Annotated in this window: 35 protein-coding genes, 1 tRNA gene and 1 pseudogene (2 of these 37 cut by a window edge); 17 read left to right on the top strand and 20 right to left on the bottom strand. The window is 57.3% G+C overall.

The annotated features are described in order from the left end of the window. The 3 genes from HDF08_RS04090 to HDF08_RS04080 all read left to right on the top strand — a co-directional run. A protein-coding gene (locus tag HDF08_RS04090) for an MBG domain-containing protein (RefSeq protein ID WP_179637317.1) crosses the window boundary here: on the top strand, nt 1–46 show its final stretch. 5,192 nt of this gene lie to the left of the window's left edge; the window shows 46 of its 5,238 coding nt (coding positions 5,193–5,238); its start codon lies beyond the left edge, outside the window; its stop codon occupies nt 44–46. 86 nt (nt 47–132) lie between these two features. Continuing rightward, nucleotides 133–1,773 (top strand): OmpA family protein, encoded by a 1,641-nt coding sequence (locus tag HDF08_RS04085; RefSeq protein ID WP_179637316.1) that lies wholly within the window; start codon nt 133–135, stop codon nt 1,771–1,773. A gap of 352 nt (nt 1,774–2,125) precedes the next feature. Continuing rightward, nucleotides 2,126–2,202: transfer RNA gene (locus HDF08_RS04080), tRNA-Pro, on the top strand. Nucleotides 2,203–2,438: 236 nt separating this feature from the next. Here the strand turns inward: HDF08_RS04080 and HDF08_RS04075 are convergent. Together HDF08_RS04075 and HDF08_RS04070 are read right to left on the bottom strand one after the other, a co-directional pair. Further along, nucleotides 2,439–3,131: pseudogene (locus HDF08_RS04075) on the bottom strand (IS6 family transposase). Nucleotides 3,132–3,291: 160 nt separating this feature from the next. Next, nucleotides 3,292–4,422 carry a hypothetical protein gene (locus HDF08_RS04070; RefSeq protein ID WP_179637315.1) on the bottom strand — a complete coding sequence of 377 codons (1,131 nt, stop codon included), beginning with the start codon at nt 4,420–4,422 and terminating at the stop codon, nt 3,292–3,294. 374 nt (nt 4,423–4,796) lie between these two features. On the opposite strand from HDF08_RS04070, the gene HDF08_RS04065 reads away from it, so the two are divergent. Beyond that, complete coding sequence (locus tag HDF08_RS04065) at nt 4,797–7,094, top strand: RICIN domain-containing protein (protein WP_179637314.1); 2,298 nt, start codon at nt 4,797–4,799, stop codon at nt 7,092–7,094. Between the two features lie 1,099 nt (nt 7,095–8,193). On the opposite strand, the gene HDF08_RS04060 is transcribed toward HDF08_RS04065, so the two are convergent. After that, a complete protein-coding gene (locus tag HDF08_RS04060; RefSeq protein WP_257030864.1) occupies nt 8,194–9,363 on the bottom strand; it encodes an alpha/beta hydrolase in 1,170 nt (389 codons plus the stop codon). 154 nt (nt 9,364–9,517) lie between these two features. Between HDF08_RS04060 and HDF08_RS04055 the strand changes: the two genes are divergently transcribed. Beyond that, nucleotides 9,518–9,688 (top strand): hypothetical protein, encoded by a 171-nt coding sequence (locus tag HDF08_RS04055; RefSeq protein ID WP_179637313.1) that lies wholly within the window; start codon nt 9,518–9,520, stop codon nt 9,686–9,688. A gap of 258 nt (nt 9,689–9,946) precedes the next feature. Here the strand turns inward: HDF08_RS04055 and HDF08_RS04050 are convergent, their stop codons facing one another. From HDF08_RS04050 to HDF08_RS04035, 4 genes are read right to left on the bottom strand one after another with little or no spacing between them, the layout of a single operon-like run. Next, a complete protein-coding gene (locus HDF08_RS04050; protein WP_179637312.1) occupies nt 9,947–10,876 on the bottom strand; it encodes an acyl-CoA dehydrogenase family protein in 930 nt (309 codons plus the stop codon). Beyond that, on the bottom strand, nt 10,873–11,583 hold the full coding sequence (locus HDF08_RS04045) for a glycosyltransferase family 2 protein (RefSeq protein WP_179637311.1): 711 nt from the start codon (nt 11,581–11,583) through the stop codon (nt 10,873–10,875). The genes HDF08_RS04050 and HDF08_RS04045 overlap by 4 nt, the downstream gene beginning before the upstream one ends. Beyond that, nucleotides 11,580–12,164 carry an SAM-dependent methyltransferase gene (locus tag HDF08_RS04040; RefSeq protein WP_179637310.1) on the bottom strand — a complete coding sequence of 195 codons (585 nt, stop codon included), beginning with the start codon at nt 12,162–12,164 and terminating at the stop codon, nt 11,580–11,582. Before HDF08_RS04040 ends, HDF08_RS04045 begins: the two co-directional genes overlap by 4 nt. Then, nucleotides 12,161–12,853 carry a PIG-L deacetylase family protein gene (locus HDF08_RS04035; RefSeq protein ID WP_179637309.1) on the bottom strand — a complete coding sequence of 231 codons (693 nt, stop codon included), beginning with the start codon at nt 12,851–12,853 and terminating at the stop codon, nt 12,161–12,163. The genes HDF08_RS04040 and HDF08_RS04035 overlap by 4 nt, the downstream gene beginning before the upstream one ends. A 284-nt stretch (nt 12,854–13,137) precedes the next feature. Here HDF08_RS04035 and HDF08_RS04030 point away from each other — a divergent pair, with 284 nt between their 5' ends. The 6 genes from HDF08_RS04030 (at nt 13,138) to HDF08_RS04010 (ending at nt 20,488) form a co-directional block, all read left to right on the top strand. Next, nucleotides 13,138–15,228: a catalase gene (locus tag HDF08_RS04030; protein ID WP_179637308.1), complete on the top strand. Its 2,091-nt coding sequence runs from the start codon at nt 13,138–13,140 to the stop codon at nt 15,226–15,228. Between the two features lie 279 nt (nt 15,229–15,507). Then, the gene (locus HDF08_RS04025) at nt 15,508–16,224 is read left to right on the top strand and encodes a 2Fe-2S iron-sulfur cluster-binding protein (RefSeq protein ID WP_257030863.1); all 717 of its coding nucleotides are present in this window, start codon (nt 15,508–15,510) and stop codon (nt 16,222–16,224) included. After that, nucleotides 16,221–17,246: an FAD binding domain-containing protein gene (locus HDF08_RS04020; protein ID WP_179637307.1), complete on the top strand. Its 1,026-nt coding sequence runs from the start codon at nt 16,221–16,223 to the stop codon at nt 17,244–17,246. Before HDF08_RS04025 ends, HDF08_RS04020 begins: the two co-directional genes overlap by 4 nt. Beyond that, nucleotides 17,243–19,483 (top strand): xanthine dehydrogenase family protein molybdopterin-binding subunit, encoded by a 2,241-nt coding sequence (locus HDF08_RS04015; RefSeq protein WP_179637306.1) that lies wholly within the window; start codon nt 17,243–17,245, stop codon nt 19,481–19,483. The genes HDF08_RS04020 and HDF08_RS04015 overlap by 4 nt, the downstream gene beginning before the upstream one ends. A 74-nt stretch (nt 19,484–19,557) precedes the next feature. After that, the gene (locus HDF08_RS22090; protein WP_353068395.1) at nt 19,558–19,722 is read left to right on the top strand and encodes a GAF domain-containing protein; all 165 of its coding nucleotides are present in this window, start codon (nt 19,558–19,560) and stop codon (nt 19,720–19,722) included. 256 nt (nt 19,723–19,978) lie between these two features. Next, nucleotides 19,979–20,488: a DUF2062 domain-containing protein gene (locus tag HDF08_RS04010; RefSeq protein WP_179637305.1), complete on the top strand. Its 510-nt coding sequence runs from the start codon at nt 19,979–19,981 to the stop codon at nt 20,486–20,488. A gap of 191 nt (nt 20,489–20,679) precedes the next feature. On the opposite strand, the gene HDF08_RS04005 is transcribed toward HDF08_RS04010, so the two are convergent. The 5 genes from HDF08_RS04005 to HDF08_RS03985 form a co-directional block, all read right to left on the bottom strand. After that, nucleotides 20,680–24,069, bottom strand: coding sequence for a TonB-dependent receptor (locus tag HDF08_RS04005; RefSeq protein WP_179637304.1), 3,390 nt, complete (start codon nt 24,067–24,069; stop codon nt 20,680–20,682). Between the two features lie 879 nt (nt 24,070–24,948). Continuing rightward, the gene (locus tag HDF08_RS04000; protein WP_179637303.1) at nt 24,949–25,896 is read right to left on the bottom strand and encodes a hypothetical protein; all 948 of its coding nucleotides are present in this window, start codon (nt 25,894–25,896) and stop codon (nt 24,949–24,951) included. 165 nt (nt 25,897–26,061) lie between these two features. Continuing rightward, nucleotides 26,062–27,351: an HlyD family secretion protein gene (locus tag HDF08_RS03995; RefSeq protein WP_179637302.1), complete on the bottom strand. Its 1,290-nt coding sequence runs from the start codon at nt 27,349–27,351 to the stop codon at nt 26,062–26,064. A gap of 3 nt (nt 27,352–27,354) precedes the next feature. Then, on the bottom strand, nt 27,355–28,926 hold the full coding sequence (locus tag HDF08_RS03990) for a TolC family protein (RefSeq protein ID WP_179637301.1): 1,572 nt from the start codon (nt 28,924–28,926) through the stop codon (nt 27,355–27,357). A 10-nt stretch (nt 28,927–28,936) separates the two neighbouring features. Further along, nucleotides 28,937–30,526: a DHA2 family efflux MFS transporter permease subunit gene (locus HDF08_RS03985; RefSeq protein WP_179637300.1), complete on the bottom strand. Its 1,590-nt coding sequence runs from the start codon at nt 30,524–30,526 to the stop codon at nt 28,937–28,939. Nucleotides 30,527–31,018: 492 nt separating this feature from the next. Between HDF08_RS03985 and HDF08_RS03975 the strand changes: the two genes are divergently transcribed. Beyond that, nucleotides 31,019–31,705 carry a TetR/AcrR family transcriptional regulator gene (locus tag HDF08_RS03975; protein ID WP_257030862.1) on the top strand — a complete coding sequence of 229 codons (687 nt, stop codon included), beginning with the start codon at nt 31,019–31,021 and terminating at the stop codon, nt 31,703–31,705. Between the two features lie 443 nt (nt 31,706–32,148). Here the strand turns inward: HDF08_RS03975 and HDF08_RS03970 are convergent, their stop codons facing one another. Next, nucleotides 32,149–33,576 carry a LamG domain-containing protein gene (locus HDF08_RS03970; RefSeq protein WP_179637299.1) on the bottom strand — a complete coding sequence of 476 codons (1,428 nt, stop codon included), beginning with the start codon at nt 33,574–33,576 and terminating at the stop codon, nt 32,149–32,151. Between the two features lie 640 nt (nt 33,577–34,216). Between HDF08_RS03970 and HDF08_RS03965 the strand changes: the two genes are divergently transcribed. Beyond that, nucleotides 34,217–36,973, top strand: coding sequence for a GH116 family glycosyl-hydrolase (locus HDF08_RS03965; RefSeq protein ID WP_179637298.1), 2,757 nt, complete (start codon nt 34,217–34,219; stop codon nt 36,971–36,973). Nucleotides 36,974–37,003: 30 nt separating this feature from the next. Here HDF08_RS03965 and HDF08_RS03960 read toward each other — a convergent pair whose 3' ends face one another. The 5 genes from HDF08_RS03960 to HDF08_RS03940 all read right to left on the bottom strand — a co-directional run bounded on the left by HDF08_RS03960 (nt 37,004) and on the right by HDF08_RS03940 (nt 47,802). After that, entirely contained in the window at nt 37,004–38,152 is a 1,149-nt protein-coding gene (locus HDF08_RS03960; protein WP_179637297.1) for a multiheme c-type cytochrome, read from the bottom strand. A 124-nt stretch (nt 38,153–38,276) separates the two neighbouring features. Then, nucleotides 38,277–39,800, bottom strand: a complete 1,524-nt coding sequence (locus tag HDF08_RS03955) for a CRTAC1 family protein (RefSeq protein ID WP_179637296.1) — start codon at nt 39,798–39,800, stop codon at nt 38,277–38,279. Nucleotides 39,801–39,958: 158 nt separating this feature from the next. Beyond that, entirely contained in the window at nt 39,959–40,930 is a 972-nt protein-coding gene (locus tag HDF08_RS03950) for a tetratricopeptide repeat protein (protein WP_179637295.1), read from the bottom strand. 361 nt (nt 40,931–41,291) lie between these two features. Beyond that, a complete protein-coding gene (locus HDF08_RS03945) occupies nt 41,292–45,170 on the bottom strand; it encodes a TonB-dependent receptor (protein ID WP_179637294.1) in 3,879 nt (1,292 codons plus the stop codon). A gap of 373 nt (nt 45,171–45,543) precedes the next feature. Next, entirely contained in the window at nt 45,544–47,802 is a 2,259-nt protein-coding gene (locus HDF08_RS03940; RefSeq protein WP_218884488.1) for a hypothetical protein, read from the bottom strand. A gap of 274 nt (nt 47,803–48,076) precedes the next feature. On the opposite strand from HDF08_RS03940, the gene HDF08_RS03935 reads away from it, so the two are divergent. Further along, nucleotides 48,077–49,660, top strand: a complete 1,584-nt coding sequence (locus tag HDF08_RS03935) for a malectin domain-containing carbohydrate-binding protein (protein ID WP_179637292.1) — start codon at nt 48,077–48,079, stop codon at nt 49,658–49,660. Nucleotides 49,661–49,803: 143 nt separating this feature from the next. Here HDF08_RS03935 and HDF08_RS03930 read toward each other — a convergent pair whose 3' ends face one another. Continuing rightward, nucleotides 49,804–50,979, bottom strand: coding sequence for a glycoside hydrolase family 172 protein (locus tag HDF08_RS03930; RefSeq protein WP_179637291.1), 1,176 nt, complete (start codon nt 50,977–50,979; stop codon nt 49,804–49,806). Between the two features lie 70 nt (nt 50,980–51,049). Beyond that, nucleotides 51,050–52,252: an SGNH/GDSL hydrolase family protein gene (locus HDF08_RS21945; protein ID WP_179637290.1), complete on the bottom strand. Its 1,203-nt coding sequence runs from the start codon at nt 52,250–52,252 to the stop codon at nt 51,050–51,052. A gap of 359 nt (nt 52,253–52,611) precedes the next feature. On the opposite strand from HDF08_RS21945, the gene bglX reads away from it, so the two are divergent. The 3 genes in view from bglX to HDF08_RS03910 are tightly spaced (each overlapping or abutting the next) and all read left to right on the top strand, a layout consistent with a single transcriptional unit that may run on beyond the window. Further along, entirely contained in the window at nt 52,612–55,068 is a 2,457-nt protein-coding gene (bglX, locus tag HDF08_RS03920; protein WP_179637289.1) for a beta-glucosidase BglX, read from the top strand. Continuing rightward, entirely contained in the window at nt 55,052–55,969 is a 918-nt protein-coding gene (locus tag HDF08_RS03915; RefSeq protein WP_179637288.1) for a glycoside hydrolase family 16 protein, read from the top strand. Before bglX ends, HDF08_RS03915 begins: the two co-directional genes overlap by 17 nt. Then, a protein-coding gene (locus tag HDF08_RS03910) for a glycoside hydrolase family 31 protein (RefSeq protein WP_257030861.1) crosses the window boundary here: on the top strand, nt 55,966–57,671 show its 5' portion. Its footprint extends 1,369 nt past the window's final position; only the first 1,706 of its 3,075 coding nucleotides appear in the window; it begins with the start codon at nt 55,966–55,968; the stop codon falls past the right edge of the window. The genes HDF08_RS03915 and HDF08_RS03910 overlap by 4 nt, the downstream gene beginning before the upstream one ends.

The following is a 57,671-nucleotide window of genomic DNA, read 5'->3' as shown; positions in this document are numbered from 1 at the left end:
GGCGCTGGCTCAATCCACCTCTGTCTTTCTGTCCGTCGGAAATTAGCAGCAGTGTCCCGTAATGTCCTACCAATCTCACAGGACATACAGGGAAGAAAATCAGGAAGCACCGCAGTTGGAGGTTTCATTCTTATGCATCTTCGTCCCGTGAGCCCCGTCAGATTGAGCTCCCGTGCCGCGCGACTCGCCGGCGCCCTTCTCCATTCCGGGACCAGGCTCCTCGTCGCCCTTTGCATCGCAGCTTCGCCATTGTCCGCAGTGGCGCAGGCTGTCAAAACCGGTTCTACTCCGCCTCCCGATTTTTCCCGCTTCGACCTCTATGGCGGCTACGCCTACTTCCATCCCTTCAACAGCGGAATCACCCCCTTCGTCTATCAGCCCATCAATGTTGGGGCAGTCGCCAACGCCACCGCCTACTTTAATCGCTACCTCGGTGTTCAAGCCGAAGGCAGCTTCTTCCCCGACGGTCCAAACGATTGTTATTACACCGCCCAGGCCGGCCCTGTACTCCGTTACCAGAAAGGCCGACTGATTCCGTTCGTCCACGCTCTCGGCGGCGGTGCCAGAGCAGGTGGTCCAGCTTTCCAACCCTGCACCTGGGGTTGGGGAATCACCGCCGGCGGGGGCCTTGATCTCGTCCTGCCGATCTTCAATAATCACGTCGCCCTTCGCGTAGTCCAGGCCGACTTCAACTACTCCCACGTTGACTACGGTCCAGTCGATCCCGCCCAGGTCACCGGAGGCATCGGCGACATCACCGCCTACCGACTCTCAGCCGGCGTAGTTCTCCGCTTAGGCCAGCTGACGCCTCCCCCACCCGTCCAGCTCGGCTGCACAGTTCAACCCACTAACGTCTTCCCAGGCGACCCCGTTACCGCCACCGCCACCGCGACCAATCTCGAACCAAAGAAAAAGCTCTCCTACACCTGGACCGCCAGCGGCGGCGAACTCACCAATAATGAAGCCACCGCTAACATCAACACCGCGGGCCTGGCTCCCGGCGACTACACCGTGTCCGGCCATGTCAGCGAAGGCAAGCGCCCAGGCGAAAGCGCTAACTGCACAGCCGGCTTCCGCATCCATAATCCCGCACCACCGACCATCGCTTGCTCTGCCAACCCCAGCACGGTCATGCCGGGTGATCCTTCCACCATCACAGCCGTTGCCAGCAGTCTCGAAGGCCTCACGCTGAGTTACTCCTACTCTTCCACCGCTGGCCAAATATCCGGAACCACCCCCACTGCCACACTCGTTACAAGCGGTGCTCCTTCAGGCGTCGTCACCGTCACCTGCAATGTCGTCGACGATCTCGGCAAACATGCCTCCGCCGACACCACCGTCACCATCGTCACTCCTCCGCCACCTCCGGTCCCGAAGGTACGTCCCCTCTGCAGCATCTCGTTTGAGCGCGACGTAAAGCGTCCTGTGCGCGTCGACAACGAAGGCAAAGCCTGCCTCGATGACATCGCTCTCACTCTCAACCGCGACACTACTTCCAAACTCGTAATCGTTGGCAGACACTCCGACAACGAGACACCTGATGCCGCAGCCCAGCGCGACCTCAACGTAGAGCAGTACCTCACCGACGAGAAAGGAATCGACCCGGCACGCATCTCGATGCGCACCAGCGGACAGCCCGGCCGCATCCTCGACAGCACCCTCGTTCCCGACGGAGCCTCATTCACCCCCGGAGACACTGCCACCTTCGACGCAGATTCCGTGAAACGGCAGGGCCAGCCTTACGCTAAGCCAAAGGACACACCGAAACACTAACCCCAGCAGATTCGATCGACCATGCGATTCAAGGGGAGTTCGAGAGAACTCCCCTTTTGCACCGTCCCTCAACGCACAACTATCTCGAGCGAGGACAGTAGAGCATCATCATCGCGATCGAAGCAGATCAACACATCATCGCGTAGTCGAGCAGTTGCCGCCCTCGTTTCGTATTTTTGATACTTCAAAGGTCGCGGCGAACCCCACAACCGAATCTCCCCGGGGCTTCCGCTCCTTCGCCAACCGCCGCGAGATCTGCTAAACTACCTGAGTTGGTAGCGATCCACCAAGCCCGCCCGTGTGCTTGAGCCGTACGGAACGCACTCCTCATCGACACTCATCGCAGCACATTCGGGGCGTAGCGCAGTCTGGTAGCGCACCTGGTTCGGGACCAGGGGGTCGGAGGTTCGAATCCTCTCGCCCCGACCATTTAAATCCCACGTTATCAACTAGCTAAAGCCTTCGGCTTTTTGGCCTCTGGCCCGATTTGGGTCCATTTGGGTCCAATCGCCAATTCCTCGATCCGGCCCACCGCATTTCGCGACTCCGAGGGGACCGCGTGAATGTAAGGCTCCCGCGTCACCCCGGACGAGGTATGCCCCAGCAGGGTCGGCTCTGTTGCATTAACTGGGACACACGCAACTCGCTTTTACCGATGTTGCACATCAGGCGGCAACATTGAACAGCTTGTTGATGAATTGAACTTCGCCGGCGACCTTGGGCTTGCAGAGGAGGCAATGGCGGCGGCGGATCATCCGCGTGACTTCGAATCCCTTGATGGTGGCAGACGCTGTTCTCATCGTTTTAAAACCGCATGTGGGACGGATCACCCGCTTAAGGCCACCGTGGTCTGCCTCAATGATGTTGTTTAGATATTTCGACGTGCGGTGCTTCGTGTCCTGTGGCAACTTGCCTTCGCGCTGCAGCCGGCGAATCGCCTTGGGATAGGAGCCCAGCTTATCGGTTGTGATCGAGTGCGGTGGCCAGTTACGCATCTTCTTCAGTGCCTTGCCCAAGAAGCGGTGTGCCGCGCACGTGTTACGGCGGTCCAGCAGCATGAAGTCGATCAACGGCCATGCTTGTCGACGGCGCGGAACAAGTACTTCCACTGTCCACCGACCTTGACATAAGTTTCGTCCACTCGCCAAGAGCTCGAGCGGTAGCCTTGATACCAGCGGATGCGCTTTTCGAGCTCAGGTGCGTAGCGCTGAACCCACCCGGAAGATCGTCGAGGCATCGACCTCAACTCCGCGCTCTTGCATCATCTCCGCGAGATCGCGATACGTGATGCCGTACTTGCAATACCACCGCACGCATACCAGGATGATCTCAACCGGAAATCGGCGGCGCTTGAAGATAGACCTCTGCTGGACTCCTCCACTCACCTCTCACCATACACGGCCTTAGTTAATGCAACAGAGCCCTATACACCAAATTAGACGTCCCAAAGGTCGCACTTGGGCTAGCTGATGTGAGAGCCACTTGCTTCAATGGGACTGCTCCAGTCAGTTCTGCACTCTAGTGTTGCGGCGTGAGCAAGAGTAGATGAGACGGCTCGCCTTTGCGACGAGCAGAACAAGCGATCTGTCCTCGATCGTTGATGCTGAACGCATCCAGCAGAATCCAGCTCGAACCTCCTGGCAGGAAGACATTTAGATCTTTGATCTGTCCGTCCCGCCATAGAAAGGCATGCCGTCTGGTACCGGTGATGTTCGAGGCGCCTACCACTTCGCTATGGTTATTTATTCCCGAGGCTTCGCTTGGATCGCTTCCCAAGGTCCCGAGATCCTGCATTACGCCGTCAGAATACAAAAAAGCATGAACACCATCGGGAGTGTCGCTGAAGCCGACGATCTGCCCGCGGTCGTTCACTGAACGGGCGCTACTAACGATCCCTTTAGGGAGAGTCCCGAGATCGACAATCTTTAGGTTTGACCATGAAACTGCGTGATTGGCCTTGGCATCGACGTCGGAAGAGCCAGCGATCAGACCACTATTGTTGATGGCATAGGCCGTGCTCGATTTGCCGAAAGGAAGGGTGCCCAGGTCGGCGATCTTGGAGCCCGAGATCACAAATGCATGCCGTGTGCCATCGGCAAGAGTCGCGGCACCGACAGCCGAGCCTTTGTCGTTCAGACCGAAGATGCGACTATCACGTCCGCCCAATCCAGTAACGATCCGAATGCGCTTCCGATGGCGAACAAAGCCGCGAGTGGTCGACAGGCTGTCCACAAGATTGCCGCTGGTGTTCATCCAGCCAGCGATGTCGCCTTGTCGATTGATCGCATGGGGGATCATGTTTGGGTAGCCTGGCATCTGTTCAATCCTTGTAGCTTTGCCGCTTCGCCAGAGCATCGCATACACGGAGCCATTGGTTCTGGTCCAATACGCTACGGTCCCATCCTGATTCAGGGATACTGTCACATCTTGCGAAATCGGGGACAATTCTCCGAGATCCTCGAGTTTGTAGGTTTCTACAACAGCGGGGTTCGCTGTATTGGGTGGTTGATCGGCGTGTGCCTGTGTATGTTCGGCTCGCGTAAATGCGAACAACGAGAAGGTTACAAGAATGAAAGAAAGCCGAATAGGCCCTGTCGCGAATAGAGAGGAGTGAATACTGGAAGATTGGGTGGAAGAGATGACCGGCATGGGGGGATGGTACCGTATTGTCTTTGCGTGATGAAAGACATCATCTCTTGATGAGGCAGCACGTCATAGGAGTGCAAAAGCGCTGCTTTGATTCTAAAACGATCACGTATGCACAACATTCTTAGAGCAGTCGCTCGTTTGAATTGCGTCATAATCACTATCGAGCAATAGACTGTAATCGCCATCATGGGCTATGGAGAGCATGGCCATGGAGAGATGCTGAGAGTCTCATTCGAAGGGGAGTGGCAGTCAAAGTAGCCGGAAGAAGATGAAATTGATCTCGTCAAACGCAGGGAAGAATTTCGCCCGTGTTATCTTGCGGTCGACATCAACGGGAGTATGCTTTGGAGGCGATGAAAAAGGAGTAGTCCCCAATGCTTCGAATTACTGCGCTTGCCCGTCATACTACCGCGTTACTAGGTGTTGTCTCGCTGATGTTGTCGTTGCAACCAGGCACCAGCATCGCGCAGAGCGTGCTTACGCAGCACAACGATCTGAGCCGATCGGGGGCCAATCCGAACGAGACAATTCTTACAACAAGCAACGTTAATGAGAGTTCGTTCGGGAGGCTGTTTTCCCTGTCGATTGACGGCTTCACATATGCACAGCCTCTCTATGATCGCGGCGTTTCGATATCCGGTGGCACGCACAATGTTCTTTATGTTGCGACGGCACACGACAGTGTGTATGCGTTCGATGCGGATTCGGGGGCGGAGTATTGGCACGTCTCCCTCGGAACGCCGGTTCCAAGTTCTGTCATCAATACGCAAAACATCCTGGTCGAGGTTGGCATCATCAGCACGCCAGTGATTGACAGTTCTACTGGCACTCTTTACGTCGTCGCGAAGACCTATGAGAGCAAAGTGCAAATCTTCCGCTTACATGCCCTCGATATCGATACCGGTGCGGAAAAGTTTGGCGGACCTATCGAGATCGCAGCGTCTGTCAGTGGATCCGGGCAACAGAGCAGCGGAGGACAGGTTCCATTCGTTGCCTCCCAGGAGAACCAGCGCGCCGCTGTCACACTGGTGAATGGAATTGTCTACTTGGCATTCGCCTCTCACGAAGACTATTCTCCTTATCACGGATGGTTGTTGGGATATAAGGCGAGCAATCTGCAACAGGTTCAGGTCTATAACGTGACGCCCAACAGTGGTGAGGGGGCGATCTGGATGGGAGGCCAGGGTCTTCTGGCGGACTCATCGAACAACCTCTACTTGATAAGCGCCAACAGCACGCAAACTTCCGAGAATGCCGCCGGCGATTATGGAGAGAGTTTTCTGAAGCTCGTCCCGAGTGGTACCACTTTGAGCGTCGCCGATTACTTCAAGCCAAACGACTACGACCGATTGAACGCAAATGACGCTGATTTGGGGTCTACCGGCGCATTTGCCATTCCCGGCACCAGCTACATCGCGGGTGGAAGCAAGTCTGGCATGTTGTATGTGGTCGACACCAACAACATGGGCAAGTTGAACACGTCGTCCGATCAAGTAGTCCAAGAGTTTCAGGCCGACAATGGGTTATGGGGGTCGCCCGCGTTCTTTAACAACACCATGTATATCTGGGGCGTAAACGAGCCGCTCAAGGCCTATCAGTTTTCCGGCGGCCACTTCAATACCTCTCCCTCTTCGCAAAGCGCGTACTCGACACCTGGAGGCACGACCAGCGGCTCAGTTTCCGTATCCTCTAACGGCACTACGGCTGGTACTGCGATTGTCTGGGCGACAGCTCCCACTGCTGATCCCGACCATTCCACTGTCGGCGGCAATATGTACGCCTACGATGCTACCAACCTGGGAACGTTGTTATGGAGCACTGCACAAAATTCATCGCGAGACAGCTATGGAAGTTACGCCAAGTTTGTCGCGCCAACCATCGCCGATGGCAAAGTGTATGTCGGAACCGATTCCGAACAGGTAGCAGTTTATGGTTTGTTGCCGGGCGGCGGCTGCACGGCGACTGTGATTACTCCCTATCTGCAGGTGAATGGAGCGGCTTGGCAACAGGTTGCCAGCGCAACCGTCGCCTCTGGATCGACGGTTAATCTTGGTCCGCAGCCCCTGACTGGCGGATCGTGGAGTTGGACCGGTCCCAATGGGTTCAATTCCACATCGCGTCAGATCAATAGCATTCCCTTGAGCTCAGGCACTAACACTTACATTGCTGCTTACACAAATCCTTGCGGAAGCAAAAGCACGCAGACATTTGCCGTCACCGTAACGGGCGGCAGCGGCAGTTTGATTCCGAATGGCACGTTTGTGATCACAAGCGTTCACAGCGGCCAGGCTATTGACGATCCTGGATTCTCGATGAAGAGCGGCCAGGACATGCAGCAATATACCGTAAACAATGGTACCAACCAGCAATGGAACGTCACCAACCTAGGCAACAATGTAATTACGATAACCAATGTGGCGAGCGGCCAACTGCTCGAAGTCACTGGAGCATCCAAAGCGAACAGCGCACTTGTCGATCAAATGCCCGCAAATGGCAAATCTAACCAGGAGTGGAACGTCATATCGGTGGGTGCTGGCGCCTTCGAACTCACCAACGTCACTAGCGGCCAAGCGCTCGACGTGGATGGTGGAGGAACAACCGTCGGTGAAGCAATTGATCAATATCCATACCAAGGTACTTCGTGGCAGAAATGGATCTTCACCCGACACTAATTACCAAGCACTTTTTGTTCGGTGTTCTGGACTGCCCAATTCTGTACGGGTTAGAGTTTTAGTGTACGCAACGAACTTTGTAAGTAGCTCGTGGCGGTAGAGACTGCGTGTTGAAATGGACAGCGTAGTCTGCCATTCGCTTCTTGATATGCTGCCTCAAGAGTCGCCACTTCTCTGGTGCTCGAGCGAAGAGTGTAGACGGATGGCGTCGTAGTTCGTTGCCAACGTTCTGCAAGCACCTGCACTTTTCTCAACGACTAGAAGATCCCAATTCACCACAAGTAGAACCGGCTCCAAGGGTACTGTTCGCTTATGCAGGGTCAGGCAAAAAGAGCAACCCTTGTGGGCCAACGTGTGCTAGGCTTCACAGCGCTGACCACTCAGATCCCTCACTTCGCAACAAAACCAACCTGGCGATCCTGGTGCCTCCATTGGACGACGCTTCCGAGATTTTCTGGAACGGGGAGAAGGTGACAAGCGATGGTTTGTAACTGGAATACCCCAACTTGCGAGAAGTGTTTGAATGAGCAAGTTAACGTTGTCAAGGTTTGTTCTTAGCTTTTCCTCAAAGGGTTTGCTTTTTGTTATTGCTCTTGGTTTCGTTGCTTTTGACCGGGTTTGTATTTGTATTCTGGGAGCTGTCATGATGCAAGCTCCGTGCTAGTTGGGGGTCCGATAGGTGAGTCGATGCTGCCATTTCTCGGTCAATTTTATGAAGGCCAAAACGCGCACGCATTTATCGGAACACATAGAAAGTTGGTGGGCATTTTGGGAATGCTCGCGAAAGGCAAGTGTTTATGGGTCATAGACAGCAGAGATAAGACGCATGAGTTTCGAGGTTGCCTTCTGACCCTCCTGTTAGTCTCTTGAAGGTCACTGGAAGGGCGGCGGCACACCCGAGGCCTCGAGCCGGATCAGCTGGGCCGGCATGAAGACTAATCTTCATTAGGTAAACCTCACCTGAATCCGTGCGTGCTTCAACGATGCAAAGCCCCTAACAGAATGATACGCGTCACCTTGAGTGCTGCAACTCCGGGTAGGAATGGAACGCTCTGCGGAGGATCTGCTTCTCGCCTCTGTTCCGCGTGCTGACGACGTTTCAACGCCCTAAATGCTTGTCGAAGAAAGCCGCAATCTCTCCAAAGGCTTCCTTCGTTTCGGGTAATCGGTCGTCCCTGCTGAACTGCGCATGAGACTGTCCCTCATAGATTTCGAGCTCCGCCTCAACGCCTGCCTTGCGCAGCTTGCGATGCACTCGCACCGTATTGCTTAGCAGAAGATCGCGGGTGCCCGTCGTCAGAATCGTCGGTGGAAATCCGTTCATATCGCCATACACCGGCGACAGCAGCGGATCTTTCAGATCATGCCCTTGCGCATAAACCTTCGTCGCCGCGTCGCAGAACCCATCCCGCGACACCAGCACGTTATCCACCCTCTCATTCGTGTAGAAGCTGTCACCCACCTTGGTCACGTCGGACATCGGCGTACTTGGTGCGATCGCTCCCGGCATCGGCAGCCCAAGCTGCTTCGCCCGCAGCATCATCTCCAACACCAGCGCCCCACCCGCCGATGTCCCCAGCACGCCAAGGTTTTCCGGCTTCATGGTCTTCAAGACTTCCGCATACACCTTCATTGCATCATCGAGTGCGGCTGGGAAGTAAGCCTCGGGCGGCATCCTGTAGTCGACCGCGATCACCTTATAGTGCCCGAACCCCGCCATCATGATCGCCTCTGACGTCCCGGACTCACCGGGAAACAGAACATAGCATCCGCCATGCACCTGGATCAGCACCTTGTCCTTATGCTCCGGCGGGATCACATCCGGCGTCTCGATGTATACCTTCACTCCCGCAATCCTGGCAGCTTCGACCTTCACATGCATCCGCTCCCGCATTGCGGGAAGATTAGCCACGGTCTGTGCTGCTTGCTTATCCGCTGCCGCTCGCCACTCTTCACCCGTCTTCCACAGAATGTTCCACGCCGGATTGAGCGGGGCCCCTATAATCGTCTGCATTCCCGGACTAACGTCAGTCGGAACCGGCAGCGTGATCGCCGGAATCTGCCGCGGCGCAAGGGGCGCGGTGTTTGCTTGAGCGAAGACAGGGACTGTCGCTAAAGTTGCCGCACCATAAATAGTTATCTTCCTGAGTGTAGTCATTCGGCCTTGTATCCCGCGCTGCTCGTAGACTGTGCGGCCGCCCGTCACCGTCATCAGCGCCAAGGCATTATCTGGGTCGATCGCAGCAAGTCGCGGCCGTTGTCTCTGCATTTTAATCAGTTTATACGGAAGGCGTATAAAACATTTGTCAGGGTAGGCAGCATCCCAAGCTCATCGCAGACGTTGTACGCCGCTTGCTCTGGCCATAACCTGCCCCTATTCTGCTTCGCCACGGAAATAGCTTGGAGTCGAACGAGACGATTTGGTGATTGAGTTCCAGTTTGAAGATGATGTCGCTCCGATTGTTGCGGTTGTAATCGTCACTGCAGCATTCCGTTGGTTGCGATTGAAGTTCCTCGTCCTCACGATACATTTTTTGGAGTTAGCAACTACCGCCGCCGCTGCCCTCTCCATCCGGAATACATCGGGGATTTGAGGGTGTACCTGATGTTGGGTTCCTGGGCTATCGCGGGCAGGAATGAGAATGAGGCGAGTAGGGTGACAAGGAGGCGCGCGGTCCGGACGTGGGAACGCATGGCTCAGAACATGTACGAGCGTGCTTCAATCCAAATACGAAAAGATAGAAGCAGAATGTGAAACACGCCCGAGTAAAAAAGCTCGAGAATGATCGGGATGTGAACGACTAGGACAGCAAAGTTGGCGAGAAGCCGCGATCACAACTCTGTGTTTTCGATTATCTAATTAGACGGCCTAAGGACTCTAAGTCACGCTCCCCATGCGATTGGCGCATATAGAGATCTGCTTCCTGATAACGACGTGACGTCTCTTCGTTCATGGACAATGGATGTGGACCATACGCTCGAGAGAACCGTTGGAGCGTGTTAGTGCCCATCTGTTCAATCAGATGACGAACCTGTAACGCGCGACTCTGTGCAGCCTTCGAATCGAATGGTGCTGCATCGATCTCCCCGCCTGCCTGCCTGATTAGCGCGTACATACCCCAGACACTAGCCTTCATAGCGCCAAGATGAGCGAAGGTATGAGGGTCGTCACGTTTACTAGCGAGTGCAAAATCTAATAGCCCCGCAACGCCGCCTGCCCAGCACGCCGCAGGTCCGCACGCACCATGCCAGAAACCCGGTCTCTCAAGATACCAACCTGGATCTCCAATCAAGGAGTCCTGTGACAGCCGCAGTTCCATGAATTTGATCGCCCCCGTCTGTGTATTGCGAAAAGCGTCCGTCTTCCAAACGTCGAGATCCAAGCTGATCTGGTTTGGATTTTTCCTTAAATCTACCTCGACGAGGCGCTCGTCGGGAAGTCCAATGGTGAGCAGGGCTCGATCAACTATTCCGAGCCCACTGCAGAACGGCTTTCCGCCGCTGATGTGAAAACCATCTGCGGTTCGCTCTAGGCGAATTATGTGATTTGGAATCTCGGAAGCCCAAACCGCGTAGAGCATATTAGGTTCAGCACTGCGTCCGGCCTCCGCGAGGATAGCCACCGCATCCCAATGAGCTTCTGCGAGCTTCGCCAAGCTGAGATCCTCTCGCGCTATCTCGGCCAGCAGATGATGGCGCTCGGCTGTATGACCCCGTCCCGGGAGTGGCAGCTTCTGCTTAACCACGTCGGAGAGTCGGGACTTCAGTTCGTCCGCTGTCATCCTATAACTCCATTGTGTGCGGCAAGAGCATCTGCGAAGCCGAGCGGCGCACGCCCCATCCGTCTTCCACTGGTTATGACACGTAAGCTAGCGTCTGAAATGCGTTGATGTATTCCTACATTCAGACGCCGCCACAGATCATGATCTTCTGCGCTTGAAAGATCTTGCCAGCCCCCGGCTTTAAGATACACATCCGCTCTCACTCCAAAGTTGGCTCCATGCACGTGGGGATGAGTTCCGTCCGGGTGGATCAAATAAGAAAGACGGAATCGCTCCGGGACGGAGGAGTCGTGGTCGATGAAGGAGTCCACATCGATAATGCCCGCAACCGCAGCGACTCCTGTCTTCGCATACTCCATTTGATCCTGGAGCCAGGTGACAGGTACTTCACAGTCGGCATCGGTATTCGCCAGCCAGCAGACTTTCCTTGGTCCCTCATAGCGCTCTAACGCCAGCTGCACACCTAGTGCCCGCGCGGTACCCACACAGCCCGCTTCAATCCCGATGACTGTTCCGCTTTCCTGGACGATCTCCTGAGCGATGCCGAAGGAATTATCTGTTGACTGGTCGGTCACGACGATCAGGTCGCTTGTTACGTGCGAGGGCAGCATCAGACGAGCCCTTTGTACGGACCGAAGGCATCTGGGAAGGAGGTCTTGTTCGTCCCGAGCCGGAATGACGATCGCAATATGCCAATTAGCTTTCACAAACGCACCAACCGATCAAGTCTCATATTTTGGTTGCGTTCTGAGTGCTCGACCAGAAGCCCTGGGTGGGCAAGCAGAATCTCGTGGACCTCATCGCCCGAGATGTAATGATCCTGGGAATGGCCTAGCCAATGCGCGGCCAGAACGGTAGCGCCTTGAGGAATCGAATCGACAAATGTGGAGGTTATCTGCTGCCAAGTTTGAGGGGAGAAGTAATAGCCTATTTCGCTCAAAACGAGGAGATCAAAATCCTTCACTGGCACTCCGTCTGGTAGCGCTGCGCAACGTACTTCAACATTCGGCAGATGAGCACATCGTCTTTGAGCCTGCATACTTGCAGACGGCGAAAAGTCGATGGCATCAACGGCGTCACAGTATGCAGCTAGACGTTCTGTGAGAACGCCGATGGAACAACCCGGTTCAAATGCCCGGCGATAGGTCCTGTGAGAAATTGCATTGATGATTGAATCGTAACGTCTTAGTTCGTAAGCACTGCGCGAAAAGTCCCAGGGGTCAGCATTCTCCCGATACTTCGCTTCAAAGAAATCAGGAGACGACTCGAATTTGGTATCGACACTCACCGGATGTAGACCTCATATGCACGTTGAGTGGGCATCAACAACTCGGGCGAAAGGATAGGCTGGCCATCAGCATGCTCGAATTGAGAGGCATGAGCCTCCAAGGCATGACGTTTTATTTGGAGCTCCGCATCTGTGAGTGAGACCTTTTCGACCGATAGTCCTTCAAGCATGTCGGGTACTCCCCGATGCCATGTCCAAAAGAGGTAGGAAGTAAGAGGGACACTTTTGATTTGGGCGACTCGAGCTGCCGCTCTTCCAACTGCCTCATGGTCGGTATGAAAGTCGCGTTTCCACGGGGCGACTAGGTGCATCTCACCTTTGATCATCGGCAAAAGTAAATCTACGAGCCGATCCTCGCAGGCCGACACATCTCGATCTGGCAGGCAGAGACGGCGAACCATGGATTCCGGTACGCCAAGCCGATGAAGGGCTTCAACCTGTTCCTGCACTCGAATGTCTCCCATATTTTGTGTGTCGGAATAAGCGTTCTCTCCATCCGTAACAGCCACTACTATCACCGTTACGCCTTGCCGGCAAAGTCTGGCGATAAGACCACCCGCCCCGAGAGTCTCATCATCGGGATGCGGGGCTAGCACGAGCGTCGGAATGAGGGGTGGCTCCCAATTGGGGAGATGCTGTAATTTAGGAAGCCATTTCGTTTCTGAAGTTAAGGGGACAATCGTCGGCATCGTCTATGGACCACTTGAGGGAGAAATGAGAGACAGACAGCATCGATACCTAATGTCTGATGCCGTCCCATATAGGTCTAAGTTCCTGTGATTCGAAATTTGTAGACAGATAAGTTCTGCAGACTTTGTGAAAATTCATAATGTCAAAAATTCCATGTCTGCCATATTTTGCATCCCACATCCAGCAGCCATACCAGCGCCCATCTTGCAAGACCGACGACCGTCGAGGACAGACCCCGGTATAGCAGTAAGTTCAAAAATCATTACGTAAAGGGTCAAAAAATATGTCTAAGACGAAGAAGCCGGCTAAAAACTTAGGGGCTGAATATCAAATAGGCGCCGGTGGAGAACTCCATCAAACTGCAGGTGGTACGCATCCTCAACTAACAAATCAACGGGGTCTTGTAGTCGGAGATGATGAAAACTCCCTAAAGCTCGGAGAGCGTGGTCCTGTCCTGATTGAAGATCATTTGCTCGTTGAGAAGACTCAGCACTTCGACCATGAGCGTATTCCCGAGCGCATCGTTCATGCTCGTGGATTCGGTGCGAAAGGCTATTTTGAGCTGACGCACTCATTAGGCGGGATTACCAAGGCGCGAGTGCTGACCAAGGTTGGAGTCAAAACTCCGGTATTTACTCGGTTTTCGACTGTTGCTGGCAATATGGGCTCAGCGGATACGGCTCGCGATGTTCGAGGCTTTGCCGTCAAGATGTATACCGATGAGGGTAACTGGGACATCGTTGGTAACAACATCCCTGTCTTCTTCATTCAGGACTCCATAAAGTTCACTGATCTCATCCATGCGGCCAAGCAGGAACCAGATCGCGGATTTCCGCAGGCACAGACGGCACACGATACGTTTTGGGACTTCGTGTCACTCGTTCCCGAATCGACGCACATGCTTATGTGGATCATGTCTGACCGCGCAATCCCTCGATCTTTCAGAATGATGGAAGGGTTCGGCGTGCATACCTTCCGACTTGTCAATGAAGCTGGTGACTCGACGTACGTGAAATTTCACTGGCGTCCAAAGCTTGGCATGGCATCGATCATTTGGGACGAAGCCCTAAAGATTTCGGGCGCCGACCCTGACTTCCATCGTCGAGATCTGTGGAACGCGATCAACGAAGGAAACTTTCCAGAGTGGGAGCTCGGTGTTCAGCTTTTCGACGAGGAGTTCGCGAACAAATTCGAGTTTGATGTACTTGACGCGACCAAACTCATTCCGGAAGAGACGCTCCCTCTAAAGATCATTGGCCGATTAGTACTGGATCAAAATGTCGACAACTACTTCGCAGAGACGGAGCAGGTCGCCTTCGCAACCACCGACGTGGTTCCCGGAATCGACTTCACGAACGATCCACTGCTCCAAGGTCGCAACCTTTCCTACATCGATACTCAGCTAAGCCGCCTCGGTGGGCCAAACTATGAGCAGATTCCCGTCAATGCTCCCCGCTGCCCGATGGCCAACATGCAGCGAGACGGCCACATGACCATGATCCCGCAGAAGGGCCGTGTTTCGTATTCGCCGAGCTCTCTTGAAGCAGACTCCCCTCGTCAAGACCCGAAGAACGGATTCACATCATTCCATGCCTCCAAAAGCGGAGATAAACTGCGTGTCCGAGCCGAATCTTTTAGCGATCACTTCTCCCAGGCGCTGATGTTTTTTAACTCCCAAACGGAACCGGAGCAGAACCACATTATATCGGCGTTCATCTTCGAATTAAGCAAGGTGGAAACCAAAGCAGTCAGAACAAGAATGCTCGGGCAACTTGCAAATGTTAGTTCAGAGATTTCGCAGAGGGTGGCGAATGGGCTCGGTATGCTTGGCGTAACGAAAGCAATTCCGGCTAAAGTCGCGGCTAGAACGGACCTTCCCGCCTCTGATGCACTCAGCATTCATAAAAAGTCGAAACCGGGACTCAAAACTAAAGTAGTCGGCTGTCTCGTGGGGGACGGTTCCGATGCAAGGGCGGTGCTCGCTCTACGAAAAGCTGTGACTGTGGCCGGGGCCAACCTGAAGATCGTCGCCCCGAAGATAGGAGGCGCCGCCGCCTTGGACGGAACTATTATTGAGGCCGACTTTCAGCTTGCCGGTGGCTCTTCAGTACTCTTCGATGCCGTGTACGTTTTGCTTTCGAAGGAAGGCGCAACGAAGCTTTCTACCGAGGGCGCTGCTATTGCTTGGGTTCACGATGCGTTCGTTCATCTAAAGGTCTTGGGTGCCTCAGCTGCTGCGAAGCCGCTCCTTGACGCTGCAGGCGTTGTTAGGGATGCCGGTGTCGTCATCGGAGATGACCACAAAACTTATTTGAATAAAGCAAGCAAAGGAAGAATTTGGAGCCGGGAACCCAGCGTTCGATCGGTCTTCTAATTGTGTGAGAGGGACAGAAGCAGCAGGAAGCGTTCGAGCATCGGCTGACTGACAGCTGTGGCACGTCAACAGCCGCACGGCAGCTGTTTGTCTCTGATAAACGACTCAAGACTCCGCTGTATGTCTGGTCTCTACTCCGAACTAGAACCGTCTTACGTGTTCTAATATCGCCCGATCCGGAACTCTTATGGACTCATTGAACCCCTGAGCATCTTTCAGGCCAATTTTTTCGTCTACCTCTGTAATCCATCTCGATGGACACCGACCCGGAGTAGACAGATGAAAGATTTGCTTGGTATGGAACCCAGCCGCGAAGATTGCGAACAGGAAGAGCGGGAACTGGAAAATAATGGGTTGCAGTTTGAGCTGACGCGGCGGCGGTTTATGCAGACGGCAAGCGTGCTTTCGGCGGCAGTCGCAGTTGGATTGCCGGGAATTGCTGTTGCCGAGACCTCAGCGACTCTGCCAGTGACACTGAAAGTGAATGGTAAATCTCAGCTGCTTTCTCTCGACAGTCGTACTTCGCTGCTCGATGCTCTGCGAGATCATATGGAGCTGACAGGCACCAAGAAGGGTTGCGACCATGGACAGTGCGGAGCATGTACGGTTCTGATCAATAGCCGCCGCGTGAACTCCTGTCTGACTCTGGCATTCGCCGCTCAAGGTGCCGAGATCACCACTATCGAGGGACTAGCAAAGACTTCCGAGCCAAAGGATGTTAGCGAATTGCACCCCATGCAGGCGGCTTTCCTCGAGCATGACGGTTATCAATGCGGCTATTGCACACCGGGCCAGATTTGCTCAGCGGTGGCCGCAGTCGACGAGCAAAGACGGGGAGCCTTATCAATCGTGAGTTTTCATACCGGCAAGACCGATCAGCCGGAGATGACAGACGATGAAATTCGAGAGCGAATGAGTGGCAATATCTGTCGGTGCGGGGCCTATCCAAACATCGTAGCCGCAGTTCGTGCAGTGTCGAGAGGGGTGTCGGCATGAACTCCTTCAGCTATGAGAGAGCACTAGCACCGGATAAAGCGATTCGCTCAGGGTCTGCGCGGGGGGCAAAGTTTCTGGCGGGCGGAACGAACCTCGTCGATCTGATGAAGTACGGAGTTGAGTCACCGACGACCCTTGTGGATATCAACCATCTGGAACTGGCCCAAGTGACCAAGAGTGCCGACGGTGGCGTAGCAATCGGTGCGCTGGTGAGAAACTCCGATTTGGCAGATCATACATTGATCAAGAGTCAGTATCCGTTGCTCTCGCAGGCGCTGTTGAGTGGCGCTTCTCCTCAACTACGCAATATGGCAACGACGGGAGGCAATCTGCTGCAGCGGACTCGCTGCTATTACTTCAACGATGTCAATTTCCCTGCTTGCAACAAGCGTGTGCCGGGATCTGGTTGTGCAGCGATTAAGGGCTACAACCGCATTCACGCAATTCTCGGCCAGAGTGATAAGGGCTCAACCAGCGGAGAGAGCTGCATCGCGACTCATCCCTCCGACATGTGCGTCGCGATGGCAGCGCTGGACGCGAAGGTGGAGGTTGAGGGGCCAAAAGGAAGACGCATAATTCCATTTGCCGAATTTCACAAACTGCCGGGGACGACCCCTTGGGTGGAGACGGCACTTCGTGCAGACGAGTTAATTGTGGGCGTGACATTGCCGCCACCTAAGTTTGCGAAGAATGCTTACTATTTGAAGGCTCGTGACCGAAACAGCTATGCCTTTGCTCTGATCTCCGTTGCAGCGGGGCTGGAGATGGATGGCGATCACGTTCGGTCCGCAGGCCTCGCGCTTGGCGGCGTTGCATTGAAGCCCTGGCGGAAAGCCGAGGCGGAAAAAGTGCTGGTAGGCAAACCCGCAAGAGCGGAGACGTTCAGTCAGGCCGCAGACATTCTGCTTCAAGGGGCGATCGGCTACGAGCATAATGCCTTCAAAATTCAACTGGCAAAGCGCGGTGTGGTGCGAGCACTAATACTTGCCTCTCAGGGCACCACCGAGGGAGTACAGGCATGATGCAGGATACGGAAGCGGCACCAAAGGCAGTCAAGCAACTCGATCACCGTTATGAAGGAATCGCCAAGGTAACAGGGAGAGCAAAGTATGCGGCTGAGTTTTCGGAGCCGTTTTCTAAGGCTGACCTCACGTATGCGTACATCGTTCAGTCTACGATTCCAAGTGGCACCATTGTTTCGATCGACCGCGTTGCTGCTGATCGAGCTCCCGGGGTGATCGCGATTCTGACACCATTCAACGCGCCGAAGCTGAATCCGGGACCGCCGCAACCACCTGCAAGAAGAAATCTGAGTCTTTTGCAGAACGCCGATGTGAACTACAACGGGCAGCCAGTGGCCGTTGTAGTCGCGCGATCGCTGAACGAAGCTAAGGCGGCAGCCGCCCGGCTGAAGATCAAGTATTCATCAAAGGTTTCGCGGGTGAATTTCATAGAGAACCTGAGCGAAGCAAGGTGGCCGAAGAACCCCGGCAAGGAGCCAGCCGGCAATCATCGCGGAGACTTGCAGGCTGCGTTCGCCAAATCCTCAGTCATTGTAGAGAACACTTATGTCACCCCGATTCAGCACCACAATCCGATGGAACCACATGCAACGATTGCGTGGTGGGAGGGTGAGAAGCTCAATGTTTATGACGCAACGCAGTACATCTCTGGTGTTCGCATGTCCTTGGCAAAAACACTGAACGTCCCCTTCGACTATGTGCGCGTAGTGAATCCAGTTGTGGGTGGAGGTTTTGGATCAAAGGGATCCATGTGGTCACACGTTCCGCTTTGCGCCATTGCTGCGAAGGTGACCGGAAAGCCAGTAAAGCTTGTTCTTGATCGCGAGCAGATGTTTGGACCCGTAGGTGGACGCCCTTCCACGGTCAATAAGATCAAGCTCGGTGCGAGCGCAGATGGAAAGCTGTTGGCAATGCAGCAAGATGTCGTGATGAATGCGTCGGTGATGGAAGACTTTGTCGAACACTCCGAAGGTCCAACGAAGAACCTCTATATGAGCGAAGCAAACTCGGTCACGGCGAAGGTGGTGGAGGTAAATCTCGGAGTCTCGACCTTCATGCGTGCGCCGGGCGAGGCACCTGGAACTGCGGTGCTCGAGATCGCCATGGATGAGTTGGCAGAGAAGCTGAAAATGGACCCGGTGGAGCTGCGACTGGTGAATTACGCAGATAAAGATCCGAGCCACGATCGGCCGTGGTCAAGTAAACACCTGCGCGAATGTTATACGCAAGCGTCGGAACGTTTCGGATGGTCAAAACGAGGTATCACGCCTGGCGCCAAGACCGAAGGCAACGCGCTGATTGGGTACGGCATGGCAACGGCGACTTATCCGGCAAATCGTAGCGCTGCGCAGGCGGTTGTGCGGATGCTCTCCGGCGGAAGAATGTTTGTAGGATCGGGAACCCAAGATCTCGGCACCGGTACCTACACGATCATGGCCCAGCAGGCCGCGGCTGGTCTCGGAATCGACCCCAAAATGGTTGAGGTAAGGCTTGGTGACTCTACCCTACCGAAGGCGCCCGTGTCCGGAGGGTCGCAATCTTCGGCTTCTGTACTCCCAGCGATTCAGGACGCAACGACTCAGTTGAAATTAAAGCTGGCAGACTTAGCTATCTCTGACACTGGGTCTCCATTACATGGACTTAAGACGCTAGACATCGAGGCTAAAGATGGCAAACTCATCAACAAGAAAAATCAATCGCAGACCGACAGCCTCGTTGATCTGATAGCGCGGAACGGGGGAAAGCCAGTGGAAGCGACGGGGTCTGCCGAACCCTCAGAGTCTAGGGATGCTATGACTTCAAACTCGTGGGGCGCGGTCTTCGCTGAAGTCGCGGTCGATAGAGATACTTATATGGTCAAAGTGCGGCGAGTTGTTGCAACGTACGACATCGGGACGCTGCTCAATGACAAAACAGGTCTGAATCAACTAATGGGTGGCATCACATGGGGCGTGTCCTTTGCCCTATGTGAGGAGGCCCATGTCGACCCGGTCTACGGGCGCGTTGTCAACGAATCGTTAGCCGAGTATCACGTTCCAGTGAACGCTGATATAGGAACGCTGGACGTGACCGTGCTGAACATTCCGGATGTCAAATTCAATCCGATTGGATCACGCGGTATTGGAGAGATAGGGATCACTGGAGCCGCTGCCGCGGTCGCGAACGCTATTTACAACGCAACCGGCAAAAGAATAAGAGAATACCCGATCACGCCAGACAAGATTATGACGGCTTAAGCTCAACAGATGCCGAGTTACTAACTAAGACTAAGCTGCGATCCTGTTGCTTGATACTCGCTGCTCGCTCGTGGATGATAACGCAAGGTGCCATCGGTAATCCTCTGGTGCTCGGCAAACCGGGAATCCGTTTTTATGCGGGGGCTCCTCTGGTTGCCCCGAACGGGCACATGCTAGGCTCCCTGTGCGTCATCGATACGAAGCCCAGATCGCTTTCTCCTCGACAGGTCCGGGCCTAGAGGCGCTATCCCGACAAGGCTACTACTTCACACTGGTCCTGAAACCAATTCACCCAACGAAGATGGTCGAATTGATCCCCGGACTTTAGAATCATCCAGAAGATAAGACTTGGAAGCTCTCTAACAGTTGTGAGCTTAAGTAGGACCGTCACAACTCACCCATAGTTGGCAATACTCAAGTTACAGACGGGGCATACTTCGGCGAACGTAACAACCGTTCACAACCAAAGACCTGTGAGAAGGCGTCCCACACATTGTGCTTGTGCCTGAGTCGATACGCGAATTCTTTCGTTGTAAGATACTGCGCCCTCTACTGCGCCAACTACGTGGAGGCGTAACACCGCGCCGTCTGGCGTGGAGCTTGGCGTTGGGGATAGTTGTAGGGATCAATCCTTCAGTGGGAATCACCACGATTCTGGTGGTTATGATCGCTTGGGTCTTCGGCTTGAATCAGATTGCGTCGCAGATCGGTGCACATGCAATGACACCGATTCACTTACTCCTGTTTATCCCATTCATTCAATTGGGAGTACATCTTTTTCATACGAGCCGCCTTCCGCTAAGTAGACAGCAGATCGAGCATCTAAGCCATCATCCTTGGAGACTCATTCACAACATCTGGCAATGGGAGTGGCATGCACTCGTCGTGTGGGGTCTGATTGCTGCGATCGCGATGCCGTTACTTGCAGTGTATCTTCGACGGGCACTCGTGCACCTGATGCGTCGCCATCGAACCTTGTTTCGTTCGCGTCCCGCGCATCATTGATCCTCCTACCAGCACCTTTGTACCAAGACTCTTCAACTGCTGAGAGGAATCGAGAGAGTCGGCGATCCCGCGGCGGTCCTGATCGCCTTTGCGAGGCCACGGCGATCCAGTAGGAACGGACGCAGATCATAAGAGATCGTTCTCGCCCGTACTTGAACCCAGAAACGCTTCGATCAAGAGTTCAAATTCGGTTAGAAGACAAATCTTCCTAAGAGTTGAACTTGACGGGGACCGTAAAGGATGTTGGAGGTGCTGGTGGGGGCTCCAAAGGATGGGTTGGGAGTGAAACAGCCTGACGATCCTGGGAAGTTGCAGCTGGTGGGAGAGGTCGGCGTGGAGGCTGCTGTGTAGTTGACGAGCGAGTTGTTGACCGAGAGGATGTTGCGGTGGTTGAGGACGTTGAAGGCCTCGGCTGCGACTTCGATTGCCATGCCTTCGTGCACCGGGAAGCTGCGAGAGATGCGGGAGTCGAGGTTGTGGACGCCGGGACCGGTGAAGGAGTTGCGGCGAGCGATCTGGTCGGGAACGCGGGTTCCGGTGCCGGAGGTGAGGACTGCGCCGGTGACACCACCGTCGCCGCCACCGAGCGCGGAGGAGATAGTTCCGTTGATGAAGCCGGTGACGGGGAATCCTGTCTGGGCGGTGTAGCTTCCGGAGAGCTGCCAGCCATTGGCGGCGTAGGCGGCGTAGCGGTTGGCGATAGGGAGCTTCGAGGTTGCAACGATGGAGCCGACGAAGCGGCCGCGCTGATCGATGTCGGAGCGGGCGTACTCTGCGCCGCGACCCTGACGGTGACCTTCGGCGAACGGAATCAGAGGAGCGTCGGTGCCGTTGAAGGTACCGTTAGGTGCGCCGGACTGGCCGCCGTCCATGGTCTTGGCCCAGGTGTAGTTGGCGAGGACCTCGACGCCGTAGCTGAGGGGCTTGCGGACGGAAACGGCCATGGAGTGGTACCAGCTATTGACGTCCGATTGGCCGGTGAGGATGGACCCGGTGGCGGTGGAGAGGCGTTTGGTGTAGATGGGGACGATGATGGGGGTGATGCCGGATGCGCTGGAGGAGTAGTAGGGGCGGTTCGAGATGACGCCGTTGACGGGATCTACGTTGGTGTCAACGAAGATGGGAAGACGCATGCCGCGGGTTCCGACGTAGCCGATGGAGAGGGTGGAGTGGAGCGGAAGCTGTTGCTCGACTGCGAGGTCGTAGGAGTGGGTGAAGGGGTTGAGGAAGTTAGGGGCGGCCCCACGGATGTTGAGTGTGGACGCCGGGAGGCCCGGGTTGAGGGCGGGCGTTGGGGCTCCAGTGACCTGGTTGATGGGAGCCGGGCCGGGAGGCGTGAAGGCTGGGATGCCGCCCTGCGGTGCGAAGCTGTCGTAGACGGCGCCGGAGTTGCCGCTGAACTTACGATTGGGCCCACCAGTGGGAGCGCCGGTGATGGCGCTGTAGGTGCCGCTGGGGCTATAGGTGCGAGTGCTGAACTGCTGTTGGTAGACGCCATTCTCGCGGCGCAGGGTGTACCAGGTGGAGTTGGAGGTCAAGCCGAAGAAGAGCCCGTATCCGCCGCGGACGACGGTTCCCTCGTGGGGGCTCCAGGCGAAGCCGATGCGGGGCGCGGCCATGTGGTAGTTGGTGTTGATGACCGAAGTGGCGTTGAAGGCCGGGGTGCTGGTCGTGTTGGGACGGTCGGGCTGGGGAACGAGTTGGACGTCGTAACGCGCACCGAGCGATAGCAGGAGTTTAGGTGTGACCTTCCAGTCGTCTTCGACGAAGATATCGAGGTTCTTGTTCCAGAAGTCGTCTGCACCGATGCCGGTGATGGGGTCGGTGGTCTGAGAGAAGGAGCTGTAGTGGCGGCCGCCGTTGACCTGATATACGTCCTGGATCCAGTTGGCGAACTCGGCCTCGACGGTACCGGTGGAGTAGGTGAAGCTGCCGTCGCCTCCGAAGAGGTTGGCGATCTGCTCGTGGATGAGATTGACGTCTACGCCGAGTTTGACGGAGTGCTTGCCGAAGATGGTGGAGTAGATGTCGGTGATCTGGATGCGGTGCTCGTCGGGGAAGGCTCCGCGGGGGAGGGCGGAGGTTTCGCCATAGGCTGCGACGCCGACGGTGGAGCTACCGATGTTCATAGCAGGACCACCGGAGTTTGTGCTGGCGGTCTCAAGGTCGCGCGACCATTGGAAGTGGACCACGTTGGCCGAGTTGGTGGTGAGTGCAGTCTCGGCGTTGGCCACGACGTAGCGCTGATGGAAGTTGACGCCGCCGTTCTGCGTGACCGAGCCGTTGTTGACGGTGGTGGAGGTGTTGTAGCCGTTGGGCTGCTTGAAGTTTTCGAAGAGGAAGCTGGCCGAGAGATGGGTCTTGGAGTTGAGCTGGTAGTCCAGGCGCGGGAAGTAGATGTCCTGAGTGGTGTTACGCGCGAAGGAGCCGAGCAGCTTGGTCTGGATGAAGTCTACCGCCTGCGAACACTGGGTCGGGCTGACGCCGGTGATGGTGGTGGGGTAGATGTTTCCAGCGTCCGAGACGTAGGTGGTGCCGCCGTCGCAGAGATGAGCGAGATTTGCCACACTGGTAGTCGCGGCGTTGTAGGTAGAGAGATAGGTGATGGGATTGACCTTGCGGTAGCCATCGTAGGTAAAGTGGAAGAAGAGCTTGTCCTTGAGAATGGGTCCGCCTATCGAGACACCGAACTGGTTCTGCGTCTTTACAGGCTGGTTGAGGAGGAAGGGATTGCGGGTGAGGTTTCCATTGTACTTGTTCAGTGGGTCGAGGGCGTTCCAGCCGGGGGTGCGGTAGTACTCGAAGACATCGCCGTGAAACTGATTGGTTCCAGATTTTGTGATGGCGTTGACGATGCCGCCAGCGGCCTGGCCTAGCTCAGCCGAATAGCCGCTGACGCTGGACTGGAACTCCTGAATGGATTCGAGCGGATAGACGTAAGGCGCTCCGATGGAGCGACCGCGTGCTTCCGAGAAGAAAGCCTGCTGGTTGTTGGCGCCGTCGACGAGGTTGGTGTTGTAGAGGCCGGAGACGCCGCGGTAGCTAATAAGGCCGGTGTTGCCGTCGGGAGCAACGTTGGGGGTGGAGAGCACAAAGTTATCCCAACGGCGGCCGTTGACTGGCAAATTGGAGATAAGGTGCTGGTCGATGGTCTGCGAGATCTGGTTTTTGTCGGTGTCGATGATCGGGGATTCGGTCGAGACCTGAACCTCTGTGGAGACCGAAGCGGTGGGCAGAGCCGCGTCGACGGTGAGGACCTGCCCCACGGTGACGGTGAGATTCTGGCGATCGATCTTGCCGAAGCCGCCGCCGCCGAGGAGGACTTCATAGTGGCCCGGCTGGAGGAAGGTGGCGCTATAGGAGCCGTCGGAGCCGGTGGCGAGGGTGCGGGAGACGCTTGTGTCGGTATTGGTGACGACGACGGCAGCGCCAGGAACGGCGGCTCCTGAGGTGTCGGTGACTGTGCCGGCGATGTTGCCGACTGCGGCGGTCTGGGCGGCAATGGGATAGCCAAAGGACGCGACGAGGAGTACTGCTGCGGCACACGTGAGGAAGCCGTTGGACGCGGGTGAAAGTTTCATATGCACTGGCTCCTGAAAACACCGATTGAAAAATACGATTTGTGAAGGATTAGCGATGGTTCGAATCCAGGTTTCATGTCTTCTGGAACGTTCGCGTGCAACCTCAAATGACTTTTAGGTAGTGGTTAAACATTCAAGCTTCGACGCAAATGCTGTCAAGCGAGCTTGGATTGAAAGGAGGAAAGTTTCATGAAAAAAACATCCCAGTGTTGATAGGCCGCACAACGTATTAATCAGTTAGTACAGTTCTAGCACTGTGAAAAGGGGCGAAGATCGACGCCCAGTAAGGTTGGAAAAGTTCATCGTGCTGTGAATACTCCCGCGACCGATTGGAACGGCGCCGTTGTTTGTACTACACCCGCCCATCCTTCCAATCCGCAGTAGAGGCAGTGACGTCCGAACAATGCTCCAAGTTGGGTCCAAACGTGGGTCCAATCACTCCTAATACGAGATAAGACGGTGTACTACGACGCAACACCGGACCAGAAGAATCAATACGTTAGAATACCGGCTTCAGTTTCGGGACCAGGGGGTCGGAGGTTCGAATTCTCTCGCCCAGACCATTTAAATCCCACGTTATTAAATTGCTAGAGCCTTCGGAGTACCACTGTTCCATCACCTTTGCTCAAGAGCTAGTGTGCCGTCAACCGAGGAGGGGTTTCGCACTTTCCCTCTGGCAGCAGCTCTTAAGAAGTTCATTGCCGTTATGAAGGATAACCTTGTGACCGTGAAATCAAGGACTTCGGCAACGTGCGCAAGAGTGGGCGGTGGATCCGCGCAAACTGTTTCGGATTTAGTCTGGACTCGATATCGCGAGCGTATTCCGTAGATCGTAGGCTATCTCCCTTCAAAAAGAGATAGCTGAACAAAACCACTTCCCTAAGATCGCGCAGCGTGCATGCTGGCTTTCTCGAGCTCCTTGGTCAGCGACTTCGTAATCTTATCAGCAATATTGAGACTGTCAGTGTCGCCACGCTGCGAGGCTTTTAGGTCCTTGTCAATTAGCATCCTTCCGTTGAGAGCCTGCACTTGGACGTGGAACTTCAGCTTGGTTGCCCCAACGAAGAAACCAACTGGGCCAGTGGAAGCTCTCACCGCCGCATTACCCTTTTTGAAAGCATCCAGTGTCAAAACGAGGTGGTACTTGGGACAGGCCGCCTCGGGTTCGTCGTCACTGTCGCGATAGACGGCGGTAAATCTCCCTTCTTCGCGAAGGCGGCGCACGAGCTGCTCATAGATCAACATCCTATATTCGGCGGGCACAGGGTCACCCGGTGTAGTGATGACCGCTACTTTGATTGAGTCGGGTAAAACGCCGCCGTTCGTTTCGCATCGTCCCTGTGGAGGTTCCGTCGAATGCGGCGACGTCTGTTCTCCCAGCTGCTGCTGCGCCTGTAATGCCTCATCCTTTGGCAGCAGAAACACGGCTCCATGGAGAGCATTGCGCTGATCACGAAACTCTATTGTGAGAAGGCCTAATTGTTTGTGAGTTACTGTGGCTAACGCAGAACCGCCGCCAAACGGAATGATGGCTCTGGTGATCTTTCCTGCAGTGCCACCCGTCTCTACGTTCACGTCGCCTGTTGAAACATTTGATATCTCCGCCCGTTGCACGGAAGCGCGCCCTCCGGGCGAAGCAAACGTCAGTGCAGTTGGCGAGATGGAAAGCAATCCCTTTTCTTTTTCCTTTATCTCAGGAAGGCCGATCAGATGTACCGTCTCACCCGAGTGCCATTCTTCGTAAGCACCGGACGGGGCACTTTCATGGGACGGCAAAGCAGAGCCGTCCGGCTGTTGAGCCTGCAAAGGAACGATGACACCGATCACCGCGAGTGTGCAGAGCGCACTCGCAAACCTGTTGAACTTAGAGAAGTGCGTTTTGCAACGAAATATCATTTGGTCTCCGGACCGTGCGGGTTAGAAGAACTTAGAGGCCGCTTACTTCCGTTTGCGGCACTTCATGACTGGGTCGTGCTGAACCTCGGGGACAAGTCATTCGATATGAACCTTTGGTTCAACCGACATGCCCGCCCTCAGTTCGTCGAGCCCATCCTGGCCGTCTTTGAAACGGATGCGAACAGGCAGACGCTGAATCACTTTGACGTAGTTGCCAGTTGCATTTTCCGCAGGCAACGTGCTGGCGCGATCCCCGGTCGTCGCGGCCATTGCTTCAACTTCGCCAATAAAAGATTTGCTCAGAGCATCTACCTTGATGTCCACTCGTTGGCCAGGATGCATCTTGTGCAGCTGCGTCTCTTTGAAGTTCGCGACTATCCAAGGATGGTCGATCTGAGCAATCATAAGAAGCTGTTGGCCGCCGGTGATTCTGCCCCCGACCTCCGCGCTTCGCTGTAGGACGATACCGTCGACAGGAGCCACGACGTGACAGTAGGTGAGGTTCAATTTAGCTTGTTCGAGCTTCGCTCCGTATGACTCCAGGCTTGCTTCTCGCATGCGATTGTCAGCATTCTTGATCGCAACTTGCCTAGGCGCATTGCGGAGTGTCTGGGTTCTTTTGGCTTCCTGCTCTTTGAGTTGCGCGCGACGCTGATCGATCAACTTTCCCTGCGATGCGGCCGCGGCCGCAGACGCATCGACGTTGGCCGCATCGGATTTCGCGCTGGCGAGATACTGGTCGTAGTCCGATTGCGCCAACTCTCTCTTCTCGACGAGCTGTTTGTAGCGATGCAAATCGGATTGCGCCTTTTCGTTGGTTGCCTCCGCCTGGTGCAACTTCGCAACGTCGGAGTCGTAGTCGTGCTGTGCCCCTGCGAGCGCGGCTTCGGCATTGACTACCTCTGAGTCGGCATTCGCAACGTCGGTTTCGTTGCTGACCTGCTGAATTGGGAGGTTGGGAGTTTCGGCGCTGCGCTGCTCGAGCGCCTGGTCGTAGTCGGCCTGAGCCTGAGCCACGCTGACCTCGGCATCTTTCGTATCCAGATCAAGAAGAGGCTGGCCGGCATGGACAGTTTGATTGTCTTCGATATAAACGGCGCGAATGGTTCCATCGACACGAGCTGCGATGGGGTTCAGATGGCCGTCAACCTGGGCATCATCGGTGGACTCGTACGTACCTGAGTAGAGCCACCAGACAATACTTCCGATGAGAAGAATTGCAACGACGACGACACCAAGGATGATGTTCCGTCGATGCTTTCCCGGGTCGAAGGGAGCTTTTTGTTCTTTAGTCGCCTTCTGTTCCTTGCTCTCTTCACCGTTTTGCTCAAAGTCTCCTAGAGAGATAGAAGCTTGACTCTTGTCGTCTTCAATTTGCGTTGGCATGACTTAGTTTCCTTTCAGCATGTCGGGGATAGTTTCTTCTGCGTTGCCCATGGCACGGGCCAGGCTGATCTTGCTGAGATTGAGCGAGTAAAGGCTGCTGATGTAGTCGTGCTCTGCCGAGGCCAGGGTCTCCTGCGACTGAACGACTTCAACAGAGTTGGTGACGCCTGCTGCATACCGGTCCAAAGACTGCTGCAACGTGCTCTTTGCCAAGGTGCGATTACTCTGCGCAACCTGCACTTGATGCGACGCTACCTGGAGATCGACCAACGCGCTGCGCACATCGTCTTCCACCGCACCGCGCTGATCGGTCGCCTCAGCCTTCCGTTGCATTACCGCGGCATCGGCCTGCTGCACATCGGACTTAGTCTTGCCGCTGTTGAAGATAGGAACCGTCAGCGTTGCCGACGCGGAGAATACCCCGGCGCCCTTGTTAGGGTTGGTGCCTTGCAGGCCGTAGTAGCCGCTAACGGCGAAGGAAGGAAGATACTCCGACTTCGAGGCTCGATACGCCTCCTCTGCGGCCTGAAGTTGCTGTCCGGCTGCCTGCAGGTCCACCCGATGCTTCAACGCGTACCCGATCGAAGCATCAGCACCATCAGAAACGGGGATGTCTGTCGAAAGCTTTTCCGCCAAGTGAATGTCCCGGCCTGGATTGATGCCGATGATGCGGGCCAATTGCATCTTCTGTTTGATCAGATCGCCCTTTTGCGAAGAGAGGCGCTGCTGCTCTGTCTGTAACTCAACGAGACTCTTATTGGCATCGATCTCGGCCTTGGTTCCGGACTGGAGCTGTGCTGCGGTCTGCTGATAGCTGGCCTGCGCATATTGGACCTGAATCTCCTGTGACTCGACCAGCGCGATCGAGGCGAGAATACGAAGATACGATCCCCCTACAGCAACAATCACGAGTTCGCGAGCGTCACGCATATTCAGCACTGCTGCCGCATGTGCAGCATTCGCAGACCTAAGATTATGCAAATCGGTGAGGCTTAGCTGCTCCGATAGGTTTCCTTCAAGACTGTAATAGTGATATGGCCCAACGACCGATGGTATGGATAATCCACCGGCGCTGCCGCTGCTGAAAGTCGAGGAGGAAATTCCCGATGTCTGAAGATCAGTCTTAGCCGCACTCTCCGCCAGGGTGGCGTAGATGTTCGGAAGCAGATTGCTCAATGCGCTGAGCCGTTGCGCGCGTAGTTGTCTCGAAGAGGCGTCCGACGCGATACCACCGAGGTTATAGTGAAGGCCCAACTGGATTGCCTGAGCAAAGGTCAGATCGACAGGCCCGGTTCCATCCATTGGAGCATTGACGCTGCCGGCGTAATTTCCTTGTACCTGCACCGTCGAGTTGATCGTGTTGACGCTCGAGCTTGTACTGCTGGAGCCTGACTGCTGCACCGAAACGCTGGCGCCACCCTGGCTTCGACCCGATAGCTGCACCTGCTGCGCTTTCGAACTCTGAGCGCCAGAGGAAGATCCTCCTTGTGCCTGCGCAATCACCGCAGTGAAAGACACTAGAGCAATCGCTGCGAAGATCGGATGTAAAAGAGTTATAAACTTGGGGCTTTTCATGAAAGGATCCTCAATGCATGACTGCAGTACTGCTGGCAACGCCCCTCTTCATGAAGAACGCAACGGGAATCATCAAGAGACAGGCACCCGCGAAGAACAGGATGATGTCGATGTACGACATAACGCCCGCCTGCGCCTGCAACTGTTGATAGAACTGCTGAATGGCCTGCTGTTTCGCAGCCATACGCGACATTCCGCTCGCCATGTGCTGCTGTGTCATGGTGTTGATACGGTTGAGATAGAAGACATTCCCGTTTGTCGCGTTCTTGATCAGCGCATGTTCATGCAACTGCTGATGACGCGCATACACGGTTGTGAGATAAGAAGTTCCACAGGAACCTCCTATGTTTCTGGCAAGATTCGTCATGCCTGAAACATCATTGTTTTTGTTCTCGGAGACACCGATGTAAGACATGGTGCTTATGGGGATGAATAAAAACGCGATACCGAAACCCTGGAAAAACTTCAGCAAGCTCACATGGGCGAAACTCATCTGTAGATCCATCCCGCTCATGTAAAAGAGGCTTGCGGCAGTAACGGCAAAGCCAAAAGCGACAAGCTTTCTTGGATCAACCTTGGATGAGATCGCCCCGACAATGGTCATGCAGATCATGGTGGCGAGACCGCCGCTCGCCAGCGCCAGTCCCGATTGCTCGGCTGTGTATCCCATCAGGTTTTGCAGAAACTGGTTGAACAGTGTATTGACCGCATAGAGTGACGCGCCGAGAACAAACATCATCCCCATGGACAAAGCAAAGTTTCGATTGGAAAAGAGCATCAGGTCGAGGATCGGTCGTTGCTTCTTCTGAGCCAGGTAAAGCTCCCAGAGAATTACCGCGAGGAAGGCAGCCGCCGATACGACGACAAAAGCAGTGATCAAGTGCGAGCTGAACCAGTCGTCCTCCTGGCCCTTGTCGAGCACTACCTCCAAGGTTCCAAAGGTGAGCGCCAGCAAGCTAAATCCGATGTAGTCCACCCGGAAATGGCTGCTTCTAGCCTCTTTCACTTCCTTCTGGATCGCAGGTGGGTCTTCGACTAGTTTGTGCGTCAAGAAGAGGGAGAGAACAACCACGGGCAGGTTGATGAAGAAGATCCACCGCCAGTCAAAGTTGTCCGTCAGCCAGCCGCCGATCGTGGGGCCTACTGTCGGTGCCAGGATCACCGCCATTCCGTATAGGGCAAACGCCTGCCCACGCTTAGCCGGCTCAAAGGTGTCTGTGAGAATGGACTGCTCCGACGGACCGAGCCCGCCACCGCCGACCCCTTGCAGCACTCTGAAAAACAACAAGAGCGGAAGCGTGGGCGCAAGACCGCAAAGCAAAGAGCTGATGCCGAACAGAGCAACGCAGGACATGTAAAAGCGCTTGCGTCCGATCAACGTCGAGATATAGGAGGCAAGCGGCAGAACGACAGCGTTTGACACCAGATAGCACGTGAGCACCCAGGTCGATTCATTCTGACTGGCACCTAAAGAGCCAGCGATGTGGGGCAACGCCACATTCGCGACCGAGGTGTCCAGCACCTCCATAAAGGTCGCCATGCTGACGACAAGCGCAATCAGCCATGGGTTGTGCTTTGGTACCCAACGTTGCTCTGCCATCACCGCCTCCGCTTGTCTGCAGTGATTGACATCAAGCGACTAGAATTCTTGGTTGAGCCACCAGATGCCGTTCGAACTCTTTTACTCATCGACTTTGCGTCAGGCTCCGATTCGCTACGTTTGTAGAATGCAAATCGCATCAACGTAACTCCAATAAGTCCGACGGCGATCGTCAGAAGCCAACCAGTAAAAACAATCGTCGTCGTGCTGAAGTGTGATAAGTGCCGAATGGAGAATGCTTTGTGCCCATCCAAGGCTGCCCACAAGAAAACCGCGAGACAGGCAATCCCAAGGAGTAGAACAATCCACTGTTCGATCTGAAAGAGCAAACTCGTGCTGAACTCCCGGTGACGCTTCACGTTTGATTTCACGGTCATGCCTCCAACTCTTGTCGACTTTGCGTCCGTTGCACCTGAGACTGCGTCAGCTACTACATCTAACCGTACCGTACGGTACGGTCTTTAATATAGGATGGAGGTAAAGTGAGGAAGGATGCAAAGAAAAGTTCACAAATCGTCCGAAGTCTCAGCCTCAAGGCGCCCGAAGGATTGCGGCGCATCCGTCCCGCCAGTGCCGCCAACCTCGGACTCACGATCCAATTTTCTTCTAGATAGCGCAGCGGAGTTGTTTCTTCAGAAGGGCTTCGAAGCTACAAGTGTGGGCGAAATTGCCCATCGCGCCCATGCCTCCAAAGAGACTTTCTACAATAAGTTCACAAATAAGAACGAGTTGTTCCGAGCGGTGATCCACCGGCTCACAGATCGTTTTGCCAGCGACATTGGCTTAGCGCTGGGAAAGAATCAGGAACCTCGGCAAGCTCTTTCGGCATTTGGCGCCATTCTTCTGGGGCGCTTGCTCTCAGATGAAGGAATAGGGCTTCAAAATATCGTATTCATGGAATCCCGGCGGTTTCCTGAAATCGCCTCAATCTTCTACGAGCTAGGTCCTAGCCGGACGCTTGCTGTATTGGCGGAGTATTTCGATGCCCAAGCCAAAAAAGGGGCTTTGCGTAGAATGGACTCCAAACTCGCCGCCTCCCACTTCGTGGGTCTGCTTACATCAGACATGATGATGCTGAGGTCCCTCGGGCTTTTAGGCAAGCCGACCCCCGAGGAGCAGGCGAAGCGCTGCCGCGATGCAGTCGAGATATTCTTGCGAGCCTACGGACAGAAAGACTGATCGAGCCAACTTTAAATGCATTCTTACTTCTTCGGTCTTCCTTCCCGACGAGTAGCTTAACTCTAGGTCCTTTAAAGTTTGTCCATTATCTATCTTGGGACAGAGAACACACCGAGCTGAGAGTAAGCGAAAGAAGCCATGCCTGCTCACAGGGAGACAAATCTTGGCAGCCGTTGCGAAACGATCTAAGAATGTGGTTTCGACGGAACTAGCATCGCGGACAGCTATTCAACGCGCAGACAATCCGCCTTAGGACCTTGGTATTACATTTTGCGAAATACGTTTCTTTCATGTTTGCACTAGATGCTCCACACTAAGCCACACAAACTCATGCAAAGCCAGGAACAACACGGCCCCTGCCGCCCAGACTGGGACAGGCAGGGGTGCCTTGTTTGCTTTATCGACTCCAGTCGACTACTAGCGCTGCCGAAGCCATTTAGCCGTTATGGAGCCGTGAACGTACCAGTGACGGAGGTCGTACTCTGTTCCCCGTTAATATAGTAGGTGACGGTGTGACTGCCCGAGGAAGGAGCCGTTGGGAAGACATAAGTTAAGTTATGTGTGCCAACCGGCGAGCTGTCGCGCAGAACTCCCACATACTTGCCGTCGATCAGAAAGCGAATACCACCTGCCACAGACTGGTAGACGGTCCCTAAAAGCGTCAGCGACGAAGACGTATAGGTCAGCGATTCAATCTGCAACGCTCCGCCCGGATTCGATGCGCTGAACGTCACGCTGATTGCATTGCTCTTGGTCGCACCGTCGGTCACCTGCACCTGGTAAGTGCCGGCGACAGTATCCGTACCAGGAATCGTTACAGTGTAACTAGTTCCAGATCCGGTCACAGGTAAGGTGTAAGAAGCGCCACCCACCGTGACTGTAACGTTCTTGCTGACCGCGTAGTTGCTGGCAATCGATAAGGTCGCGTTGCTGCCGGCAACCAGTCCGGAGGGCGCGGAGATCGACATGGAGTTGGTGACTGGCTGAGTAGTCCCGTCCTTGGCCGACCACCACATATTGGCGATCTCGATCCAGTTGTCAGGAGTCTTGTCATACCCGGTTGCCTGCATCGCCATCTGCGCGCCCAGCGTGTAGTTGCAGCCGCCATGCGCATAGTCGGCGCGAACCTGCGCAGTTGGCGCAGACATCTGCACGACGCCGTCGATCTTGATTACCAGTGAGCCCGGTCCCCAGATCGCATCGAAGTCGTGCATCGCAGTCATGTCTCCCGAGCCGGCTGGAAAGGTATCCGGAACGTTCATGATCTGGCCGTTATTGCCCGAAGCGTTTGCGTCGAAGTAGTGGAAGGTCGAAAACAGAGTATCGTTCGAGGCGTAGTTCACCTCGCTGATATCCACTTCCCCGATGTGGTTATCGCTCGACCCCTTGATGATGCCGGGCCAGCCCGGATCTCCGTCCGCCGGCCACATGATCTGGTTGGAGCCAGGACCGGCGGCACTCTGCCCCTCGGCGCTGCGCCAATGAAAGTCGCCGTAGCCGAAGCCGGCCGAGCAGACGGTATCCTCCTGCATCATCCCTGTATTCGGCCAGCCAAGCGCGGAAGAGCTGGTAATCCACAGTCCGGTGCTGCCCGCGAAATAAAACTGTGGACCGGGATTATTGGTGCCTCCGTCCCAGAAGATGTGGTTCCACACCGTCTGATTGATGCCGTTGGACGCGTTCCATGCGGTGTTGACAGGAACAGTGGTGAAGTCCTGCCCGGTATCGGTGGCGGCGTTGAACACCTGCGGAGTGTAGGTCCCCTGAGCAGCGACCGGTTTGGCCGCTAGAACAAGTGCGAGCAACAAAAGTGAAGTGCAGAGCAGTGTAAGCGGCGCTGATCTCGAAGAAGGCGGCGTTGGGGAGGGCATATTTTCAATTCTCCTTGGGTCATCGTTTTTGACTCGTGAAGTTATTCTTGAAAAGTGCCGATAATGAATAGTTAAGAGTCGTTAATCTGCAGTGAAAGCCTGTTAATGTGTTGCAGCAGGCCCACGCGCATGCCTCTGAAACGATTTACGACGGGCGGTCTTTGTCCTACAAGCGCCCCGCGCAGATCGAGCAATTTACTGAGGCATAATGCCTTGTCCAGCCGATCGGTGCTAAAACAGCCAACACCTCAGTCCCCACGCAAAAGCAGCCTGAAAGGCGGCCAATCGAGCGTCATAACAGCGTTAAGTACGCATAGCGCTAAGAGTAGACGCGATCTACCGAGCAGAATCGACGAGGACGCATCGTCATCATCCGAAGAACGCTAGTCTGCAGATGCTTGGATTGGTGCAGGGCTAGCGATGGCGGCGCGGGCAGTGAGCTACACCAACACTAGGCAAAGATTTCTCACTGAACTCTTCCATCTTTCATCAGTGTAGTGCCAGGCTTTCAGAAGACAGTTAGCATAAAATAGTCGTTGTCGCCCTGCGCTCGAGACAGGCCGGCTTGGGTTATTGGTCATGCATCCACAACTGCAACGCTGACACGTTCCTACACGACACTTGCTTAAAGGGTGGGCTAGTGAAAGAAAGAACAAGCCGCAGAACCTTTGTTAAGCAGGCTGCATTGGGAGCCGTGCTACTACCGAAGCTGGATACAAATCTGCTTGCGTCACATGGAGTCAGTAACGAAAAAGACTCTCCGGCAGCAACGCCTTCTTCCTCCAACGCAACGCCGACGCCTGAACTTAACTTCCCGCGCACCTTTACTGGACGCAACCTGGCCCGCATCGCGTTTCCCGTTGGCGGCATCGGCACAGGCGGAGTGGAGCTTGGCGGCCGGGGCGATCTTCGCTTATGGCAGATATTTAACCGGCCCGAGAGCGGCGACCTTCTCCGCTACACCTTCGCCGCCATCCACGTAGAGGGCGCGGGGGCAGCGCCGTTCACCTCCATCCTCGAGCGCAAGTTGTTACCGCCCTACGATCAGTGGGACTACCGCGAGGGCATCCGCGGAGTCGGCGCACTCGATATGCCGCGCATGACGGAGGCTGTCTTCTCTTCGAGCTTCCCCGTCGCAAAGATCAACTTCTCCGATCCGCACTGCCCGGTGGACGTCTCACTGACGGCCTTCTCGCCGTTCTACCCAGTTGACGCGGACGACTCCGGTCTGCCCATCGGCGTCTTCGAATACAACGTCAAGAACACTTCACAGACCCCAGCAACAGTGGCGATTGCGCTTTCCATCGAGAACCCATGCCACGGCGCAAAGTGGGGCACCAATGTATTGCGGTCGATCCCAGGCAGCACTCTTCCGACAGGCGTCTTCATGACCAATCCCACGTTGGCAGTGGACGCGCCGAAGAGCGGCAGCTTCGCTCTGCTTGCGCTACCGGAGGAAGGCTCCTCACTGCAACTGACCGAGGCCTGGCCGAACCAGGGCATCTACTCTCTGGAAAAAATCTGGAAGTCCTTCGCGGCGGATGGCAGCATCCCGAAGGACTTTGCATCGGAGAAGGAGAAGGACCCGATCGGCTCGGCTTCAATCCGCACGACAATCGCAGCGGGCAGCACCGCGAGGTTCCGCTTTCTACTGGCCTGGCACTATCCCAACCGCACCCCGGAGGGCATCGGTTGGGGCGCGCCCAAAGGAATGGAAAAGGTAAACCTCGGCAACTTCTATGCGACTCGCTTCCACAATGCATGGGAGGTGGCCGAGTACACGATCAAAAACCTTCCGGAACTGGAACGTAGGACACACGCCTTCGCCGCCACCATGCGCGACGCTACCCTGCCCGCCTCGGTGAAGGATGCGGCCGCCTCGAATCTCTCCACCCTGGTCTCGAATACCAGCTTCCGCATCGCCGACGGCAGCTTCCACGGCTATGAAGGATGCAGCAACAGCACAGGAGGACAAGGTCCCGGCTCTTGTACTCATGTCTGGAACTATGAAGTAGCGACCAGCTACGTCTTTCCGGCGCTCTCCCGTTCTATGCGCGAGACCAGTTTCGGCTATGCCACTCAGGCCAGCGGCCACATGGACTTTCGCCACAAGCTGCCGCTGGGCTATGAGCACTTCACGCTCACTGAGCCGGACCATCAGGCCGCCGCCGATGGGCAGATGGGGCAGATCGTACGGCTCTATCTCGACTGGCGCATCAGCGGAGACACGCCGTGGATGTTGAAGTATCGGCCGGCCGCGAAGCGTGCGCTCGCCTATGCCTGGATCAAGGGCGGATGGGATGCCAATCGAGACGGCGTGATGGAAGGTGCGCAACACAACACCTACGACATCCAATTTCTCGGCCCAACGGGGATGATGCAAAGCTGGTACCTCGCGGCTCTGCGAGCCTCTGCCGCAATGGCAAAAGCCGCGAACGACAACGAGTTCGCTGCAGAGTGCGAACGCATCGAACAAGCCGGAAGAGAGTGGACCGACAAGCATCTCTTCCAAGGCGAGTTCTACATCCAGCAGATACGCCCTGTGCCTCTGGCCGACGTGGACCCCGCGCTGCTCAGCGGCGAGATCAACACCGCCGACCCTCACTCTCAACTAGGTCCCGCCTGCCACATCGACCAGATCATCGGTCAGTACATGGCAGGGATGGCCGGTCTTGGCGATCTGCTTTCCGCAGACAATATGCGCACCGCGTTGAGATCGATTCATCGCTACAACCAGCGCATGGGACCCTACGCGATGCTGGGAACGCATCGCATGTATGCCGTTAACGACGAACCGGCGCTGCGCATCTGCGCTTACAAAAAGCCTGAAGACATTCCCGTGAATCCGATGGCCTACTCCAGCGAAAACTGGTGCGGGTTGGAACACGCCGTCTCCGCCACCATGATCCAGTACGGCCTGATCGACGAAGCCATCCAGCATGTTACAGACGTACGCGCGCGCCACGACGGCGAAAGTAGAAATCCGATGGACGAGCTGGAGTGGGGCCACCACTACGCTCGATCGATGGCAAGCTGGGCCTTGATCCCCGCACTCTCGGGCTTTCGCCACGACGCCGTACTGCAACAGCTCACCGTACAGCCAAAGATGTCAACGAAACAACTCTTTCGTTCTCCATGGACCTCCAACACTGGCTGGGGAGAGCTGCGGTTTGAGGCCAATACGCTGACGCTCACAGTGATTGCGGGTGAGCTAAACTTCGATTCGCTCGTGCTCCCGCCTGAGTGCGGCGTACAAACGATGAAACTTGGCGAAGAAAAGATAACTGCAGCATCTCGCAGGAATACAGATAGCTGCACTCTTCAATTTAAAAAAGAGATAAGCCTGACCCCGCAACAATCCCTGCGGATCAGATATGCGGCCCCAAATTTAACTTAGCCAAGCAGACCGAAGCTCCTGCTCCCCACCTCACTTCGCCGTGAACTCCGCATAAACAGCAATGCGGTGATTGCGAACCTTGGGCGTGAGGCGTTCTCCCGAGTTGTCCGAGAACAGCGTGTTCGAATGCTGCAGAGGCATATGACACTCGACGCAGCGAGTTTTGATGGCCGCAGGCAGCGTCTTATACTTCGGGCACGCCTTTTGTGTATGGCACCCAAGGCACTTTGACGAGAGTGCCGCTACATCCCGCTGCTCCTCATGCGTGTCGTGGCAGGTAGAACAAGTCATATTGCTCGACAGAAAACACTTGCTCTCACGAAGCAGTTGCACCTGGTTGGTGTGAACGTCCAACGGCGCACCCGGAAGTACGGCAGGAGATCGAACATACTCCGCCAGCACATCGCCCGGCTTAAAAGAAAGCGGCTGTGCCAATGCCTCTCCCGCTCCCGCATGGCACAACGCACAGACGTCGATCTGCCTCTCACGATCAAGCCGCGCCGGATTCACAATCGCTTCTTCCGAGGAGCCCGGACGCGGCTGCGGACTCAACCGCTCGCGGCGCACATGCTCTGCACCCGGCCCATGGCAGCGCTCGCAGCCAATACCCAGCACCAGCTTCGTCCGGTCAAATCGATTCACCGGCGGAGCGAGAGACTCGAAGTAAGAGGCATGACACTCCAGGCACTGTGGCGCAATGGGGCGGTCAAAATGCGCCGTGCCATCCTGATATCCCGGGCTGTTGATCCACTCCTTGCCGACAGTCCAATACGAGACCGGCAACTCGAACAGCAGCTCTCCTGCCCAGTAGAGATATGTCTGCCCCTTCCGCCCAGACCCCGTAACAAGATCGATCGGCTGAGTCAAGGTCTGTAGCGTGCCCGTCCGCGTGACATAGTTGGCAGTCTGCGTGAAGCTGCCATCCGGCATCGCCTGCATCTCAAACGTCAATCCAGGATTAGCGGTCTTCAGCGCATTCGCCCCGGCGCTGAAACTGCCGTGAATCGACTCCGCAGATGCAACCTGCGACGTCAAATGATGCGCAGTATGCACATAGCTTTCAGAGATCTGTTGATGGCAGGCGAGGCACGCGGCATCACCCGCATAAGCCGATAGCGCTAGAGGAGTATGCAAAGCAGAGGACGCCGTCTGATCTACCGCACGTTCCGAAGCTCTCACGCGTGCGCTCCCAATACAAAAAACATTAGCAGCCACACACAAAGTAATCAAAAGAACGCCAAGCAGGCTGGCGCGACGTCTTCGAGTGGAGAAAGAAAAGCTGACGCCCATTCGGCTACTTCTCCTAAATCCCCTTGCCTTCGACGATCGTGATGTAACGATCGATCGGCAGCTTGTCGAACCTCTCGGTCTTGCCCGAAGGCAGTGGCCACTTAATCTCAATCGCATCGATCTTCGCAGCCTGCCCAATCCCAAGCACCATCCGCGGATCGTGCGAAGACAGATAACTTCCGCCGCCCACCTTCTGCCGTGTGCGTGTCGTACCGGCAAAGCTCCAGGTGACCACCGTACCTACCGCATCAACATTCGCCTTCGTGCCGACCAGCTTCAGACCCAGCCAGTGATTCTTCTTTCCCGTGCGATTCTCAAGCAGCAGCGGCGCGCCTCCATTGTTATTGATCAACACATCCACGCCGCCATCGTTGTTGAAGTCGCCAAGAGCAAGTCCCCGCGCTCCCCACTGCATGGCAAACTCCGGGCCAGCCAGCTTGCTCACGTTCTCAAATGCGCCTTTACCGTCTCCGTGGAACAACAGCAGCGGCTCTTTCCAGGTGACGTTCGGCGAGTACTGGTCCACCATATCGTCCGGGTGTCCGTTCGAAAGAATGAGGTCGAGGTCGCCATCGTTGTCATAGTCAAAGAACTTTAAGCCCCAGCCGCTCAATGTCGCAGTCGCAAAACCGATGCCGGTCTTCCCCGCAAGGTCCGTGTAAGTCTCGTTGCCGTCATTGTGATAAAGCGCAAACTGTTCGCGGTCGATGTTGGCCACGAATAAATCGATCTTGCCGTCGTTATCGTAGTCCCCCGCATCCACTCCCATCCCGGAGCGCGCCTGCCCTCCTTCGCTGAACGAGACCCCGGCGTTGAATCCGACCTCCTCCCACTTACCGCCTCCGCGATTCATGAAGAGGTAGTTCGCCGCCGTGTCGTTCGCAACGAACAGGTCCATCCTGCCGTCGCCATTCAGATCCGCCGCCACAACGCCATGAGCCTTGGTCGGGTTTTCTCCAATCGCACTGCTGTGCCCCACCTCTGTGAACGTGCCATCGCCGTTGTTATGAAACAGTAGGCTTGGCCGCGGCGAAAAGATGCGTGGTGTGCAGTAGTAGCGCACCCCCAGGGCATTATTGCCGCAACTTACCTTGGTATCCCGCGAGTACTCTACGAAGCTGCACACGAACAGGTCCAGCCTGCCATCGTTGTCGTAGTCGAACCACACCGCCGAGGTAGACCATCCCTCTGCCGCGACTCCCGCCTGCTTAGTGACATCCGTAAACGTTCCATCGCGATTGTTCTTGTACAGCTTGTTCGCTCCATAGGCCGTCAGATAAAGATCGGGCCACCCATCCCCGTCGTAGTCACCAATAGCAACACCCTCGCCCCACACATTGCCTTGCAGTCCTGCCTTCTCGGTGACATCGGTGAAGGTGCCGTCGCGATTGTTCTTGTAAAGCGCGCAACGGGTCGGCTTTTGCGGTTTGTAGAAATCGCTCGGGCCTGTGTTGACGAGAAAGATATCCATCCACCCGTCGTTGTCAAAGTCAAAGAACGCGCAACCAGAGCACATACTCTCCGGCAACCATCGCATCGAGCTCTTGCCATTGTCATGCACCCAGGTGAGTCCGCTCTGCGAAGCGGGAACGCTCCGGAACAGCGGCGAAGAAGCTATCGACGGCAACACGGCTGAGAGATAGGGTGAAGCAGCGCCGGCACATGCCCCCGCAATAAAATTACGGCGAGTAAACCTCACTGCGGCCCTGGGATGACAGTCTGTGGACGGCCAAGGTTGCTGGTCTGTGCAAGCGCTGCCTTTGCTTCGTCACTGCCGGCAGCGGCCGCCGCCTGCAGCCATCGATCCGCCTGAACAGGATTTATCTCGACTCCTAGATCGCCGTCCCGCAGAAGCATGCCGAGCCGATACTGGGCCGCGACAACCTTGTTCCTGGCAGCCTGCTGCAGCCACTTCAGCGCCTCCTTCGGATCACGGTTCACCGCTCTGCCTTCCAGATACAACGTACCCAACTCCATCTGCGCCGGCCCGTTGTTCTGCATCGCAGCGTCTCGCAAAAGTTTAAGCGCTGCTGCCGAATCTGCGTCGACGCCTTCCCCCTGTAGCAGCAGAATTGCGAGACTGTACTGCGCATCCACCTGCCCCTGTTCAGCAGCCTTGCGCAGCCACATCACGGCTGCCTTTGGATCACGCGCAACCCCCTGGCCGAGCAGATAGCGCTTGCCCGTCGCAAGCTGCGCCGAAGCATCCCCCTGCTCAGCCGCCTGCTGCCAGTATTGCGAGGCGAGTGTGTCGTTCTTCTCCACGCCAAGTCCCTGTTCGTAGTGGAACGCCAACAGCTTTTCGGCATCGCCCTGGTTGTGCGCCGCGGCAACTTTATACCACTTCACCGCCGTGGAGTAGTCCCGCGTCACGCCCGAGCCACGGCCGTATAGCAGACCGAGATCGAGCGCGCACGCCGCATCATCGCGCTCTGCGCAGGTCGTGAACCACTTTGCCGCCATGGCATAGTCCTGCGTTGTCCCAATCCCCTGCGCATACATTGCGCCCACTAAGAACTGCGCCCTCAGATCGTGTCGCTCCGCCGCCTTCAACACCCACGGAAATCCCATCGCGGGATTCGGCGTCTCCCCGGCAGCACCACTGAGGTACACCGAGCCAAGCTTCGCTTCTGCTGCCACATTGCCCGCCGCCGCGCGTCGCTTCAATACCGCAAACTCAACAGGCGTGATGGTCTCTGACGCCTTAGACGCCGGTTTAGGCGCCGGTTCAGTACCTACAACGTTCCCTGGAACTTGCGAGAGAGCCGCGGGAAATCCCTCAGCCAACAATAGAAGAAGCGTCACAACAGCGCCGCATGTTCTCTTGCAGCGAGCATGTCTCCACCAACAGGCGCCTGCCTCTTCACGGAACTTCACGACCTGCGCCCAAACATTTTGCAAAGCAAAGTTTCCTGATGGTCATTCTACTCGTTCAACTTTTCTGTCCGATCCACAAAGCCGACCCACAAAAAAGAGGCGAGGGCCGCCACAAAGACTGTGACCGCCCTCGTTGGCCAAAAAGCACCGCTTAGAAGGTAATCCTCCCTTGCAGTTCAAGCTGTCGCGGATCGTAGAAGTTCAGCGGCTCCGTCTGAAGCGAGGACGTTCCGATTGGTCTTGAGGTGGAGCTGGTGTTGATGCCGCCCACGCCAATAGCCTGGATTGGCGTGAACTGCGTCAAGTTCAGCACGTTGAAGGCGTTCGCCGCCACCGAAAAGTGGACGCGCTCCGTGATGCGGAAGTCGCGCTGCAGTTGCGCGTCGAAGAATATGTTGTTCGGACTGCGGATATCGTCAAAGGCAACTCGCGAGTTGCCGTACCAGAAGATATCCGGCTCGATCTTGCCGTTTGGCGTCGTCACCGTTGGACCTGCGAAAGCAAGCGGATTCAGGTAAGGCATGCAGCCCGTGCAGGTCACGTTCGCTGTGCCGCCGCCATCCAGTCCGGGTAACTGGATCGTCTGGCCGCCTTTAGGGTTGTAGAAGAAGTGGCGCTCCGACTTCGGCAGGATCGGATTGACTCCCGGAACGCGGTTCGGGCGATTATTCAGGCTGCCCATCGAGGAGCTGATCTCGATCGGCGTTCCTGTCTGCGCCTGGAAAGACGTGCCCAGTCGCCAGCCCCCGAGTAGCAGATCCGCAGCCTTGCTATTCGCCAGGAACTGTCTGTTCCGGCCAAAGGGCGATTCAAACAGCGCCGTGACCACCACGCGGTTCGGTATGTCGTTGTAGCCGACGTGCCGATTCTCGTAAGGGTCATTCAGGTTTAGCAGGTAGCCGGTATTCTGTTCGCCCGCATTGTTGAACGCGTCGTTGCTCTGCCCGATGTTCTGCGTGTCGTCGATCTCCTTGGACCATACATAGCTTGCATCGAACTGAATGCCCTTCGACAACGTGTGTCGAACCTCCGCTATCAAGGACTGGTAGTTGGAGTGTGCCTTCTGCTCCAACAGATTCAAATCCGGAAACTCCGGATACGGAACCTGCAGCCGCCACGCCGGAACCGTAGCCGCAGAGAGCGCGCCCCCTTGAAACCCATTGCCGTGGTAAGGGTTGGCAATAGGCAGTGTGCCGGGATTGGTGCCATTGGAGGAGATGTAAGACTGTCTCCACGAAGCAAGCAGCGCCGGCGAGATGGTCTGGAAGCCCGGAGGCGAAAATGTTCCCGTGCCGTTAGCGCCAAGACCATTGACCGGGACGTTGGAAAACGGCAGCCTGTCTCCGTTCGAAGCCGAATAACCCAGCGAGAAGATCGTCGACGGCGTAAAGCTCTTCTCGAAGAAGACGTTCCACTGCAGCAACCGGCCGTCGTACGTGCTGCGGTAGTCCTGCAGATAGGAGTTTGAGCCGCCATACTGCAGCGGATTGGTAGTGTCGGACCCCAGCGCAGGAACGATGTTGCCGGACACCTGCCCATCGTAGAACTTGCCGATCGGAATTCCGTTCGGGTTCGCTCCAAAGACGGCACTCGAGCTCGCGACATTGTGCGTCGTGAAGGCTGTATTGTTCTGGGACGTAAAGCCGAAGCCGGAGTTGGTAGGAAGGTACGCGATCCCGAAGCCGCCGCGAATCACCGTAGTGCTGTCGAGGTTGTAGGCCACCCCAAATCGCGGGCCGTAGTCATTGTAGTGAGACAGATAAAGGTTGCGGGAGTAGCCGTTGGTGCCCGAGAACACATAGGAGCCCTTGCCATACGGGTTGGTGCCCTCCGTATCGAACGCCGACTGCTGGTTGTGGCGCTCTGTCGGCCCCGGCTGCAACTCAAATCGCAGCCCGAAGTTCAGCGTCAGCTTCGGCGTAGCCTTCCAGGTCGTCTGTTCGTAGAACGCACCATACTTCATCGCCAGCGCCGAGGCGACCGAGCTTGCCGCCACCTCGTACCCGGCTCCGGTCAGCCACTGTGCCGCTGGAAAACCTTGCTGCACATTTGTGGTGTTGTATGAGCCCACGTTATTGCCGTTCGCATCCGTATACTGCGACGTATAGTTCTGATCGGAGTAGTAGTTGCCGACCTCGAAGTTCGCATGAACCGGATTGGCCGTGTTCAACAGGCCGACACGATACTCGCCGCCTACCTTGAAGGTAAAGCTGCCGTGCGTCTTCGTGATGCTGGCTACCGCGCTGTGGTTGGTCTGGTGCTCGTTGATGTGCTGGCCCACTGTGTAGTTCAGGCAGGTGTACTGGGTGCTCGAACCCGGACAGAAGTCGAAGGGCTGGCTTGGGTCGTTGACCAGCGACTGCACCGCAGCTGGCTGTTGATAAGGAGAGTTGTCGAAGGTGCCTGACTTCGGCCCATATCCTTCGATGCTCTGCATCCGGTTGACTCCATAGCGAACATCAAGCACCAGCGTCGGGCTGAAGATCACCGTGTCGCCGATGGCTGCGTACGGGTTGTTGTCTGTGATGGTCTGACCCCAGGTGATATTGGGATAGAACGGGTTGTTGGGACCCAGGAAGTTCGGAACAATCACCGAACCCTCTGAGATACCGCCGGTCGCATAGATGCTGTTGCGGCTGTTCAGCTTGTAATCGACGCGGATCTGGCCCGTATTGCGGAGGAAGTTCTGCGTAGTATTGACGTTGTAGTTGTTATTTCCGTAGACGTCGGAGGCCGCCTGGTTCGGCAGCGGGTAGTTCGAGTACACCTTGACGCCCACCGCATCCAGGTTGCCTGCTGGGATGGCGGAACCACCACCCACCGTGCTCCCGCCGCCGCCAAAGTTGCCAGACCCGGCGCAATTTGCCGAGCCTGGGGCAAACAAGGCCCGTTCATAAACGTTTGGTGCTACCTGGGTCGCCGTGTAGGGGTTATAGATCGTGACCGGGACCGGGTTACCATTGTTGTCCTGAATCTTCGTGCAGGAAAAATCGCCGTTCCGCTCGAGCATCGTGGGTACGGTGATGTTCTTGTTGATGGGTGCGACGTGCTTCAAACCCTCATAGCTGGCGAAGAAGAAGAGCTTGTCCTTGATAATGGGGCCGCCGAGTGAACCGCCGAAGTAGTTAATCTTGAAAGGTCCGCGTACACCGGTCTGGGTCGCTGGATTGGTCTGCGCAGAGACAAAATGGTTGAAGTTGTTTCCATAACCGTTCGCATTGAAGGCTTCGTTACGGTTGCGATAGACGACCTCGCCATGAAGCGCGTTGGTCCCGCTCTTTGAGAAGTATTCGACAATCCCAGTGCCGCGGCCATACTCCGACGAGAAGGTATTTGACTGGACCTGGACCTCCTGGATGCTCTCCTGGTTGGGAGTGATGCCCTCTTCGTTGTAGTCGCTGGCCAGGATCGGAATACCGTCAAGCTGGATGTCGGTCGTGAATCCGAGACCGCCGTTGACGCTGATCAGCGACTCAACACGGCGGGCATGAGGTCCGATCCCGAACGAGTCCGTACTCTGAGTCTGGTGCGCCGATTTCTCCGCCGCAACCCCCGGCTGCAGCGTGGCATAGAGCAGCGGATTCTGATTGATATTCGGCAGGGCATCGATCTGCAGGGCGTCGATCGTCGTCTTCACCGTCGTGTCGTCGGTCTGCAGCGCAGCCGCGCCCGCGTCTACCTGCACGATCGTCTCCGTGCCGCCCGTCTTCAAAACCACGTCGACATGCACCGTCGCGTTGTTGCCTACCGGCGCGTTCTCCGCCAACTGGGACGCAAATCCGGCCGCAATAACCTGCACCCTGTAGGTGCCTGCGATCAGGTACGGAGCCGTATACTCGCCCGTCCCGGTCGTCACCGTGGACACCGAAACACCCGTAGCCTGATTCGTAATGAGGACCTTGGCCCCCGCAACTCTGGCACCCGACGAGTCCGTCACAGTCCCGGTCACAGTCGAAGAGTTGACCTGTGCCACCAGACGGCAAGCCGCAACCTGAAGAATTAGAAGCAGAACCCACCGGAACGCTCCCATCCTTTTATCTCTTATAAGAATCTTTTGCATACAGTGAAGCCTCCGAAGTAAAAGCGTGCTGAGTCTATTTCGCCGAAAAGAAGACAGTAAAGTTATTGGCAAGGCTTTTACTGCAAACGAAGGCTGTTAACGCCTCTCTTAACAAAATGACATTACGTTTCGCGGGTTCTACTGCCCTCTCCTCCGTAAGGAGGAAGTGATGGTAGACAAAGCGGTTGATTGAGCAAGCGCCAAGCAGCAGATAACTTCTATACCCTAAGGGCTAACTTCCGCGAAGCGTATCGACCTTGGTTCTGCTTCCAATGCTAGTCGGCATTCCCAAGGATTGGTGTGTTGCAAGGCTTACGCTCCAATCGTCCGACTCTTGCAATGGTCAGGGAAGGAATAAAGGGCGATAGGCATTTAGTTGGTAGGTATGTCCCCGAAGTCGAGCCGTCACCGCACGATCCACCTCGATCGCCGTGACTGCTCCGTGACTGATCTGAACGACGAAGCCGCACTCGCGGTTGAACCGGAGATCGGCTCTTCCGCCTTCCTTCAGAGCGACCTCGCTGCCCCGCCCGCCAGCGAACGTCGGACTTATATAGATATCCCCTTCGACCCGCCCGAGCGCCGACACGAAACCTCGCTCCGTAATCCGAAAGCTCTTCAGGACGGCATCCGCATCAGGTTGTCCCGCGTCATGCGGATAGACAAAGGTATGCGAGGTTGCGCCGGCAATTCTCATGCGTACCGGAAGCAGATCGCCAAAGGTCGAGCGAACCGGCTTCATCTTAGCATCCAGAGTGGCATCACCATCGACCGCCAGAAAGCTCTCAGTGTCGGCTCCAGCAGTAAAGCTTGTCTCCGCGATGCGGCCATCGATCCGTGTACGCAACGGCTGCCCATCATCGACCAAAAGCGGCCAGGTAACGCCCCAGCTCTCATGCTCCTGCGCGATCTCTTCAACGGTCGAAAGCACCCCATCCGGAGTAATCGCGAACCGGTCGCGTAAGCTGGGGCCATCGTGCCCTGCGGTCGGGTGGTACTCCATCGTGCAGCGTACGATCGCAGGATTGACCATCTGCACGCTCCAACTCGCCTCATAGGCCTCGGGAATCGCCGATAGCCTGACCCACTCACCGTTTCGTTCAATCTCCGGTGCAAAACTCGCCGCAGCCGACGCGGTCTGCGCTCCGTCCGAAGGTCCCAACCGGGTCTCCCACGCTGCCCGAGCGATCCGGACAACGCCCAGCGGCGTCCACCAGTTGTCGTTGGTCTCCTTCGTCTCCCCGCGCAGATTGAACTCGAGTTGAAGTCCCCCCGCGTTGGCAAACGACGCCGCAAAAGCCGGATCGAGCTGCACAGCATACCCACCAATCTCTGCTGGGGAAGGCACGCTCACCGGCTTGATCGCAAGCTTGCTCCGCAGCCGGTACATCTCGGCCAGATGAAACATCAGCGAACCGCTGTAGTTCGAGTACTGCGACGCATTCTGATACCCCACCCGAAGCGCCGGATCGAAGTGATTCTTCGTAATGTAGTAGCTCCCGCTCCACCTGCCGTCGCTTCGCCGCCACCGTTCCATCCCGGCAAAGCTCAATTCAGCCAGCCGCTCCATGGCGTCGGCCGTGCGCGCATCTCCCTCCGCCCGCATCATCGGCGCCGCCGCAGAGAACAGCAGTTGCAACCCCACCTCCGTCCACACATGGTCGTCGGTGCGTCCGTTCGCCGGCACCTGCCCCGTCGGATCAACCAGCAGCACAGTAGCCCGCAGCGCTGCCAGCACCTTGGCCTTGATCTCCGCGGCGCTGGGTCCGTCATAGTCTTCCAGCACCAGCGCCAGCAGGTTGCCCTCCCCAACCAGCGCCACACTCAGCGTATCCGGATCGCTGCTTCGATCGTGGTAAAGAAAAGTGGGCGCCGCGGCAAACCGTCCCAGCTCATCCTTCTTCCAGTTCTCCTCGATAAAGGAGACAGCATCGCTGTGCGAGACCAGCCCAAGCTTCGCCCTCTGCCACTCCCCTTTCATCGCGTAGGTTCGCCAGTTGCCTATCTGCTTTTCGGCGATCATCTCCGCGATCGGAAGACGAAGCCGATTGCTCCAGCGCAGCCAGGTCTCCTCCTGCACCAGCCCTTTGTAGACGGGCAGCGCTTCGCTAAGCGACGCCAGAAAAAACTCGCCGTGTCGATCCGGAACAGCGGCGTCTCCACCACCCAACTGCCGCGTCGCGCTCTCCATCGCCGCCACCCCATGCGGCAGCAGGTCGCGGGAACGTCCAGCCTCAACCAGGGTGCCGACCGCAAAAGCGAAGTAAGGAGTCGCATACTGAAACTCGCGATGCACGAACGGATCGATGACTGCGCCGCTGGCATCCTGCCACTGCACCGTGAATCGGCACAGGCCATCCAGTCTGTCGAGCATCGCCTCAGCGGTAATCGGCTGGACCGCGCTGGCCCGGACCACACTGGGACGGGGAGCCAGGTGAAAATGTGTCTCCTGCGTGCCTCCCATGCCCTCCTGGGCGCACACCGGAACGGCGTTTAGTCCCAAACCGAAGAAGAGTAGGAAATAGCCGACGATCCCGAACTCTAGTGGGGCCAAACGGATCGAATGCAGATACCCCCGGTTCCCCGTCGTGTCCTTTTGCAAACCTTCCCCACTTCCGGATGGTGCCTCGCCTCCATAGAACAATCCCCCAGAGCCCGGATCAAGTTTGAACAATGTTAAAGGGTGTTTTTGCATAAAACCTAAGGTTTTTGGCAAATGTTAAGACACCTTCGGCAAAGAAACCTACGCCACCCGGCCGGCCTTTTCCGTCGACTCATAAGGTCGAATCGTTATGGTAGACTCGGTTCGCAGTTGAAACAATCGCAGTAATTCCAACCAGTCGCAGCAGGGGCCGCGCCATAGGCGAGCGCGCAACATGATCGAATCACCAGTGAGTTCCACCAAGACCATACACGCAGAACGGGCCGAGCTCGATGCAGTCCTCGCCTCCGAAATGTTCCGCCGAGCTCCGACGCTCGCCCGCATCCTGGAGTACCTCTGCGAAAGTCAGTTGCGCGGCGAGACTTTCATCAAGGAATACGAGATCGCCACTCAGGTGATGGGTCGCAGCAGCGACTTTGACCCTCAGCAGGACGGCAGCGTCCGAGTCAACCTCCACCATCTCCGCAAGAAACTGAAGCAGTTCTATGAGACCGAAGGCGCGGATCACACCCTGTGGATCTCCCTGCCTATCGGTCAAAGCCTGCCAAGCTTCGTGGTGCAGAATCCGGAGACCGACCCCAGCCAAACCCCGTCCGCTGAAACAGGCGCGACCTTCTCCAGCGTCAACCATGTTCTTCAGGCCACTGCTGCCACCGGAGAGGTGCCTCCACAGCTTCAACCCGGTGCGGCGGCGCCAGCAGAAAGTCCGGTCACAGCGAAGTCAAAGCCCAGGACCTCCGCGAGTCTCTTCATCGCCCTGCTGAGCATGGCCTTGCTGGGAGCAGCAGTCACCTGGCTCTGGTTTAGCCGCAAAGCCCCCGACACTCCGCGGCCTATCATGACCGACGCCGCAATCCGCATAGGCTCCGGTCTAAGCCGCCCGTACCAGGACACCAGCGGACGCACCTGGAACGCCGACGTCTTCTTCACCGGCGGCAACACCTTTCACCGCAAGCTGGCGCAGGTAGGCGGAGCCACCGACCCCACCATCTATCAAAACGGCCGCGAAGGCGACTTCAGCTACGACATCCCCCTGCCCCGCGCCGCCTACGAGGTCCACCTGTACTTTGCAGAGAGCTTCGCCCACGGTGAAGGCTTCCGCGCCATGAACATCTTCATCAACGACAAACGCGTCGAGCAGTTGATGGACGTCACCTCCGATGCAGGCGGATTCGGCATCGCCACCGGAAAGATCTACACCTCCGTCTGGCCTGCCGCGGACGGCAAGATTCATCTGCAGTTCAAAGGCATCACCCTCACCGCATTCATCAACGCCATCGAGATCCTGCCCGCCAACGGGGACACGATGCGTCCCATTCGCCAGACCACCCTGCCCACCTACTACTATGATCCGCAAGGCACCGTCTGGGCGCCCGATGCCTGGTTCCACGGCGGTCGCACCAGCCAGCTCACCGAACTCTTTCCCGAGCTCCCCCTGCAGGGCTTCTACCAACACGAGCGCTTCGGCAACTTCAGCTACTCCATCCCAGTCGTCTCCAACCGCACCTATAGCCTCACGCTCTACTTTCAAGACGCCTGGTTCTCCCACCAGCCCAAGGGAAAGGGAACCCCCGGCATGCGCCGCTTCGACGTCACCTGCAACGGGATGGAGCTGATCAAGCAGCTCGACATCCTCGAGGAGACCAAGGGAGCCGGCTTCCAGATCACCCGGCACTTTACCGGAGTCAAACCCACCAGCCAGGGCAAGCTCCTGCTGAACTTCATCCCCAGCCAGAACTTCGCCATGATCAACGCCATCGTCATAGAAGAAGAGCCCGTCGCTCCGGTCTCTCCATAAGCTGCGTTTCCACACGTCTTACCCGACTTTAGCAGCCGTACAAAGGCCAGGGCCGCTGCAGACCAGCAAAGCCTCTTCGCCCAAGCATCAAGCGCCCAGGCATCAAGTGAAGACAAACCCAAACCCGCGCCGACCCGTCATACCTACTGCTTCGCCGTAGGCGGCTTCGGCTCCAGCTTTGAAGGCGTCACCACCCCCGGCCCCCCCACCAGTTGAATCTCAGGAATACGGTCCGCAATCGCAGGCAGCGGCGGCAGCGGCGCATGCGGCAGCGTCTGATACCAGTAAGCCGTCGCATAGTAGCTATCCGAGCGATGATTCGCGCTGCCATGCTCGATCCCCGCAATCAGCGACTTGGTAAATGGAATCGGCTCCTCCAGGTGAAACCGATAGACCGTGTAGCGGCTCCCGATATGCTCCTCGCCCATGCGGAAGATCCCGAACCGAGGCCCCGTGTAGTTACCCGGCCAGAAGTCGAACGCCCCCAGAAAGTAGTCCTCCGCCCCCGTCCCCGCAATCGACGGCGTCTTCTCCCCATCGACGAAGAACATATCGTCGCCCTCGCCCCACCACCCATCCTGATTCTGCAGCACCGACATCACCACGCCGACATACTGCCCCTTGCCCGTCGCCTCCAGCCAGTTGAAGTTTCCCTTCCCATCCAGATTCGGCTTGGCCGCAACGTCCCGATTGATCTTCCAATCGTCCGTCCAGCCATGCGCCGGCTGCTGCTGCGTAAAGCAGGCGTGGAAGTAAAGCGTATCCGCAGGCAGCGGCTTGTTGTGAATCACATAATCCAGATTGAAATAGATGCGTCCGATCTTCAGGCTGCCCTCGTTGGTCAAAGTGATCCGCGCATGCTTGCGAAACGGCATCGGGAAGAACGAATTCATCGAGCGGTCCGGCCCCACCGAAAGCATCTCCGAACTCCAAGGCCGCAGATCGCCGAAGTGTTCCCCAAAAAAGTCCGCCAGGGTCGTCTCTACGCTCGGCTCGGTCTCGTTATCCCAGTACATGCGCAGGATGATCTTCTTGAGGAAGTAGTTCTCCACCCCACCCGTCGAGATCGTGAACCAGATATGCGTCACCGTGCCGGGACCATCCGCATCCAGCAGCTCCAGCGTCCCTCCCGGTGCAATCTCCCGATGATCCTCATTGCCGCCCAGCGGATCGGCCGACGAGCTGCGATGCGCTCGATACTCCTGCATTCGCGTCAAGCTAGGGCGCTCCACCGGGCTCTGCGCAAACAGCCTGGGCGCAAACGCAAGAGCCACGCACACCAGCAGCATGAGAAAAACAGGCCGCAGATGAAGCCTCATAGTCCTTGCAGCCGCCGGCATCCCCGCTGTCTCAGACTCACCGCAGAACATCATCGAGCTCTTTCTCACGCTAGCGCACCGGCACCAGCGCGTACCGGTGCATCACCGGCTGCGCCAGCCGTCTCTGCTCCGCATCCGCCGCCTGCAACGCGGTCTTCACCGCAGCCAGCGACTCGTCGTTCGACGCGCTCGGCACATTGCGCAGAAGATGGTTGCGATTCGTATCCAGCGAGATCTTCCCATCGTTAGCCAGGAACACCAGCATCGCCTGCCGCCGCATCGGTGTGTCCAGCCGCGCCAGATTGACCCCGCTCCGCAGCTCTTCGCTCGTAAACGTGCCCACCGCCGCATCGTCGATCCGCAGTTCATACCGCCCCACAGCCAGATCCCCCACCGTCAGCATCTCCTGGTCGAGATCCTCGACCACCGTCGACGCGCGCAGCGCAAGATCCGTAACCGGATCCGTAGCAGCCGCCGGCAGCGGCAGCGGCAGCGCCCGGTCCAGTTGCACCCACTGCAATGCCCGGCCAGACCCCTTCGCCTCCGTAACCGCCGTATTCACCGACGACACCACCGTGCCATGCGCCGCGCCCAGCGTCACGCTCGTCACCACCGGAGACGCACCCCACCCCTTCAACACCGCATCCGCCATCACCCAGTGCATCCCCGGACCCGGATGGACATGGTCCCCGATCAGCATCGCCGCCATCACCGGATCCTTCGCCCGAGCACTCGTCAGCGCCGTGACCATCGGAGCATTCAGGTCCACCACCGCCAGATGCCGCTCCGCCGCCATCCGCGCCACCGAGTCGCCCATCTTGATCAGGAAGTCGTTATATCCCGCCGTTCCATGCCCCGGCTGCGTCACCTCGTCATACGCCGAAGGCCGCAACACCACCACCTTGGCCTCGGGTGCATGCGCCTTGATCTCATCCAGAATATGTTCATAGCCGCGTTCGTACGTCAGCATCGTGCCCGGCTCAAACGGACGGTAGTAGCCATCGTTCATCCCCAGCATGATCGTCACCACCGTCGGCTTCAGGTCGAAGACATCCCGCGGCAGCCGCAGGTCCACCGGGCCGCCTCCCCCACCGCTCACCTTGTCTCCGGACACCCCCGACATCACGAACGTGATGTTGCTCGAAGGCATCCGGGTCAGCGCATACAGCTCCACATCCCGCGTGTAGTACTGCTGCTCCGTAATGCTGTCCCCGTAAAACAAGACTCTGTCTCCGCTCTGCAGCGCAAAGGGAGCGCCCTGGCCCAACGCCACAACCGGCTTCACAACACCCGCGATCGCTAAGGCCCCGTACAAACAACCAGACAAGCAACAAGACGCTATCCGCTTCATCTCTCTCCCATGCTGCGCAAAGGCAGCCCTACCACCTTACGTGCTGCGCAGGCTTAAGCGGCAAGTTACACGGCGTTAAGCCCCGCAAACTCCCCTCAGACCGCCGTAACCGCCCTATCTCTGGCTCTACGGTCATTAACATCGCAAAATCCAGACCAACCTAACCTTAACACCGTAAAACTTGCCTCTTCTTCCCCCCAGGCTGTCGCATAGGTGGCGACTCAATCGGAGAGATAGCATCCTTCGACGGCGTCCCAGACGCCACACCTTCCGAGAGGCTCATGCAGGATCAAGACAGAACGGCAACCGTACCTCAAGGGAACGGACGCAAAGCATCCTCGACGCACCAGCCCACCCTGCGGTCCTGCTTCCTGCGGCCCCACCCCCTCCTCGTAAGCCTCCTCCTAATCACCTCCGTCACCCCCCTCGCCACCTCGCAGTCCCCTGCCACCATCCCCTCAGAGGCAGCCGTAGCCGCCCGCGTCGACTCCCTGCTCGCCAAAATGACCGTCGCCGAAAAGATCGGCCAGTTGAACCAGCTCGACTACGTCAACGCCTCCGACGACGCCATCCTCCGCGGAGACGTCGGTGCCTTTCTCAACCTCGCCGACCCCGTCGAGATCAACCGCGTCCAGCACCTCGCCCTGGATCGCACCCGGATGCATATCCCCCTGCTCCTCGGCTTCGATGTCATCAACGGCTACCGCACCCTCTTCCCCATCTCCCTCGCCCAGGCCGCCACTTGGGACCCCGCCCTCGTCGAAGCCATGCACGCGACCATCGCCCAGGAGACCGCCGCCGTCGGCATCAACTGGACCTTCGCCCCCATGCTCGACATCGCCCGCGACCCCCGCTGGGGCCGGATCGTCGAAGGCTCCGGCGAAGATCCCTACCTCGCCAGCCGCATGGCCGTCGCCAAGATCCAGGGCCTTCAGGGACCCCAGCTCGGCGCACCCGGCAAGATCCTCGCCTGCGTCAAACACTTCGCCGGCTACGGCGCACCGCCCGGCGGCCGCGACTACGACTCCGTCTACCTCCCGGAGGTCCAGCTTCAGAACGTCTACCTCCCTCCCTTTCGCGCCGCCGTCGAAGCCGGAGCAGGCAGCGTCATGAGTGCCTACATGTCCCTCAATGACGTCCCCGCCAGCGGCAACGCAGCTCTGCTCCGCGGCGTCCTGCGCGACCAGTGGGGCTTTCGCGGCTTCGTCGTCAGCGACTCCTGGGCCATCCACACCATGCGCAGCGAAGGCTACGTGGAGAACCTCGACCAGGCCGCCCTCCGCGCCCTCAAGGCCGGAGAAAATATGGATATGGGCAGCCAGACCTACCTCAAGTTCCTGCCCGAACACGTCGCCAACCACGACGTCTCCCTCCGCGAACTCGACGACGCGGTCCGCCCCATCCTCCGCATCAAAGTCCTCATGGGCCTCTTCGAACACCCCTACGTCGACGCGTCCAAAACTGAAGCCACCCTCACCGACCCCGCCCATCGCGCCCAGGCCCGTCACGCCGCCAGCGAGACCGCCGTCCTCCTGCGCAACGAGGACAACACCCTGCCCATCGCGCCCTCCATCCACTCCATCGCCGTCATCGGCCCACTCGCGGATACCCCCGCAGCTCTCATGGGCTCCTGGCCCGCCAAGGCAAAAAAGTCGGAGACCCTCTCCCTCCTCTCCGCCATCCGTGAGCGCGCCGGCGCCGCCGTGCAGATCCTCTACGAACCTGGCGTCCCCATCGGACGCGAGCCGCAGGCCGAACTCAACCCCGACACCATCACCCCGCGTCCCTACAACTCCGACCCGCCTGCCCCAGACTCACCCATCGCCAAAGCCGTCGCCACCAGCCTCAAGGCCGACCTCACCCTCCTGATCCTCGGCGAAGACGCCTCCATGAATGGCGAATACGCCTCCCGCGCCTCCATTGATCTGCCCGGCCGCCAGGAGGAGATGATGCAGGCCGTCACCCTCGCCGCCCGCAAGGCGGGCAAGCCCGTCGCCCTCGTCCTCGTCAACGGCAGGCCGCTCAACATCACCTGGGCCTCCACCCACGTGCCGTCCATCCTCGAGGTCTGGCAGCCCGGCACCGAAGGCGGCCACGCCGTAGCCGATCTCCTCTTCGGCGACGCCAACCCCGGCGGCAAACTCCCCCTCACCTGGCCCCGCTCCACCGGTCAGATCCCCATCTACTACGCGCACAACGCCACCAAGGTCAATCAGGAGGCCGCCGACTTCAAATCCTTCTACTGGGACGAGCCCACCACTCCGCTCTACCCCTTCGGCTTCGGCCTGAGCTACACCACCTTCACCCTGCGCGACCTCAAGCTCAACACCTCCGAGATTCAGTCCGGCGGCTCCCTCGAGGCCACCGTCGTCGTCGAAAACAAAGGCTCCCGCCCCGGTGACGAGGTCGTTCAGCTCTACACCCACCAGCGCTCCGGCACCGCCGTCCGCCCCGTGCGTGAGCTAAAAGGCTTCGAGCGTGTCACCCTCCAGCCCGGCGAATCGAAGACCGTAGCCTTCACCATCGGCCCTCGCCAGTTGCAGTTCTGGAGTCCCGCCACCCGCGCCTGGGGCGTCGAGCCCGACGACTTCGACCTCTGGGTCGGAGACAGCTCCCGCGCCACCCTCCACGAAACCTTCAAAGTCACGGCCCCCGTCAAGATCGCCGCCGGACAAAACGGACAAGCGGTCCCCGAAAAGACCGTAGCCAAAGAGGACAAAAATGACCACGAGCAATAGCATGGCTGGCCGGAAGGCTCTCTGCCTCTCCCTGCTCGCCGCCACGCTGCTGCCGGCAGCCTCCGCCCACGCCTCCTGGTCTCCTCGTGAAGGGTCTCCTCGCGAAGGGATACATCACGAAGGGCCCTGTAACAAAGAGAAGAAAGAAAAGCTCCTCTGGCAAGAGACCTTCCACTCCATCGCCAACCCCCAGCCTGACCCTGCCATCTGGACCTACGACACCGGAGGCGACGGCTGGGGCAACGGCGAGCTCGAGTTCTACTGCGCCTACGGCTCCGGCAAACCGCCCTGCGATTCCGCCCAGCCCAACGCCTTCGTAGCGGACGTCCTCCTCCACCTCGTCGCCCGAAAGATGCCCGACGGCCGCTACACCTCCGCCCGTCTCCTCTCCAAACACCTGAAGTCCTTTCAGTACGGCCGGATCGAGGCCCGCATCCGCATCCCCGCCGGTCAAGGCATCTGGCCCGCCTTCTGGCTCCTCGGAGAGGACATCGACACCGTCAACTGGCCCGCCTCCGGCGAACTCGACGTCATGGAGAACATCGGCAAAGAGCCTGACACCATCCACGGCTCCATCCACGGCAAGAGCTTTACCGGCACCCTCCTCGGCACCCCGGCCAAACTCCCCGACGGAGCGCCCTTCGCCGCCGGCTTCCACACCTACGGCATGATCTGGAAGCCCGGCAGCATCGCCTACTACATCGACGACCCAGCCAAGCCCTACGTCACCTACACCCCAAAAGATCTGCCACCCGGAGCCGTCTGGCCCTTCGATAACCGGCGCTTCTTCCTGATCGTCAACCTCGCCGTAGGCGGTGACTGGCCCGGCAACCCCGACCCCACCACCGCCTTCCCCTCCGAGATGCTGGTCGACTACCTCAAAGTCTGGGAGCTGCCTTGAGAAAGCTGTCGCACGAACCTAGTACCCGCCTACCACCAATCGCCCGCAAAATCTACCTCCACCTAACCCGTCTCATAAAAGCGTCATCTCGACCGGAGTCGTGCAGCCTCACCGCACGACGCAGTGGAGAGACCCCCGTATTTCTTCGCCACAGCGAATCCACCCGTACCTCGGTACCCGTCAAGACCCCCGCATTTCGCCTTTATCTCCCCGCGCTACTCCTGCTCACCGCCGCCATCCAAGCCCAGGACCCCACAGAAAACTACAACCCCATCGCCGACCCTTCCGCCCAAGTCACCCTCGGCAACGCCCGCTTCACCGTCCTCACCCCGCAGATGATCCGCATGGAGTGGGCCGCCGGCGCACACTTCGAAGATCGCGCCTCCTTCGTCTTCCTCAACCGCCGCCTCCCCGTCCCGCCCTTCACCAAAAACATCACCCGCACCGCCGCCAGCCGCGTCCTGCACCTCCACACCGCCAGCCTCGACCTCACGTACACCCTCTCGCCTCACAACAGCGGAAACAGCGACGGCCACTTCACCCCCACCAACCTCGCCGTCTCGCTCACCCTCAACGGCAAGCCCGTCACCTGGACCCCCGGTCTCACCGATCCCGAAAACCTCCTCGGCACCACCCGCACCCTTGACGGCGCACGCGGCGGCAAGACCCAGGAGCCGATCGGCCAGGGACTCATCTCCCGCTCCGGCTGGGCCATCGTCGACGACTCCACAACACCTCTCTTCGACTCCGCCGACTTCAGCTTCCCCCGCGGCGAAGACAGCCCCCTCCCCTGGGTCGCAGAGCGTCCCGAGATCACCAACCAAACCGAAACCCAATACGACCAGCTCAAGCAATCCGAATCCCCCACCACCACCGATCCCGCAACCCCCATCCTCCGCCAGGACTGGTACCTCATCGCCTACGGCCACGACTACAAGCAAGCCCTCTTCGACTACGTCCGCGTCGCCGGCCGCATCCCCCTCCCCCCGCGCTTCGCCTTCGGAGCCTGGTGGTCCCGCTACTGGTCCTACAGCGATCAGGAGCTCGACGACCTCGTCCACCAGGCCCGCGCCAACAACGTCCCCCTCGACGTCCTCGTCATCGACATGGACTGGCACCTCCCCTTCGGCAACGACTGGAGCGTCAAAGATCCCTCCGGCAACCAGGCCCGCTGGACCGGCTACACCTGGAACAAGCTCCTCTTCCCCGACCCCCAGCTCTTCCTCGACAAGATGCATCGCGAAGGCCTCAAAGTCACCCTCAACCTGCACCCCGCCTCCGGCGTCCAGCCCTTCGAAGAGCCCTACCCCGCCATGGCCCGCGCCATGGGCATCGACCCCGCCTCCAACAACTACATCCCCTTCGACATCACCGACAAAAAATTCGCCCGCAACTACCTCGACCTCCTCCACCACCCCCTCGAGCATCAGGGCATCGACTTCTGGTGGCTCGACTGGCAGCAGTCCACCCACACCAAACTTCCCGGCGTCAACCCCACCTGGTGGCTCAACTACGTCCACTTCACCGACCAGCAGCGCGAGGGCAAGCGCCCCCTCCTCTTCCACCGCTGGGGCGGCCTCGGCAACCACCGCTACCAGATCGGCTTCTCCGGCGACGTCATCTCCACCTGGGACTCGCTCGCCTTCCAGCCCTGGTTCACCGCCACCGCCGCCAACGTCGGCTACGCCTACTGGAGCCACGA

This window comes from Tunturiibacter empetritectus (assembly GCF_013410875.1).
Taxonomy (GTDB): Bacteria; Acidobacteriota; Terriglobia; order Terriglobales; family Acidobacteriaceae; genus Edaphobacter; species Edaphobacter empetritectus.
This window is presented reverse-complemented; position numbering and strand designations above follow the sequence as displayed.

Excerpts from the sequence above, each read along its gene's own strand:
- HDF08_RS04085 (WP_179637316.1), top strand. The coding sequence starts at position 133 with ATGCATCTTCGTCCCGTGAGCCCCGTCAGATTGAGCTCCCGTGCCGCG.
- HDF08_RS04070 (WP_179637315.1), bottom strand. The coding sequence starts at position 4,422 with ATGCCGGTCATCTCTTCCACCCAATCTTCCAGTATTCACTCCTCTCTA.
- HDF08_RS04065 (WP_179637314.1), top strand. The coding sequence starts at position 4,797 with ATGCTTCGAATTACTGCGCTTGCCCGTCATACTACCGCGTTACTAGGT.
- HDF08_RS04060 (WP_257030864.1), bottom strand. The coding sequence starts at position 9,363 with ATGCAGAGACAACGGCCGCGACTTGCTGCGATCGACCCAGATAATGCC.
- HDF08_RS04050 (WP_179637312.1), bottom strand. The coding sequence starts at position 10,876 with ATGACAGCGGACGAACTGAAGTCCCGACTCTCCGACGTGGTTAAGCAG.
- HDF08_RS04035 (WP_179637309.1), bottom strand. The coding sequence starts at position 12,853 with ATGCCGACGATTGTCCCCTTAACTTCAGAAACGAAATGGCTTCCTAAA.
- HDF08_RS04030 (WP_179637308.1), top strand. The coding sequence starts at position 13,138 with ATGTCTAAGACGAAGAAGCCGGCTAAAAACTTAGGGGCTGAATATCAA.
- HDF08_RS04025 (WP_257030863.1), top strand. The coding sequence starts at position 15,508 with ATGAAAGATTTGCTTGGTATGGAACCCAGCCGCGAAGATTGCGAACAG.
- HDF08_RS04020 (WP_179637307.1), top strand. The coding sequence starts at position 16,221 with ATGAACTCCTTCAGCTATGAGAGAGCACTAGCACCGGATAAAGCGATT.
- HDF08_RS04015 (WP_179637306.1), top strand. The coding sequence starts at position 17,243 with ATGATGCAGGATACGGAAGCGGCACCAAAGGCAGTCAAGCAACTCGAT.
- HDF08_RS22090 (WP_353068395.1), top strand. The coding sequence starts at position 19,558 with ATGATAACGCAAGGTGCCATCGGTAATCCTCTGGTGCTCGGCAAACCG.
- HDF08_RS04005 (WP_179637304.1), bottom strand. The coding sequence starts at position 24,069 with ATGAAACTTTCACCCGCGTCCAACGGCTTCCTCACGTGTGCCGCAGCA.
- HDF08_RS03995 (WP_179637302.1), bottom strand. The coding sequence starts at position 27,351 with ATGCCAACGCAAATTGAAGACGACAAGAGTCAAGCTTCTATCTCTCTA.
- HDF08_RS03990 (WP_179637301.1), bottom strand. The coding sequence starts at position 28,926 with ATGAAAAGCCCCAAGTTTATAACTCTTTTACATCCGATCTTCGCAGCG.
- HDF08_RS03985 (WP_179637300.1), bottom strand. The coding sequence starts at position 30,526 with ATGGCAGAGCAACGTTGGGTACCAAAGCACAACCCATGGCTGATTGCG.
- HDF08_RS03975 (WP_257030862.1), top strand. The coding sequence starts at position 31,019 with ATGCAAAGAAAAGTTCACAAATCGTCCGAAGTCTCAGCCTCAAGGCGC.
- HDF08_RS03970 (WP_179637299.1), bottom strand. The coding sequence starts at position 33,576 with ATGCCCTCCCCAACGCCGCCTTCTTCGAGATCAGCGCCGCTTACACTG.
- HDF08_RS03955 (WP_179637296.1), bottom strand. The coding sequence starts at position 39,800 with ATGCGATGGTTGCCGGAGAGTATGTGCTCTGGTTGCGCGTTCTTTGAC.
- HDF08_RS03945 (WP_179637294.1), bottom strand. The coding sequence starts at position 45,170 with ATGGGAGCGTTCCGGTGGGTTCTGCTTCTAATTCTTCAGGTTGCGGCT.
- HDF08_RS03935 (WP_179637292.1), top strand. The coding sequence starts at position 48,077 with ATGATCGAATCACCAGTGAGTTCCACCAAGACCATACACGCAGAACGG.
- HDF08_RS03930 (WP_179637291.1), bottom strand. The coding sequence starts at position 50,979 with ATGAGGCTTCATCTGCGGCCTGTTTTTCTCATGCTGCTGGTGTGCGTG.
- bglX (WP_179637289.1), top strand. The coding sequence starts at position 52,612 with ATGCAGGATCAAGACAGAACGGCAACCGTACCTCAAGGGAACGGACGC.
- HDF08_RS03915 (WP_179637288.1), top strand. The coding sequence starts at position 55,052 with ATGACCACGAGCAATAGCATGGCTGGCCGGAAGGCTCTCTGCCTCTCC.